Origin of the sequence: Flavobacterium sp. MFBS3-15, from assembly GCF_026107645.2 — a bacterium.
In the GTDB taxonomy this organism is placed as follows: domain Bacteria; phylum Bacteroidota; class Bacteroidia; order Flavobacteriales; family Flavobacteriaceae; genus Flavobacterium.
Window position 1 is genome coordinate 1 of sequence record NZ_JAPCHV010000012.1, and the last position, 57,671, is coordinate 57,671.

A 57,671-nucleotide genomic window follows, 5' to 3' on the forward strand; every position below is an offset into this window, starting at 1 on the left:
GACAACAGCTCGTTTAAAGGCTTCACTGTACCTAATACTCGGGGATAAACCTGTCCCCTTAGAATCCTGCTTTTTCATAATATTGACATTTATTAGTCAACTTTTTTCAGGACGAGACATGTAAATAAAAAAGCCCCTAATCCGGGGCTTTCATCATTGTGTATTGGGTTTAGAATTCCATCTGGCGCAAAGCCGCGATCTTGGCCGCCCTTTGCTTCCTGCGGAAATAGGTCATGTTCGGGTTGCCGAAGTATTTCGATATGGTAAGCCTCGCCATCAGGTAGCTTACGGTGCTTTCTGCCCCCTGGTTCAGGTTTACGTTCTGCTCCTCCATACCATCGAAACATCCTCCGGTACATGGGTTGTAAACTACCTGGTGCAGGCGGTTGTTGCCAAGGAACCAGTTGAATGCCATCTCCATCTTATTGAGGTAATCCTCATCCTTAAATATGTCGTGGAACTTACGCAAAGCCAGTATGGTATAAGCCACATCAATAGGCTGCTCGCCATAGTTGCCACGGCTTTTGCCCCTTACCAGCCAGCTCCTGTTGGATATTACCTGGATAGAGCTTTCATCGAATGTCTGCGACAGCAAAAAATCGAACGACTCCTTAGCTATCTCTTTATAGGTCTCGTTGCCGGTTATGGTATAACACAGCAATAAGGCCTCAGGCAACACGCTGTTGGCATAGGTAAGGTACCCCTCAAACCATTGCCAATCTTCATCAGACTCGTGGCGGTACATCTGTACCAGGCGGTCTGCAAACAGCTTGATGTATATCATCGTGTCGGCATCTATTACACCGCGGTTATAGTAATACAGCCCCTTTATGGTAAATGCCATTGCCCTTGTAGAATATACATTGCGGGTTAGCGGCAACGACCTTTGGAACATGGCCTCTGCCTTTTTGCCAAAACCTTCAGGCAGTATTTTACCCAACGATACCACATAGCCCAAAGCCCACATGGCACGTCCCGAACTGTCTTCAAGGTTTTCATTCTTGTTCTGGTCGGTAAAGTTCCTGTTATAGTCTACATAGTTAAGGAACCTGCCGTCGTTGCTTTGGCAGAAATCAATAAAATTAAGGTAAGTGCTGATGTAAGGCAGAACCGATTGGTCCCTGTACGATTTGTAGTGCTGGCACATGGCTATAAGCGCACGGGCATTGTCATCAATGGTGTATCCTGAATGGATGTCGGGCCTGTTGAGCCTGCTGAATTGCAGCATCCCGAAATCGGTTGTCATGTTCTTAATATGCTGCAGGTTGACATCAGGGTTCCTGTATTGCAGCCTGATGCTGCCGTTGGCTGTCTTTTCGAGCAATTTAGCATGCCCCACAGCAGAATTTTCCCAGGCGGTGTGGATAATTTTGTGCAGGCCGTTCAGCACCATTGTTGTCCTGCGCTCCACATCGAACAATAATGTATTGATTGCATCTGCCAGCTGTTCGGAGTTGCCAAAGTCGAATGTCATTCCGGTATCGCCGGCCAAAACTTCCTTAGCATGCGGAATTGGGGTCGAAATGATCGGGCAGCCGCAGCTAAGCGCATACGCAAAAGTGCCGCTTACTGCCTGGTTCGGGTCTTTGGACGAGAATACATAGATATCGGTCAGCTGGAGGTATTCCAGCAGTTCCTGTAGGTCTACATACTTGTTGATGAATTGCACATTATCCTGAATACCTAACTCGTTGATCTTCGCTATGAGCGACTCACGATAGGCCTCGCCTTCATTAAGGGCTACGGTAGGGTGTGTTTTGCCTATGATAAGGAAAAGCGTATCCGGTGTCTTATCTATCACTTTCGGAAGGGCGTCCAGCGTAGTTTCGATGCTCTTGCCGGAACTCAACAGGCCAAAAGTAGACAGCACGGTCCTGCCTTCAAAACCATACTTGCGCTTCAGCTCGTTTTTATCAGTGTGCGCAACAAGGTGGGTACCATGCGGGATCACCGCTATCTTATCACGGTCTATTATATAGTCGCGCACCAGTATATCGGCGGCGTTATTAGTCATTACTATAAGCGAATCAACCCTGTTCAGGATGTGCTGCACATTGGATTTAAACTCCTCATTCGGGTTAGGCAGCACGGTATGGAAAACCACGGTCAGCGGCTTCTCTACGGCATCAACAAAATTGTTGAAGTCCTTTACCGTTTCATGGAAAAGCCCGAATTCATGCTGGATGAGTACAACTTTAAGGTTCTCATCGGCATTGATAGATTTTGCCAAAGTCTCATATGATGAGGGCTCTGAAGTATTCAGCGTATATTTTACGCTTGGGTCGTCATACGAATGCTGTTCTTTATTGGTTTCTAGCGCGCATACCTTAATGGAAAACGAATCCACATAATGGTCATTCAGCGCCTTAATAAGGTCCTGCGAATAGGTTGCTATGCCGCATTGCCTTGGGGGGAAGGTAGTGAGTACCAAAATTTCCGGAAGGTTTTCCGGGTTTTGGCCCATAATATTATGGGCTGCAAGCTGCTCGATAAGGGTGTTATAGGGCTGGAATTTCTTTCCTGCTGATTTCCTGGTTTTCATAGCGCATTTATGTGGTATTGTTACTAGTAGTTTTTTTTGTTTTGTTGGCTTAATTTTAGAAAGCCGGCTATAAAGTGTGATCATAACCGGCTTATTGTATCCTTTCGGATATATATAAGAGTGGATTATATTAGGCGTGGGCTTTGTTTACCCATTCATTTGCCCTGTCTTTTGCAGAGTTCACGGCATCCTTAACATCCGATGCGGCATCCCTGTATTCTTTTTTTGCCTTGCGCTGTAGCTCATTCAGCTTTCCGCTGAAGTTTTCACGTGCCTCTTCTACCTGTGCGGCATATTTTCTCTGCGACCTCCTGCGGGCTATCAGCACCGCTGCTCCTGCGAGGACTGCTGCTCCTACAGCAATTCCTACTATCATTTTTTTGTTCCTCATTACTTATGGTTATTATATCGATTAATACTTCGACTAAATTATGACATCATCACCCAAAAGCCAATTTGCTTAGTAAATATTTAACTCAATTAACAATGGTTTGGGAATTTTTAATTTTTATTAACGATTGTAGGAAAATCTTTGAATATTTTGTAATTCAAATCGCTTTATTGCCACCGGCAATTAACTTTATTTAAAATTTCAGTAAAAACAGGGGTCGTTTTACGTATTTAATAAATAATCCCATTTTGACCCCTAAAAAAATAGGGGGTGTTTAAAATTGAAAACTATTTTTTGTACATTTGCGCAGGTTTTAGTCAAACATTAACATTAAAAATCACAGTTTCATGTCAACATTTCGTTCCAATGCGCTACTGCAGACCGCAAACAGGAAGCCGGTAAAAGTAGATGAACTCGACAGAAAGTCGGTTATTTTCGGAAGCAACGTCTTCAATGATAAGGCAATGCGCCAGTTTTTAACACCGGAAGCCTACAAAGCAGTCCGGAGCGCAGTGCAGCACGGAACCAAGATAGACCGTAAACTTGCCGATTATATCGCCATGGGAATGAAAGAATGGGCCCTTGGCAAAGGCGTTACCCATTATACCCACTGGTTCCAGCCCCTTACAGGCACGACTGCCGAAAAGCACGATGCCTTTTTTGAAACATCATACGACGGAAGCGACCCGGTAGAAAAATTCGGCGGAAGCCAACTGGTGCAGCAGGAGCCCGATGCATCGAGCTTCCCTAACGGTGGAATCAGGAATACATTCGAAGCAAGGGGCTATACCGCATGGGACCCTACTTCGCCTGCCTTCATTTACGGGACGACACTATGCATCCCAACGGTATTCGTATCGTATACCGGTGAGGCCCTTGACTACAAAGCCCCGCTTTTAAGGGCGCTTTCTGCGGTAGATGACGCTGCCACCGAGGTTTGCAAATACTTTGATAAGAACGTTAAGAAAGTTACCGCTACCCTTGGATGGGAGCAGGAATATTTCCTTGTAGATTCGGCACTGGCCGCATCAAGGCCGGACATCACCCTTACAGGTCGTACGCTTCTTGGGCACGCTTCTGCAAAAGGCCAGCAATTGGAAGACCATTATTTCGGGTCAATCCCAACACGTGTGCTCAACTATATGCGTGACCTTGAAAATGAGTGCATGCTGCTGGGCATACCGGTAAAAACACGCCACAACGAGGTTGCCCCTAACCAGTTTGAGCTTGCCCCAATATTCGAGGAAACCAACCTGGCTGTAGACCACAACTCTCTGCTGATGGATGTGATGTCCAAAGTTGCCGAACGCCACGACTTCAAGGTGCTTTTCCACGAGAAGCCATTCAAGGGCGTAAACGGTTCCGGTAAGCACAACAACTGGTCCATGGCTACAGATACGGGCGTGAACCTTCTTGGACCGGGCAAAACGCCAATGAGCAACCTGCAGTTCCTTACCTTCTTCATCAACACCATCAAAGCGGTGTATACTAACGAAGAGTTGATGAGGGCATCGATCGCGACAGCTACAAATGACCACAGGCTTGGTGCCAACGAAGCGCCGCCGGCCATCATATCGGTATTCATCGGCGACCAGCTTACCAAAGTGCTTGCCGAGCTTGAAGGCGTATCTTCAGGCAAGCTTTCGCCCGAAGAGAAAACCGACCTAAAACTGAACGTTGTAGGTAAGATACCTGATGTATTGCTGGACAATACCGACAGGAACAGGACATCGCCGTTTGCCTTTACAGGAAACAAATTTGAGTTCAGGGCGGTAGGCTCAAGCGCCAACTGTGCCAATGCCATGACCATTGTGAATACCATTGTTGCCAAGCAGCTGAAAGACTTCAAAAAAGAAGTTGACGCGCTTATTGACGGCAAAGGCATGAAGAAGGACGACGCGATCTTCAATGTGCTAAGGGAGTACATCAAGGAAACCAAAGCCATCCTTTTTGAAGGCGACGGATACAGCGAAGCATGGGAACAGGAAGCGGCAAAACGCGGCCTGAGCAACTTCAAGACTACACCGTCTGCACTTAAGGCTAAGGTATCTGAGCAGTCGCTTGCGCTGTTTGAGGAAATGGGCGTAATGAACCATGTAGAGGCCGAGGCACGCTACGAAATAGAACTTGAGGAGTACACCAAGAAAATACAGATCGAAGGCAGGGTACTGGGCGACATTGCACGCAACCACGTAATCCCTACTGCCATCCGCTACCAAAATGTGCTTATAGAGAATGTTAAAGGCCTTAAAGAGATCTTTGGCAAGGACTTCGAAAACATTGGCAAGGAGCAGATTGGGCTTATAAGGGAAATATCAGGCCACATTGCAGGCATCAACGCTAATGTTGAAGAAATGATTGAAGCCCGCAAAAAAGCAAACAACCTGGGCAGCGCAGAGGAAATGGCACATGCCTACTGCGACGAGGTGAAGCCGTACTTTGATGTGATCAGGGAGCACTGCGACAAGCTGGAGCTTCTTGTGGACGACGAGATATGGCCGCTTACAAAATACAGGGAACTACTTTTTACAAAGTAATATTCGATAATTTGAGTTTGAAGCCCCCGTTGGAAAACGGGGGCTTTTTTTTGTAATAAAAATCGCATCTGTTAAATTATACGTCTTAAAGAAAGAAATAAAAAAGTGGTAACTTCGTTTTTCATCATGAGTATACCCTTTTTTCATCTTGTGCATACCGTAAAATCACCTGCTGATGACCTTTTTATACCATAAAAATAGCCAAATAGACCGCTGTTTCATCCTGTTTTTCCTATTTATTTCTCTACACTCAAACGCCCAGGAAAGATTCACCGTCTATTTTGATTTCGATATCGATGAGGCCAATCCCGCATCGGAAACAAGCCTCGAAAAATGGATAGCCACCCACAAAGATGCCGAGGTGCTGAAAATATACGGGTATGCTGACAGTACCGGGAATGCCCTGTATAACCAGGACCTTTCGGAGCGCAGGGCAATGTATGTATACGAACAGTTAAAGGAAGCTGACATAGCGCTCGACAGCGTTGACGAGAGGGGCTTTGGCGAAACAGAAGCCTTTTCGCCTGACAGGGCCAAAGACAGGAAGGCAGTGCTTTATTTCAGGACAAAACCCAAACCAAAGCCCAAGCCGGTGGTAAGCGAATTCGTAAGAAAAGTAGGTGAGGCGAAAAAAGGCGACAGGATTAAGGTGCCCAACCTGCACTTCCTGAACAATTCCGGGCAGGTATTACCGGAATCAAAACCCGCTCTATATGAATTACTTAGCGTGATGCGAGACAACCCCAGGCTGAAGATCGATATCCAAGGCCACATCTGCTGCATCGAGAAAGAACAGAACGAGATATCAAAAAAGAGGGCCATTACCGTATACACTTTCCTGATCAGGAACGGCATAGACCAGTCACGGTTAACCTATCAAAGCTTCGGAAGCAGCCGCCCAATTTATCCCTTACCTGAAAAAAGTGAGGGGGAAAGAGCGGCGAACAGGCGTGTTGAAATAGAGATTATTGAGAATTGAAATTCTACAAAGGCTCCTGCTGGCTGAGGCAATGGAAGCTGCCCAGGCCCCAGATAAGATCGGTAGAGTCAATGCCGATTACCTCCCTGTCGGGGAAGCATTTCCTTAGTATATCAAGCGCTTTTGCATCGTTTACCTCATCGTTAAAGATGGGAACGATGACGCTTTTATTGGCAATGTAAAAGTTAGCATAGGATGCCGGAAGCCTTTGGTCTTCGTAGATAACTGCCTTTGGCATCGGTAATTCCACGATATTAAGCGGGCTACCGTCCTGTAATTTCATGGTTTTAAGCAGCTCCAGATTCTCCTGCAGCAGGTGATAGTTCTCGTCATTCTCATCTTCTTCAATAACAGTTACTACGGTATCCTCATTTACAAAACGGGTTATATCATCGATGTGCCCATCGGTATCATCGCCCACGATGCCGTCCCCCAGCCATAGTATATGCTCTACACCATAGTATTCCTTCAGGTATTCCTCAATCTCTTCCTGGCTAAGGTGCGGATTGCGGTTTTCGTTCAGCAGGCAGGCTGTTGTAGTAAGCAGCGTCCCTTTTCCATTGAATTCCACGCTGCCACCTTCCATCACTATGCCCGGATGGAAAACTTTATGGCCAAGCGCTTCCCCTATTTTCGTAGGGATAACGTCGTCCAGGTCGTACGGAGGATATTTGTCGCCCCAGGCGTTGTAACCCCAGTCGACAATAGCCTTTTCACCAGTCTCTTTATTAACCACGAATGCAGGGCCATGGTCGCGGCACCACGCATCGTTGGTAGGGTGGAAGTAAAAACTTACCTCACCCAGGCGCCCTTCGGGTACAAGTGGCAGGAAACTCTCCAGCTGTGACTGGGCAAAGCGCTGCATCTCCTCATCAGCCACGTTGATGCATACCGGCTGGTGGCGCGAAACCAGCAATATGAATTCGCAGTATGGCTTGTATATTGTATGTAATTTCCCCGGCCACGAAGCCTCTTTATGCGGCCACGAAAGCCACATGGCGCGTTGTTCTGAAAATTCTGCCGGAAATGAAAATCCTAACTTTTTAGGCGTATTATCTGAATGAAAACTCATTATTTTAATTTTATTAAGCCTGAGTGGCAACCCTGAACTCTAAACCCGAAACCCTGAACAGTACTAATCGCCGTCGAGATAACGTTTCGTGATTGGTTGGTAGCTGTCAATCCTCCTGTCACGAAGGAACGGCCAGTGCGTACGGTAATGGTCACTGGTTTGGGTATCTATCTCCACTACGGTGGTTTCTTCCTGGTCATGTGTGGCAAGATACATTAGCTTTCCGTGCGGATTGGCAACAAAGCTGCCCCCCCAAAATTTCATGGCACCATCCTGCTCATAACCAACGCGGTTCACGCTTACTACGTGTACGCCATTGGCCACAGCATGCGAACGCTGGATGGTTTGCCATGCATCATACTGCTCTTTGTTGGTTTCCTCGTCCTGTGAAGTTGCCCACCCAATGGCTGTAGGATAGAACATGATCTCGGCACCCATAAGCGCGGTAATGCGGCTAGCCTCAGGATACCACTGGTCCCAGCAGATGAGCACGCCTATTTTGGCAAATTTCGTCTGGAATACCTTGTATCCCAGGTCGCCCGGGGTAAAATAGAATTTTTCGTAATAAGCAGGGTCGTCCGGAATGTGCATTTTGCGGTACTTACCCAGGTATTCGCCATCAGCATCTATAACCGCGGTGGTATTGTGGTAAAGGCCCTCTGCACGCTTTTCAAACAGGGAGGCAATGATCACTACGTTAAGCTCCTTTGCCACCTCGCTAAGTGCTTCGGTCGATGGACCGGGAATGGACTCCGCGAGCTTGAAGTTCTCATAATCCTCCACATCGCAAAAATACAGCGAGGTGAACAGTTCCTGAAGGCATACAATCTGCGCGCCTTTTGCAGCGGCATTGCGCACTTCCCTAATAGCTTTTTCGAGGTTGGGCTGCTTTTCGGCCACGCAGCTCATCTGTACTAATCCTACTTTTACTTTTGTCATTTCTATTGCATAAAATTGAAGTGCAAATTTACGCAAAAAGTTTGGGATTTTAGGGGTGAGAGGTTGTTAGGGTTTGGTTAAAAGGGAAACGGGAAGCTTAAAACTTCCCGTTTTTTGTAAATTCTATTTCTATCAATTTATTTTTATATAGAAATAAACTGCGATGTTGCGGGGACGGGTTTCATCTCCCCCTTCCTCTTCAATTATTTTTCCGGATGAAGGAGGCGTCCTGTCACCGATATTTCCTCCTCCCACAGCTACATTATATCCCCAGTCATTTACGGTTCCCGATCCATTCCATGGGTGGCTATGGGCACCGCCTTTATGATCATGTTTTTTAAAAGAATCACTTTGTGGGCTCATGACTACCCTGTTATCTTCCGGGTCTCCATCCGTATCAGAAAAGAAAGGAAGCGGTTCGCCTACACTATACATTGTATTTAATCCGCGCAAAAATTTACCGCGGAGATCCGGACTGGTCCTTATTGCTCCTTTAGTTGACTTATTTAAGCCTGAACCGATAATTGAACGACCGTCGCATGGTGCATAACTTGACCGTTGAGGATTTACCGATTGGTCTTCATTGAGTTGGGCGCAAAGCTGATCGTAGGTTAAAACTGACGAAATAACAGTTCCTAAAATAACATTATTCATAATTTTATAGTTTAAATTTCGCCTACTCTGTACCCTTTTCGGCTTCCGGGATATAATTACTGCGTGCGGGTATTTCGGCATTTATTTTTGCTGTTTGTTTTGGCGCATCGGCTCCCGTCGCATTCATGTTCTTGTCGGATGGAGTGGTTGACGTCATTTTTTTGAAATAGGTATTAAACAAACCTTCAATGAAATCGGCACCTGCGTATCCCGAAGCTATAAGTGCCATTATCAATTCGGTAGTATATCCCTTGTCGGCTGGTGGTTTTACCAATGCTGCCAATGTTCCTGCCACGAATCCGAAAAAGATGCTGATAAGCAGCCTGTTTGATGTGAAAACTTCCTTAACTACTGTACCATTTGCGTCTGCCTGTGCCTGCGACCTGCTTTCGTCAAGTTTCTTCAGCCCAATAATGATCCGGATGCCTTGCCCAATAATCCCTAAAGTACCTCCAATTAGCAGGGCATTTATCAATTGAGCTGATGTAAATGTTGTTTCCATAATGTGAATAATTAAGATTGTAAACCAAAATTATTTCAATGAAGACATCTTATTTATAGGTGATTGAATAAATATAAAAAGTATTTACCAGAATTAATACGAGTGAAAACACCTGTTAAAATTTATTAAAAAATAGGGTTTTACCTATATAGGAGTATAATTAATTTTGTGAATTTAGCTACAACCAATTATTAACCAAAAACATTTATTATGAAGAGAAAAAATAAAATTTTACTGGGTGGGGGATTTATCATATTTATAATCGCAATCATTACTTTGTTCTTTTTTCCGAGAGATTGTAATGACTTATGTAATAATACAATAGTAATCATTGATAGCGAAGTTGATGTTGATTGGGAACATGAAAACTCAGCATTTATCTGTAATAAAGCTAATGCAAATATCTTTGTAAATTTATCGTGTGTTGGAGACGTCGATAGTCAGGCAATATTTCTTAAGGATCATAAGAAGGTTATAAACTACAGCGAAAGTCGAAAACATATTGAAGCTGATCACAGAATTTCTTTTGGAGTTGGTAACCCTATAAAAGGAGACGATCAAATTTCTCTGGATAACCTTAAGGCTGAAATTAAAAAAAAGCATGGAAATTGGGATACTGACAAATATGATCATTATTTGTACTTTGATATTGACAGTTCAGGAAAGTTGGTTATCGATGTACTCGAAGATTACAATCAAGATAAATACTGCTATTCGATTCAGCTTTTTAAAGCAGTAACAGAAAAAAGAGCTACAATAGATTCAAATCCAAATCCAATATTTCAGTTTAAGAAGATGAATATCTTACATAAAGATGTAATAGTGTTTTGGATAACCGGTTCGCAAAATCTATATTATGATTTCTCTGATAATCCAAAATTAACTTTGTCGGAAAAACTATTTAATACTGGTGAAAATATTGTTAAGTCGCCAAAGTAACTTAAAATGTATGAGATAATATTAACTTATTTTAAAAATCCTGTAAAGGTTGTTGTACTTTGTACTTTAATTTATAGCATTCTTTCTCTCAAAAAGATAGGAAGGATGCATAAATATCTATTGACTGTATTGATAGTTTGCTTTATAATCGAACTTTTAAATACAACGCTAAAAGTGTGTGGCATTTCTACGGTTATTAGTACAACATTCGGAACAATCATACATCATGGAATTTGGCTTTTGATTTTGGGAAATTTTGTTCATTTCAGATTCCCCTATAAAGTATTATTATATTCATTTCTCTTTATCTCTTTTGTCAATCTTTTTTTTATTGAGGGAGCGATAACCTTTAACTACTCTACATTCATTACTGGAGCTTTTATATACATTTTTATATTTACCTATGAATGTTTTCAAAAATTGAAATCTGAGAATCTGCTTTTTTTTTCCAGCAACAATTTTGTTTTAATAAGTGCACCAATAATTTTATTTTTTGGGTATAGCTTTTATTTTTCGTTTAAAGATTATTGGTTAGGGGAAATAAAGATATATGGAGTCAAGTTTTATGATATTTTAAGTCTCTTTGTAAATGTTATTTATTATACTTTTTTAAATCTGTACATTTATCGCCAAGTGAAATCAGATTATGCAGGAAAAAGACAAGATTAACATAGCGTTCGGGATCATCATAAGCCTGCTTTTTATCAGCCTGGTTATCTTATTCTGCGCGCTTCTCATCAAACTCTACATCCGCAAAATAAAAAACTATACCCGCGTCATTTACCAAAAAGACCTGGAGTTTCAGAAAACAATCACTACAACCGTACTAGAAACACAAGAGCAGGTTCTCAACAACATCTCGGAGGACCTGCACGACGATGCCGGACAGCAGCTTACCTATATTAACTTCATGATTGAGAACCTCAAGCTCGATAAGCCGGAATTGACAGAAGACCTTGAACCATTGGGAAATTCGGTGCGTGTACTATCCAACTCCATACGTCGTATAAGCCACTCTCTTAACAGCCAAATGCTCATACAGCAAAACCTGCTTAAGGCCATTGAGGCCGAGGCCGACAGGCTAAGTCAGGTAAGCAGTCTCAGTATTACGTACCGTGCTGAAGGTGAGCTTACAAATAATTTTACTCCAAGTCAACAAATTGTAATTTTTCGTATATTTCAGGAGATTATCAACAATGCGCTGAAGCATTCCCGTGCTTCGGAAATTATGATTGATATTACTGCAAATCCTGCATTTATGCTAAAGGTTTCCGATAATGGGAAAGGATTCAATTATGAAGATGTGAAAGGAAATCCGGCAGGATTAGGGCTGCTGAACCTGGTAAACCGGGCCGAAATAATCGGGCTTGGCCTTACCATTGATTCAGCCCCGGGTACTGGTACGATTATCACCTTACACGAAAAATAAAACTCATGCAAAAAATTACCATTGGCCTTGTTGACGACCATAAGATCGTACGGCAAGGGCTTAAGGAACTTGTTGAAAAGCTGGGGAACTACAAAGTCATTGCAGAGTATGACAGCGCAGGTGCCTTTCTCCAGAAATGTGACTCGGATGAAACCCCATCGGTGCTTATTGTGGATTATTCCATGCCGGGAATGAATGGTGTAGATCTCATTCGCGAAATTGAGAAACTCGAAAGCGAATACCGGACACTCCTACTTACCCAACATTTTGACGACCAGATAATTGATGCCGCATACCATTACGGTGCGCGTGGGTTCCTCCATAAAAACTGCAGCGCCGCCGACCTTAAGTTTGCTATCGATAGCATTGCCAATACCGGTTATACCAATGTGGTAGAAATTCTCAACAGGGTACGCAAATTCGATATTGCATCGCTTGAAGGGAAGAAAAAGCATGGCATAGAGCTTACATCACGTGAATATGAGTTTTTAAAGCTTGTGTGCGACCAGCGCGAGCTGACCTATGAGCAAATAGCCGATATCATGAACGTTTCGGTTAAATCCATAGAAGCCTACCGAACCGCACTTTTTGATAAGCATGATATCAAATCCAAAGTCGGCCTCGTACTCTTTTCTTATAAGTACAAGCTAACAGAGCCTTTTTTATAATTTAATCTAAATATGTAGGATAATACGGGCGGGTTGATTAAATTTAATGCTTCAACCAATACATATCTCATGGAAGCATCCAACTCGCGTTTTGAAAACATATTTACAGAAGAAAGCCAAATACCCCAGGAATTTCAAATACCCGAACTCCACCAGCGCGAGTACCTGCTTAACGGCGAAATGGTACAATGGGACGGCCCGGTAACCGAAGTATGGTCACCCGTATGCATCCCCGGACCGGAAGGGCTAACCAGAAAATTGGTAGGGAGCTATCCTGATACCTCAGCCAAAGAAGCCATGGCAGCTCTTAATGCCGCACTTGTTGCTTATGATAACGGGATGGGAGAATGGCCTTCGATGGGGATAGAAAAGCGCATTGCCTGCATGCAGAATTTCGTTTACCTGATGCTGAAAAAGCGTGATCTGGTCATTAAGCTGCTCATGTGGGAAATAGGAAAATCACTTGCTGACTCTACCAAAGAATTTGACCGTACGGTAGATTACATCAACGCCACCATCGACGCACTCAAGGATCTGGACCGCGAGTCGTCACGATTCCAGGAGGCCGAAGGTACCATAGCGCAAACGCGCCGCCTGCCACTGGGCGTAGTGCTAAGTATGGGACCTTTCAACTATCCGCTCAACGAGATATTCACCACACTGATACCGGCCCTTATCATGGGTAATACGATATTATTCAAATTACCCAAGCACGGCATACTTGCCCACTACCCTTTGCTTGAGGCCTTTAAGGAAGCCTTTCCGAAAGGAACCGTGAACACACTATATGGCAAGGGGGCAGAAATCATCCCGCCACTCATGGAAAGCGGAAAAATCAATGTACTGGCCTTCATTGGGTCGAGCAAAGTAGCCAATGGTCTCAAAAAACAGCACCCTAAAGTGAACCGCCTGCGCGCCATATTGAGCCTCGATGCTAAGAATGCCGCGATAGTAACCGATAATGCCGACCTTGATGTGGCTGTAGCCGAATGCATTGCGGGGGCATTGTCTTTCAACGGGCAACGCTGCACAGCATTGAAGCTGCTGTTTGTACAGGATGGCGTGGCTGATGAATTTGTTCGCAAGTTAAGCGAAAAAGTATCAGCTCTTAAGCCCGGCCTGCCTTGGGACAAAGATGTAAAAATAACCCCATTACCAGAAGCCGATAAACCGGTTTATCTAAGAGAGTGCATAGATGATGCCGTTGCTAAAGGTGCTAAGGTGATGAACGATGGCGGTGGCTACAATGAGGCTTCTTTTTTCTTCCCGGCTGTAGTATATCCGGTAAACGACTCGATGAAACTGTACCATGAAGAACAGTTTGGCCCTGTTGTACCGGTAGTCCGTTTCAGTTCAATCGATGAACCGATAGATTACCAGGTCAACGCCTCACACGGCATGCAGGTGAGCATTTTCAGTAACGATGCCGCAGAAGTGGCAAGCCTGATAGACCCTTTTGTCGGCCTTGTGAGCCGTGTGAATATCAACTGCCAGGCACAGCGCGGGCCCGATGTTTTTCCTTTTACAGGGCGTAAAGACAGTGCTGAAGGCACACTCTCTGTATTCGATGCCCTACGGTCTTTCTCTATCCGGTCGCTTGTGGCGGCAAAAGTTACCGATGCCAATAAAGAACTGCTTAATAAGATCGTACGTGACCATAAGTCGGGATTCCTGAGCACAGATTATATTTTTTAAGGATATATGCCAAATTATACTCGGCCATCCTTTTGCGATCATCCGAAAATTACCTTGAGTTTTATAAAATATTTAGGAAGAAAATCGTTAAATAGCTATAACTTGCAGGGTGCAATTTACGAACGAAAATTCCTCATATAATGAATGAGATAAAGATACTTTGGGTGGATGACGAGATCGACATGCTGAAGCCCCACATACTTTTCCTGGAAAAGAAAAACTACAAGGTAACCACCGCCAATAATGGCCAGGACGCACTGGACCTGTTTGATGAAGAGAACTTCGACATTGTATTCCTCGATGAGAACATGCCCGGCCTTAGCGGGCTGGAAGTGCTCGGAATGATGAAGGAGCGTAAATCATCCGTTCCGGTGATCATGATAACCAAGAGCGAAGAGGAATACATTATGGAAGATGCCATCGGCTCCAAAATAGCCGATTACCTCATCAAACCGGTAAACCCGAACCAGATTCTGCTTTCGCTAAAAAAGAACCTCGACCATTCACGCCTTGTTTCCTCTAAAACCACACTGGATTACCAAAAGGAATTCCGTAAAATATCCATGGACATGGGTATGGTCAATTCCTGGGAAGACTGGATCGATATGTACAAGCGACTCATCTACTGGGAGCTGGAACTTGAAACTATCGAAGACCAGGCAATGGTGGAAATACTCGAATCGCAGAAGCTTGAGGCCAACTCTCAGTTTGGCAAATTCATTGAGAAAAATTACGAAGACTGGTTTGACCCAAAAGCAGACAAGCCGGTGCTTTCGCATAACCTCTTCCGTGAACTTGTTGTCCCTGAGATACAAAAGAAGCAGCCAATACTTTTTGTAGTGATCGATAACCTCCGCTACGACCAGTGGAAAGCTTTTGAAAGTGTTGTAGCTAACCACTACAAACTGGAAAAGGAAACTGCATTCTACTCTATACTGCCTACTGCCACCCAATATGCACGAAACGCCATATTCTCGGGCCTTACGCCGTTGGAAATGGAAAAGAAATTCCCGCAATACTGGAAGAATGACGTGGACGAAGGCGGAAAGAATCTGTATGAAGGTGAGTTCCTTACCGAGCAGCTGAAACGCCTCGGCCTTCAAAACCTGAAACAGGAATACTACAAGATAACCAACTTCCGTGACGGCCAAAAGCTCGTGGATAACTTTAAGGGACTGAAAGGCAACGACCTGACAACAATTGTATACAACTTTGTAGACATGCTTTCGCACGCCAAGACCGAAATGGATGTGGTAAAAGAGCTCGCAAGCAACGACAAAGCTTACCGCTCGCTAACGCTGAGCTGGTTCCGCAACTCGCCGCTGCTCGAAATGATACAGCAGGCCCAGCAAATGGGCTTCAGGTTGATACTGACCACGGACCATGGCACGATAAACGTAAAGAACCCAAGCAAGGTTATCGGTGACAAAAATACCAGCCTCAATCTGCGCTACAAAACAGGCCGCAGCCTTACCTATGAAGATCGGGATGTATATGCTGTAAAAGACCCGAAACGCATACAGCTACCGGCCATCAACATGAGCAGCTCGTACATATTTGCCAAAAATGACCTTTTCCTGGCTTATGTAAACAATTACAACCACTATGTGAGCTATTACCGAAATACCTACCAGCATGGTGGCATTTCGCTCGAGGAGATGGTCATCCCTTTCCTTGTGTTCAACCCTAAATAAGCGCTTTAAGATATATGGAGATCACATTTTCTCTCGAGGAAATAGACAGCACGGCAAAGCAGGTACTGGCACAGAATATCAAGAACATCATCACTTTCCATGCTGCGATGGGTGTTGGCAAAACCACTTTCATTAAGGCACTGGCAAAGCAGTTGGGCGTGAGGGACATGACCTCCAGCCCTACTTTTTCACTGGTCAATGAGTACGAAACGGAAGACGGCAGGACCCTGTACCACTTCGACCTGTACCGGCTTAACAGTGAGACTGAGGCATACGACATGGGAATCGACGAATACTTTTATTCGGGCAACCTGTGCCTTATCGAATGGCCGGAAAAAACGCCCAACCTCATACCACTGGACCACACCGCCATTACCATGAAAATGCTGCCCGATGGCAGGAGGCACATCATTGTAAAATAGTTGCCGCTGTTCCATTTCTTTTTGTAAATTAGAGCCAAATATCCAAGCCAAAACCATGTCCTTAACACCTTTTACAAAGCAACAGCTGCTGCCGCAGGAAGAGAAACTTGAAGTAGCCCGGGAGAGGAGCGAACTCTTCATTGGTATGCCTAAAGAAACCTCCTACCAGGAGCGAAGGATATGCCTGACGCCGGATGCGGTTAACTCTCTCACGGCACACGGACACCGTGTGATGATTGAGGCCGGCGCGGGATTAAGCTCCAGCTTCAGCGACAGGGATTACAGCAATGCCGGCGCGGAAATTACGCAGGACCCGAAGAAAGTATTCGGGTGCCCGGTGATATTGAAGGTGGAACCGCCTTCTGTTGCCGAAATCGAAATGATGAACCCCGAAACGCTTATCATTTCGGCCATACAGCTAAAGACACAGCGCAAGGAATACTTTGAAGCCCTTGCATCAAAGAAGATAACAGCACTTGCCTTTGAATTTATAAAAGATGAGGACGGCTCCTACCCTGCCGTAAAATCGCTCAGCGAAATTGCAGGTACAGCATCGGTACTGATCGCCGCGGAACTGATGATCAACCAAAAGATAGGCAAAGGGCTTTTATTAGGAAATATAACCGGCGTACCGCCTACGGAAATCGTTATCATTGGCGCTGGGACAGTGGCAGAATTTGCCGCACGTACCGCCCTCGGCCTTGGTGCCAGCGTAAAGGTATTCGATAATTCCATCACCAAGCTCCGCCGGCTGCAAAACACACTGAATCACCGTATATTCACATCGACCATACAGGAAAAATCATTGCTCAAAGCGCTGATGCGCTGCGATGTGGCCATTGGGGCCATGCGCGGCAAGAACCGCACACCTATCATTGTTTCAGAAACCATGGTGGAACACATGAAAAAAGGCGCTGTGATCATCGACGTGTGCATTGATACCGGCGGGTGTTTTGAGACTTCGGAAGTGACAACACACGAAAAACCTACATTCGTAAAAAATAATGTGATCCACTATTGCGTGCCGAATATTCCGTCGCGCTATTCAAAAACGGCATCGATGTCCATTAGTAATATCATCAGTCCGTTTTTATTGCAAATGGCGGATGATGGCGGCATTGAGAGTGCTATACGCTGCAATGCGGGATTAAAGAACGGTATCTACTTCTACCACGGATTATTGACTAACCGCTCCATTGCGGATTGGTTTTCGCTTTCTTACAGGGATATCAATTTGATTGTGTTTTAGTTCTACCGAAATTAATTCCTAATTCCCTAACGGGAAATTGTATGTATCATTTCAATTCCACCGAAATCGGTTCATTAATTGGAAATATTGCGGCACAACTATCCCGTAGGGATTAAATTTCGGTAGAAATTTCAATTTGGGACGTTCGATTTTCCCGTAGGGAATTAATTTCGGTTGCTATATTTATTATGTTTGTCAAAACACCAATAAATGCCAAACACCTATACCCAAATACATATTCAATTTGTCTTTGCTGTAAAATACAGACACGGAATTATTGCACCACAAGGGAAACAGGAATTGTATTCTTACATTTCGGGAATAATAGAAAAACAAGGGCATAAATTGTTGGCAATAAATGTAATGCCCGACCATATCCATATTTTCATTGGCATGCGACCAAATCAATCGGTTTCAGACCTATTACAGGACATAAAGCGAAATTCTTCTTTATGGATCAATCAAAAAGGAGTTGTCAGCGATAAGTTCGAATGGCAGGAAGGGTACGGAGCATTCTCATACAGCAAATCGCACACCAAAGCTGTAATTGAGTATATTGAAAACCAGGAAATACATCTTAGAAGAAGTACTTTTAAAGATGAGTATTTAGACTTCCTCAGGAAATTTGAAATAGACTATGATGAGCGATACATTTTCGATGACCTGATTGATTAATAATAATCATCACACCATCTCCCCCACCTTCCCCGCATCAATATCCCCATGCGAGGCATGATAAACCACAACGCCATCTTTAATAATTAGGATCTGAGGTGATTGGTGCTGCACATGGAATATTGTTGCTATCTCGTTCGAAATGTCGCGGTGCTGCAAAAGATCGAGGAAATACGGCTTAGCGCTTTCAGTATCTATAGCATACTCCTTTTCAAATCCGCTCAACGCCATTCGGCTGATACCGCAGCGTGTACTGTGCTTGAAAATGATGACCGGCATTTCTGCTGATTCCTGTATGATATCATCCAGTTGTTGAAGGGATGTTAAAGCGTTCCAATTGATTCGGGAAGATGATGTATCTTTATTATCAGATTCGCCAAATAGTTTATTAAAAAGGCCCATAATGTCATTTATTAAGACATTTTGTCTGAAATAATGAAATACCTATACGATATTCAGGACAATTTGTCGGTTTTTTCTTTACGGAATATAATTTGAAGGTTATTTATCGAAATCAAAAATAAAGAATTTAGACTATGAACTTTGCCAATTTTACTATAAAATCACAGGAAGCGATACAAAGGGCGCAGCAAATCGCTCAAAGCTTCGGCCACCAGCAGATAGAGAACGAACACATCGTGAAGGCTATACTGGAAGTGGACGAGAATGTAACGCCTTTCCTACTTAAAAAACTGAATGTAAACCTGCCCATTTTCCAACAGGTACTGGACAGGGTGATCGAAGGCTTCCCGAAAGTTTCGGGTGGCGACATGGGACTTTCCCGCGAAGCGGGCACTGCGCTAAATGAGGCCTCCAACATTGCCCGCAAGATGAACGATGAGTTTGTTTCCATCGAACATTTGCTGCTGGCCATCTTCGCCTCAAAAAGCAAGGTTGCCCAAATACTGAAAGACCAGGGTGTAACCGAGAAAGCCTTTAAATCGGCCATCGATGAGCTCCGCAAGGGCGAGCGTGTAACCTCGGCCAGTGCCGAGGAAACGTATAACTCCCTGAACAAATATGCCAAAAACCTCAACCAACTGGCCAACGATGGCAAACTGGACCCGGTAATTGGCCGTGATGAGGAGATACGCCGCGTGCTGCAAATATTGTCAAGACGTACCAAGAACAACCCAATGCTGGTGGGCGAACCCGGTGTGGGTAAAACCGCCATTGCCGAGGGCCTTGCACACCGGATCATCCAGGGCGATGTACCTGAGAACCTGAAGAACAAGATCGTGTACTCCCTCGACATGGGCGCACTGATCGCCGGTGCAAAGTACAAAGGGGAATTTGAAGAAAGGCTTAAGTCGGTGGTGAAGGAAGTGACTTCTGCCGATGGTGACATCGTGTTGTTCATCGACGAGATCCATACCCTTGTGGGGGCAGGCGGCGGCGAGGGTGCCATGGATGCCGCTAACATCCTGAAACCCGCACTGGCCCGTGGCGAACTGCGCGCGATAGGCGCTACCACTCTCGACGAATACCAGAAATATTTTGAGAAGGACAAAGCCCTCGAGCGCCGTTTCCAGAAGGTAATGGTAGATGAGCCGGATACCGAAAGTGCCATCTCCATACTTCGTGGTATCAAGGAAAAATACGAGACCCACCACCAGGTGCGCATCAAAGACGATGCCATCATAGCGGCAGTAGAGCTTTCACAGCGCTACATTACCAACCGTTTCCTTCCGGATAAGGCGATCGACCTGATGGATGAGGCGGCATCAAAACTCCGTATGGAGATCAATTCCAAGCCGGAGGAGCTGGACGTGCTGGACCGCAAAATCATGCAGCTCGAGATCGAGATTGAAGCTATCAAGCGTGAGAACGATGAACCGAAATTAAAGTCTCTCGGCATGGAGCTTGCCAACATGAAGGAGGAACGCAACGAAATCTATGCCCGTTGGAAGAGCGAAAAGGATGTTGTAGACAATATACAGGCCGCCAAAACGGAGATTGAGAACTTTAAGGCCGAAGCCGAAAAAGCGGAACGCGAAGGCAACTACGGAAAAGTAGCCGAACTTCGTTATGGCAAAATTAAAGAGGCACACGACAAGCTGGACACTTTGGAGAAACAATTGGCCGAAAGCCACAAAGGCCAGAGCCTGATCAAAGAGGAAGTGACCCATGAAGACATTGCCGAAGTAGTAGCGAAATGGACCGGCATACCGGTTACCAAAATGCTGCAAAGCGACCGGGAAAAACTGCTGAACCTTGAAGCAGAACTGCACAAGCGCGTGGTAGGCCAGGAAGAAGCTATTGAAGCGGTGAGCGATGCCGTGCGACGCAGCCGTGCCGGATTGCAGGACCAGAAGAAACCGATAGGGTCGTTCCTCTTCCTGGGTACTACAGGTGTGGGTAAGACCGAGTTGGCGAAAGCCCTTGCCTCCTATCTGTTTGACGACGAGAACGCCATGACCCGCATCGATATGAGCGAATACCAGGAGCGGCACAGCGTGAGCCGATTGGTGGGTGCGCCTCCGGGATATGTGGGCTATGATGAAGGTGGACAGCTAACCGAAGCCGTACGCCGCAAGCCCTACTCGGTAGTGCTTTTGGACGAAATTGAAAAGGCACATCCGGACACTTTCAACATATTGCTGCAGGTGCTTGACGAAGGCAGGCTGACCGACAATAAAGGCCGTGTAGCCGATTTTAAAAATTCCATCATTATCATGACTTCCAACATGGGAAGCAGCATCATACAGGAAAAATTTGAAAACCTCAAAGGGAATACAGAAGCTGCCATTGAAGCCGCTAAGGTTGAAGTGCTTGGTTTACTAAAGCAAACGGTTCGCCCGGAGTTCATCAACAGGATAGACGACATCGTAATGTTTACCCCACTGAGCAGCGACAACATCAGGGAGATCGTTGGCCTGCAGGTGAAGTCGGTTACCAAACTGCTGGCGAGGCAAAACATTACGCTGGATGCCACGCCCGAAGCCATCGACTACCTTGCACAAAAAGGCTACGACCCCGACTTTGGCGCAAGGCCAGTAAAAAGGGTTATCCAGAAAGAAGTAATGAATGAGCTTTCGAAACAGATACTTTCCGGCAAGGTAGCCACCGACAGCATTATACTGCTCGATAGCTTTGACGGCCATCTGGTATTCAGGAACCAGGGGGATTTAGTCAAGAATTAAGGAAATAGGTATAAATAAAAACGGATGGCTTAAACCATCCGTTTTTATTTATACCTATTTAAGTTATAGCATAAAGTTGATACCAACGTTTATAGCATCCCTGGAGATGAACACATTATCATCATAATTGTCTTTGAAGATATCACTAAAGCCTGCCTGCACATCGTATTCAAAGAATATTTTTATGTAATTCGAAACCGGAATTTTAACCCCGAGTCCTAAGGCAAGGCCGGCATCGGTAGTATTGAAATCATCTTTAAGGTCGGTATCAAACCTTGTTTCTTTAGCGCTCATCAGGAAACCCACATATGGGCCGAAATTAAGATACCAGTTCTTTTTACGCCCGAAATGCCAATCTGCCATTACAGGTACCGTGAGATAGTCGATGTTAAAATCGGTTCTGAATTCATCGCCGGTATTTATATCATAGATATAGCCGTTGTCCCAGCCTTTCCTGTCATAAATCACTTTAGCCTTGATACCCCAACTTTCAGAAAAATAGTATTCCGCAGAGCCGCCTACGTTAAAGCTGATATTATTATCGGGATTACCATAATAATCGGTTGACGTAATTGTAGAAAAGCTAACACCTGTATTGAGCCCGAATTCTACATTTCCTTTTGATTGCGCATTTGCCACAGCGATTCCCGCCATAGCAAGCAGTGTAAAGATAATTTTTTTCATGTGTCTGTTTTTTTGGCAAACGTAACAAAATTTATGCCATCAAAACACCAACAGGAGAAATATAATCTAAGGTTTAAACAGCCTTCAAAGCATCGATAAGCAAATCTATATCTTCTTTAGTATTGAAATGGCTTAGCGAGATACGTAGGGAGGGTTTCCCAATTTCATCTTCCGGTAAAATTTCCCTGAGTACATGCGAAGGCCTGATGCTCCCTGACTGGCATGCACTTCCTCTTGACACAGCAACTCCCTTCATGTCGAGATGAAACAGTATCATAGCAGTTTTCTCTTCGCCCAGTGGTAGCAATATGTTGGTAATATTATAGAACAACTCCGTATTTCCTGATTTTCCGTTTACTTTATATCCGGGGAAATTTATTTCAAGCTGGCCTAAAAGATAGTTTTTCAGTGAAGTAATATGCTCCCTGTCTGCTTCAAGCGTTTCATACGATAACTGAAGCGCCCTGGCCATTCCGGCAACCTGGTGTACCGCCTCGGTACCGGCACGGAAGCCCTTTTCCTGCTCACCGCCAAAGATCATCGGCTGCAAAGGCGTGTTTTTCCTGACAAAGGCAAAACCCACACCTTTTGGTCCGTGGAACTTGTGTGCGCTTGCCGTAAGGAAATCAACATTGCTATTTTGAAGGTCGAATTTTACCTTACCAACCGACTGCACCGCATCGGTATGGAAGAGTGCCCCGGCCTGCTTGCAGATGCGTCCTGCCCTTTCAATATCCAGCACCCCTCCGGTTTCATTATTCACATGCATGAGGCTAACGAGCGTTGGTACATTTTCCGACAGCAGCTTTACCAAATGGGTAAGATCGGCACTGCCATCCGGCAAAAGGTTTACGTACTGCACTTCTATGCCATACTCGGCCTTCATCATTATTACCGTGTTAAGAACCGAATGGTGCTCGGCCCTGCTGCTGATGATGCGCTGCACCTTGAGGTCCTTTACCGCACTGCGTATGATCCAGTTATTCGCCTCAGTACCGCATGATGTGAAAATAATTTCGCGTGCTTCGGCGTTAATAAGGGATGCGATGGTTTTGCGTGCGGTTTCCAGCACCACTTTGGCATTCCGGCCTGTGGCGTGGGTGGATGAGGGATTGCCATAATTATCGGACATCACACGCACCATTTCGGCGATCACTTCGGGGTGGATGGCTGTTGTGGAGGCGTTGTCAAGGTAAGCTTTGTTCATGGTGCAAAATTACTTAAAAATGCTTTGCAATCATATTTTGCAAAACCTTTCGCTAACCCGCTAAAAACATTATTTTTGTTGAAAATTACTTTGTATGAAAAAGATATTCGGCCTTATTGCCGCTTTAATATTGGTGATGGGATGTGATGACGGTGAAATGAGCTTCAATACGTTCAATTTTTCCAATGGTAACCCGGCGAGTTGCGGCAACAGCAACCTGTATTATAAAATAAACGGCAGCGAGGTGCTCATCATCGACCTTTCCGGCAGTCCGCTTATCAATGTTCCTACCGAAGATGGGCTGCCAAGACTGGTAACCATTGGGGCTACAAATACCATTACGTACAGAAATTATGACGGCACACCCACATCGGCATCCATTTGCAATTTCCCGGCCCCGGCATCTCCGGGTGTTATTGAAGAGTGGAGCGGTGAAGGTACCCTATCGATTGAAACAGACATCGTGGAAAATTCCAACGGCATAATAACCGGCTACAGCCACAAAATAACGCTTTTAGACATTTCATTTAGCAGGGATGGCGAAACTACCCGCATTGTTGACAACGAATTCGGATCTGTTGTCGTGCCAATAAGCTTTACCTTTAATTTTGGCGTTGAGGAAGCTGACCTGCAATTGAAAACATGCACTGAAAACGACCTTATATTCAAAAGAAAAGCAAGGGAAGCGCTAATCCTGAATATTGATCCTGATGTTTTTTCTGATAATGTTGCCGGCTCAACTGATACTATTAACATAACCGACCTTGAAGATGAAGGGGTCATATTCCTTGTTTATGACGGTTCTATTACCGATACCCACATTTGCAGTGTAATAGCCCCAATTACTCCCAACATTACAGAGCGCTGGGAAGCTACTGCAGGTACCATTACCATAAACACGGTAGCGGCAAGTGGTGGTACAGGCGTGAACCATGAAATAACTTTTACCAACATGGTATTTACCAAGGTATCCGATACCAGCGGCCAAACCTTTGCCATATCCGACCTTATAGTACCTGAACCGGGTGAAACCGGATATTACTTCGGACTCTATGTCCCTTAAAATACGATACTAACCCAGACTGTAGGCAACAGGCCTTAGATTGAAGACTATCGATTTTCGCCTACCTGTCAGGGTTCTGCTTGATGTACACTTCAGTGGCACCAAGGCCGTATTTTTGGTAATCGGCATCCTGGAAAGTGATTCCGTCATAACGCCCTAAAAGGAAATCAAGCTCTGCTTTGAGTATGCCCTCGCCCACACCGTGGATGAGAACCACGCGTTGCATCCTGTTGCGCATGGCAAACTCAATCTGCCGTTTGGCGGTTTCGGTTTGGAGGGTAAGGATGTCATAGTTGGACATGCCTTTTTTATTGGGCACCAGCTTTTCAATATGAAGGTCAACCTCAAGCACAAAGCCATCCTTTTTCGATTTCTTTTCTTTCACAAAGCTCCTCTTTTTGGGTTCCTCCTTTTCTTTAAGGATGCGCCCCATCGATTGTGAGGAAACAAATGATTTGATGTCGGTGGCATTGTGGAGCTTTACCAACTCATTCTCGGCAAACTCCAGTTCAAAGCCTTCGGTGGTTTCTATGACTACCCTACTGCCCATATAGCTTTTTACCCTGCCGGAAAAAGAATCATCCAGCACCGCAACCTCATCGCCCTGCTTAAATATTTTCGCTGCCATTTTCGTCGTCATTATTACGCTCTCCTTTACTTGGTACTTTAGCCATCAAACGGCTAAGCCCATATACAAAAGCCACCATGGCGGCTATCATAATAAATTTATTGGGCTCGGCTTTCGACTGTTCGAACAACGCTACGAAAGCAAGTGCGAATATCAATAGGATATAGATAGTTTTCATTGTTCCAAAAGTAGTAAAATATAAAATAAATAAGGCCCCGGATTAACCGGAGCCCTGTAAAGTTACGTTTTATTAAAAATTAAAACTGCGAAGCTGCAGAGGCAACAATTATGACACCGAACACGATTGATGAAATAATGATAACGATGACCGATATTACCGCCATCATGAAATGGTTCTTCAAATTTTTAAAAGTAGCTATCAATTGCTGCGTATTATTTTCGTCCAATGCACGTTTTGAAGCTGTTGAGAACTTCAGCAGGAACAGCATCGGCAGGAAATACATTACCGTCATAACCAGATAAAGCAACGCAATTGCGCCCGTAGGCATTCCGTTTTGCTCACCGCCTGCGGCAAACAGTGCCAGCGTTGCAAGCAGCAGGAAACCGCAGCCAATAAATCCAATGATGGCAAAGGCCATGGCCCAGCCGGCAGCGCTTCTAAGGAAATCCTTAGCGTCATTGGTTAACTGCATTTCAAAAGAGTCAAATGATGATGTTTGTTCAGAAAAGGGTGATTTGTAATCCTCCATAGATGTTTTTGGTTTTAATAGGTGTTATTGCATTTTACTTCTCAAAAGCCTTAAGTGTTTTTGTAATAATGCCTATGCAATCCATCAGCTGCTCCACGTTCATTACCAATGGCGGCGCAAACCGGATGATGTTGCCGTGTGTGGGCTTGGCCAACAAGCCATTATCCCTCATGGCCATGCAGATGTCCCATGCGGTAGAGCTATCCTCAGTGTCATTGATTACAATGGCATTCAGCAACCCTTTACCCCTCACGAGCGTTGCAATATTACTTGTTGCAATATACTCATTCATTTTTTCACGGAAAAGCTTTCCGAGTTTTTCTGCATTCTCTGCCAGTTTTTCGTCCTGGACTACCTCAAGTGCTGCAATGGCTACCGCCGCAGCAACAGGGTTTCCGCCAAACGTAGACCCATGCTGGCCGGGTTTTATCACATTCATGATGCTGTCATTAGCCAACACCGCAGATACCGGGTAAGCCCCGCCTGACAATGCCTTGCCCAGGATGAGGATATCCGGCTGAACATTTTCATGATGTACCGCAAGCAATTTGCCGGTACGGGCAATGCCTGTCTGCACCTCATCGGCTATGAAGAGTACGTTATGGCTTTCGCAAAGTTCTTTCGCTTTGGCAAGGTAACCTTCTGCAGGAACATATACTCCTGCCTCGCCCTGTATAGGCTCTGCCAGGAAGCCTGCTATATTCTTTTCAGTTTTTAAAACATTCTCAAGCGCATCGATGTCATCATACGCTATCTTGATGAAACCTGCAGTATAAGGGCCGAAGTTCTTGCGGGCATTCTCATCATTAGAAAAAGAAATGATGGTGGTTGTCCTGCCGTGGAAGTTATTTTCGCACACGATTATCTTTGCCTCATGCTCTGCAATGCCTTTACGTTCGTAAGCCCACTTGCGGCACAACTTGATTGCTGTTTCCACAGCCTCGGCACCGGTGTTCATCGGAAGCACCTTATCGAACCCGAAATAATTGGTCACAAATTCCTCGTACCTGCCCAACTGGTCGTTGTAAAATGCCCTTGACGTAAGCGTGAGCGTTTCCGCCTGCCCCATCATGGCCCCGATGATCTTCGGGTGGCAGTGTCCCTGGTTTACAGCCGAATAAGCTGAAAGGAAATCGTAATACCTTTTGCCTTCCACATCCCATACATGTACACCTTCTCCACGGCTTAGCACCACAGGCAGCGGGTGGTAGTTGTGGGCTCCATACTTGTCTTCAAGCATTATGGCATCTGCCGAGGTAATTTTTTCTAAAACTGACATTCTAATCTTTTTTTTATTTTTTAATCAGCCATTCCTGCTTTCGGAGAGAAATCACCCGTTTTGGCTTGCAAATTACTAAAAATAAAATTATCCCCTTTAAAAATGATAATTTGCTAAAAATTCCAGTTGCAAATCCTAAATTACAAACCTCCTGAAGATGCGATTTCATTTTGTAAGGGATGCCTTTGTACGATTTTTTCCAGCAGCTGTGCAATGGCATCTTTGAGTTCCTGTGGTTCAACTACTTCGCATTTATCCGCAAACATCAGGAACCACCGCGCCAACCCCTCCTCCATTGACATTGAGAGGAATGTCATTTCTACATAATCGCCGTCAACCCTCTCCGACACAAACCCGAAGTAGTGCTTTTGCTCCTGCATGTATTTTGTAGCTTCCCTGTGTACGCGTATCACTGCCTTTTGTAACGGGAAGGCCGCCCTTGCTTCCTTATCCTGTTTATAATATTCCTTCAGCGAGGTACGCTCCTGCTGCGATATGCCGGTCAGTTGGGCGCTTATCATCCTGTCGGCACGAAACTGCCTGTACGATTCCCTCAGGTGGCACCATGCAATGGTATACCAGTTATTATGCTCATGAAAAATGCCTATGGGTTCTACCAGACGTTCGCTGTTTTCTTCATTGCCAAAGGCCCGGTACACCAGCTTTATGGCTTTTTTGTCGGCAATTGCTTTAAGCAGCACATCGAGGATGTTGCCAGGCGGCAGGACATCACCTTTTCTTTCCATAACAATGATATTGTCCTCCAGCGTTTCTACCATGTCCTTTTCGGTTCCACGCAAAACGGCCCTTACTTTAAACATGGCCGAACTGAAATGCTCTGTGAGGTTATTATCGGTAAATTTTGCCATAAGCTTTTCGGCCGTGAGGAATGCCATGGCCTCCTCGCGGGTAAACATGACCGGTGGCAGCCTGTAACCCTCCACCAGGGAGTAGCCAATGCCCGCCTCACCGTACACCGGTACACCGGCCTCCTCTATAGACCTTATGTCGCGGTACACCGTACGCAGGCTGATACCGAACCTGTCGGCAAGGTCTTGCGCTTTTACCACCCTTTTGGACTGGAGCTGTATGAGGATTGCTGTAATGCGGTCGAAACGGTTCATAAATGAAATGTATACCCAAATATAAAATAAAAAGCCCTGCAAAACAGGGCTTCTTAACTTAATATGAAATCTAAATTTAACTTAACTCCGTACTAATGTCGCGCTCGATGTAATTGCTGTATTTAGCAGCCTTGAAATAGGGCAATTGGTTTCTGCTTTGGTAACCAGTTGCTGGAATTCATCGGTTTCAATGTCATCAATCCTTGCCACAACCGACAAATGGGATCCTACTACACTGCCGTCCTGAAAATCGATATCGCACTTTGTTTCTATGGATGCAACACTATAGCCAGCCTCATTGATGTAGGCGGTCAGCTGCATCGTAAAGCAGCCTGCGTGAGCCGCGGCTATCAGTTCTTCCGGATTGGTGCCGTTGCCCTGCTCAAAACGTGTCCTGAATGAATATTGTGTATTGCTTAATACGTTACTTTGAGTGGTAATTTTACCTTCTCCTTCTTTTAGTGAACCTGCCCAAACGGCAGTGGCATTTCTTTTCATTGATTTTTGTTTGTTGTTCCATAAAATTAACTAATTGGAAATGAACACCGAAACAATACCATCATTTTAACAAAAAATTAAAATAACATTAGAATTTACGAACTCAATTCTAATAGTTTGAGTGTAGTATTCCAGTTTCGGGTAGTTGCCTTAACTTTGAGCTTGCTTTCAATAAGATTATTGGACAGCTTCGAATCAGCCGCACCCATCGCAAGCTTAAAATACATTATATCTTCATGCAGCGCTATAAGGTCGTCCCCTATCGGCGCCTGCCTGAGCTTTTCCATTGCTTCACTGGAGGGAGCCTCGCTCAGGAAAGTAACGTATATTTTTTTGGTGCCGGCATCCTCGGGCGCTTTGCCTTCGGCGTAGGGATTGTTTTCAATGGCCTTTTCCAGATGCTGTTTGTCGATGACAAATACGGTGACCTCAAAACCATATTGCCGTTCAATCAGCTTTTCAATAGCTGTGGCTATTTTTTCCTTTGATCTTTCCGATGCTTCAAAAACAACATTGCCGCTTTGGATATACGTCTTTACTCCGCCATATCCGGCATCCTCCATCAGCTTGCGGAGGTCTTCCATTTTAATGATTTTTTTTTCCGCTCACGTTTATGCCACGAAAAAGTGCGAGATAGGTAGGCATGGTTATTTAAATAAAGTATAAAGCAAATTTATCCAATTTCACGATAATAACATTATTTTTGCCGAATGGGAAAAAGGAAAAATACCGACAAGATAGTATTTGACAATATAGAAGTGCTGGATGCCGGCGCCAAAGGCGTATCGGTAGCCAAAGCGCCCGACGGCAAGGTGATATTCATACCCAATGTTGTGCCGGGCGATGTAGTTGACGTGCAAACGTTCAAAAAGCGCAAGGCCTATTATGAAGGCAAAGCAGTGCATTTCCATGAATATTCTGCCGACAGGGTGATACCGCCCTGCCAGCATTTTGGTGCGTGCGGCGGCTGCAAGTGGCAGAACATGAACTATGAAAAGCAGCTGTTCTACAAGAACCGTGAGGTGTACAACCACCTGAAGCGCATAGGCAAAGTAGAGCTGCCGGAGTTCGAGCCGATAAAGGGCAGCGAAAAGCAGTTCTTTTACCGCAACAAAATGGAATTCTCCTTCTCGAATGCCCGCTGGGTAACTGAGGAAGAAGCGCGCAGCGGTGAGGAGATCGACAACCGCAATGCACTGGGCTTCCACATACCACGCATGTGGGACAAGATACTGGATATTACTAAATGCCACCTGCAGGAAGACCCCAGCAATGCTATTCGCAATGCCGTAAGGGATTTTGCCAATGAGCACGGCCTGGAGTTCTTTAACCCCCGCGAACATTCAGGATTGCTGCGCACGCTGATGCTTCGTACCGCATCAACCGGCGAGATCATGGTGCTCATACAGTTTTTTGACGATAATAAGGAACAAAGGGAAATGCTGCTGGATTTCCTTGCCGAAAGCTTCCCCGGCATTACCTCGCTGCAATATGTGGTGAACCAAAAGGCAAACGACACGCTGTATGACCAGGACATCATATTGTACAAAGGACGTGATTATATATTAGAGTCGATGGAAGGGTTGAGCTTTAGCATCAATGCAAAGTCGTTCTACCAGACGAACTCTGACCAGGCGTATGAACTGTACAGCATTACCCGCGACTTTGCAGGGCTTACAGGCAATGAACTCGTGTATGACCTTTATACCGGTACGGGCACGATAGCGCAGTTTGTATCGCGAAAAGCGAAAAAGGTTATTGGCGTAGAAGCCGTTCCCGAAGCCATTGCTGATGCCAAAGAGAACGCAAAACGCAATAATATCACCAATTGCGAGTTTTTTGTTGGTGACATGAAAGTGGTGTTCAATGAAGAGTTCATCGCTACGCACGGCAGGCCGGATGTCATCATTACCGATCCCCCGCGCGACGGCATGCATAAAGATGTTATTGACCAGATACTGCAGATAGCCCCGCAAAAAGTGGTGTACGTTAGCTGCAACTCGGCCACCCAGGCCCGCGACCTTGCCCTGATGGATGAAGTGTACAAGGTGGCGCGCGTGCGCCCGGTCGATATGTTCCCGCAAACACACCATGTGGAAAATGTTGTACTTTTGGAAAAAAGATAATTAAAAGGCATTGCCTCTATGAAAAGATTAATCTGTTCTGTAACTGTGCTGTTGGTACTCACCTATTTCGCCGTTAGCTGCGAGAAGGACGACATTTGTGCCGAAGGCTCGCCAACCACGCCAAGCCTCATTGTTGAGTTTTATAACAAGGATAATGGGGAGGAATTGGTAAACCTCATCAATTTCAAATACTATGCAGTAGGCGAAACCGATACCCTGCCTGATGTAGAGGAAGGCACCACCACTTCGTTCAGTAAAATCGAGCTGCCATTGCGCACCGATGCGACCACCACCAAGTGGGGCCTCATATTTACACGCAGGCTTTCCAACGGACAGTTTACCGAACCTAATACCGATTTCCTCGAATTCAATTATGAGACCAATACCGCTTATGTTTCCCGTGCCTGCGGATTCGCCACTACGTTTATGCTTTCCCCTAATTTGAACGGAGCCCCTAATCCGTTACATACGGACAGTGAAGACGCAGATGGTCTCTGGATAGATGATGTTGAAGTAATTACCACCAATATAGAAGACGAAAGTGAAACACATATCAAGATATATTTATAGCGTCCTGCTGCTGTGCTCATTTTCATCTTTTGCACAGGAACAGCCAGCCACCGATACGATTGCCCCACCTGTAAAATCCGACCGCTACGGCATCCGTGTGGGTGTCGACCTGCACAGGCTGTCGCGCTCATTCTATGAGGATGACTTCAGGGGGATTGAACTGGTGGCCGATTACAGGCTCACCAAAAAATGGTATGCCGCCGCCGAAATAGGTAATGTCGACTATACCGTAAACGACTCGCAGCTGAGCTTTACCACCAAAGGCAATTACCTTAAAGTCGGTTTCGACTTTAATGCCTACGAGAACTGGCTCGACATGGAAAACATGATCTACGCCGGCGTGCGTTACGGCTTTGCCGGTTTTAACCAAAACCTCAATTCATATAAAATATACGACAGTTCCGGTTACTTTGATGAAGTGACCATTTACCCTGATACCAAATACAGCGGCCTTACCTCACAATGGATCGAAGTCCTGGGCGGCGTAAAGGCCGAACTGTTTGATAATATATTCCTTGGGTTTTCCGTGAGGCTCAACTACCTGGTCTCAGATAAGAATCCTGATGGCTTCGAAAACCTTTATCTGCCGGGGTTCAACCGTACTTACGGATCAAAATTCGGCGCAGGATTCAACTATACGCTGTCCTATTTCATACCGCTTTATAAAAAGCAGGGCGCACCGAATGAAGCTAAAAAATAAATTTTAGCTACAAATAGCACAAATTTCACCAATTTCGAATTAGTGAAATTGGTGTAATTCGCAGGTAAAAAATTATGCCCTAACAGGATTTTAATCACCTGTAATCTTCCTCGGGAAAAACGAATTTACTTTCTTTCGATGCACTGATACGATAAATACCGGCATTTATTCATTGCTTAAAAATTTTCAAATTGTTCCAGCTATTTTAGCCCTGCCCAACAGTCCACCCATAGGATTAATTTTATATGTTTGGAAATGATTTAAAAACTGCCCTGTTGTACGGGGGCATATTCTGAAGAAAACCGCATTCAACCTGATAACGAAATAACGCAATTACAATAATGGAAAAAATGGCTCCTGAAAAAGCGCTGTCCATACTCAAAGAACATAAACTCGAAGCCGATGCAAAGCATCTTGCCGATGCTTTTGACAATATTGAATTATTCGAAGCACTACTGGCGGCAGGTGCAGACCCTAATTATCTTGTTGACGGATCGAAACCCCTGTTTATGGAAGCTTACGGCCGCAGTAAATACTTTCCCTTCAAACTATTGATGGAATATGGTGCCGATCCCAATAAGCCTTATAAAAACGATCCGGGCAGCCCTAATGTTATTTTCGACATGACATCAACCTCGGGCCCCGGTATGTATTTCTGGCCCATGCTTGAAGCTGGGCTTGACCTGAATGGATTTCATCCCGTAACCGGAGAAAACCTGGTGACCTATATGGTACGCCAGCCTTATTCTTCGGTCGATGTATTGAAGAACCTGCTCGAAAACGGCGCAGACCCGAACCTGCCAAACAAAAATGGCATGACGATCTATGAGCTACTGGAAAAGAACAGGATCAGGACCCGGAAGCCGGAATTTTTCCTCCTAAAGGAATATGAAAAAGGAGGCCGGAAACTGCCGCCTATGCCGGAAGGGATCATTCCACCTGCACAAAAGCCCATTCTAAAGATCAGCTACGGAGACGCTGTCAGTTCCTGGAGGGCTCTTGAAGTGCTCAGTAAAGATGCGGACAGCCTGACCGTAAAAATGTACAACCTGTATATGTATGATACGGAATTCCCACGTTCGCACACAGCAGCGCTCAATATCGTATTCTCGCTTTTAGAAAGGGCCGAAACACCATCCGTGTGGCAGGATATAGCCACTGTTTTTGACTATGAAAAATACCATATTGAGGTTGCGCGCAAATATATAAAGTCGTTTGAGGTTTACGATTTCAATGCGATTCACAGCAATGAACTATGGAAAGATACACAGCTTTATAAGTTCGATGACATTAAAGACAGTATGCGTGAAAAGCTAATGCACGCAACGATGACTATCCGGGTAAGCGAACCCGCAATGCTCGAAACCATTGAGGCCGGCACGTGGATGAACATCCCCTACCGTTCCGCAAGCCCATTTTGGTATATGGAAAATAAAGCAGCGGGAACATTTTTTGTAATGTTCCTGAGCGAAGGCGGAAGATGGATGTCACGCGAAGGAGAAATAGGAACCGATGGCAAGCTGAAACCTGTTGCCGGCATCAGCAAAGGCTATTACAAAGAAGAGAACAACCGTGCAGAGGCTTTTGCATTTGCAAAAAAGGAAGAAGGCTATGAGCTTGTTTATAAAAATTACGATACGGCATACAATATTGAAGAAGATATCCGGAATGCCAAGGCAGAAGAGAAGATTAACGAGAATAAGGCCGATCATAGCGAAGCTGCACTAGAAGCGATACAAAACGAAGATGTTGCAAAACTGAAGTCGATATTAGCAACAGGCGTTCATCCCGATACGCTCAAGACTTCCTATGGCACACTTGCTCTCGAATATGTTGCCGATAAATACAGGCCCAAACCTGCGCACCTGGAAATGCTTAAGCTCCTGCTTGAGAATGGCGCCGACCCACAGCATAAGGAATACGACCATCCGCTGCTTCAGCAGGTGTGTGGCGGGCATGCCAAAAATGAGGTTAGCGACGAAATGGTACGTTGCCTGATGGATGCCGGAGCCAATATATTTGCCAATTCACAGTCGGAAAGCTATCATAAAAGCTCTTTATTGCAATCGGCGTGCTATGGCGGCATGCTGTGGTTTGTAGAATACCTACTCGGGAAAGGCGTACCTGTCGACTATCAGGATACCGAAGGCATGACCGCTTTAAATTATGCAGTGAGGTCAGACCGCAACAGTGCTGCCATTATAGATGTGCTGCTAAAGAACGGCGCCGATAAGAACGATTTACTTAAGCTTAGCTCCCATGGTGCAACCTGCCTTGAAAATGCAGAGATCCCGGAAACCATCGAAAAAATCGTTTCGTTGGGATTCGACATTGATATGAAAAACCGCCACGGGTATACCGGAATCCTGCATGCTGCTGAATATGGCCCTGCCGAAATTTTTGAAACATACCTGAAGCTCGGTGCAGAGGTTTACCTGCCTAACGTCCTTCACCGTATCGTTACCCGTCTGGGCTACAAAGATAACAACCAGCAAAAAGTTGAGGCACCCATGAAGAAGTTAAAGATGCTGTATGAGCGGGGGTATGATATTACCGGCGGCACCGACACTTTTACAAGTATATACCGTAGCTATGAAGGCCGCAAAAAAATTGCAAAGTTCGAAGAGCAAATACTTCTAGACCTATGGGAAATGGGATGCAGGCCATCGTGGAAGAAACCATTCCTTGAATATGTTACAAGGGTCAACAGTGCGAAATTGATAGCTTTGGCAGAAACACTACCCGAGAACAGGATAAAATCGTAAAATAACGTGATTTCGATACAACCAAGACTCTTAACCCGGAAAAATTTCTTTGTTTTGAGCGTAGAGGCGTTGCAATGCAACGTCTCTACAACTACGCATAAGTTTAATTTGGATATATAGAATAGGGCTTTGTGATCAATTTTATATCGAACTCACATTAAATAAAAAATGCCGCAGATTATCGAACTGCGGCATTTTCGTTTTGGTAATATGATTTTTCTATTTCACTACGAGTTTTTGGGTTGCCGTTTTGCCATCGGCATTCAGCGTTACAAAGTACACACCACTTTTGAGTGAGGACACATCGAGGTCGGATTGTGTGCCTTGTAATTTGGCGTTGGCAACGGTTTTGCCTAGTACATCGGTTACAGTTACCGTGGCGCCATTGACTTCAGCAATCATTTGCAGGGTGATTTTGGCTGATGCAGGGTTAGGATACATTACGAAACCATTGGCCGTATTTTCATTGATGCCTGCGGCAGACATTACGGTTGTAGTAATCGTATTGGTCTCTATTACAGGGTTAAAATCGAAGTAAATACCCGCCTGGCCCGACATAGAGTCGCCCGCCACAACCGAAGTTTTCGGTTTTATCCTGTACATCACATAGCCATGGCTGTCGGGTTCGTTCACCATTGCACCGGGAAGCTGAATGTCATTGAAACGGAATGTTACTTCATTTCCGTTGCCGCTGCGCTCAGCCTGGAACGTGTGGCTGCCGATCATTGGCTCAAAGGTGTTCCAGTCAAGATTGCCGTCAAGCATCGTTTCAATCCTCACATTGTGGGCATTGGCATTGCCTTCGTTCTGGAAACGTATGGTGTAATGCAGGTAGCCGTCGGCCTGGGCTTCTGTAATCTCTTCGCCTTCACGAACGTTGATGTCGTTAGGGTCCCAGGAATTTACCGAAACCTGGTCCAATATGTCGGTGTTATTGGATGGGAATGCATCGGCAGCTCCGTTGATTGAAATGGTTGAAGTAAATGTAATGATGTCGCCAAGGTTTACTATTCCTGGCATGGCTACCTGGAAGTCTATGTAGATGATTTGGTAGCCGTAAGGCTGCATGTTGGTATACTCAAAGGCCAGCATTCCCGGTAGTGCCGTCATGGAAGGCCAGGATTGCAGGTAGTCGAGCTGCGTATCGTTGTATTGCAGTGCCACAGTACCGCTTGCGGTTGTGTTACCGAAGTTTTGTATCACAAGCGCATAGGCCGCTGTAAAGCCCGGCTGGGCACCGTTTAGCGGGGCAAGGTATACAGCAACATCATTAATTGGGGCAGGAGGCGTTAAGCAGAAGTTGATGTTTTCAACATTTACATCAGATACTGAAACAGTGTGGGCAGTGGGGGTCGATACCATATTATAAGGATAGTATGGGCTTGCCTGAACACTTATTGTACCTGTAGGTACATTATAAAAAGTATAATTGCCATCCGCATCCGTGTACGCGTAATCAATCTGGTTGTTAAGTGTGTAATATACCGCTATCCCTGAAGCAGGAGGGTCATTCTCAGTACACCCATTCCCGTCAGCGTCAAAGGATATATGGCCGGACACCGTAATATTGCTACATTCTATAGCTATTAGCGGCAGTTGTACTATCCAAATACAGTTACCGGTATCTACCCTGATATATAGCACCTGTACCTGCCCGGATATAACGGGCTGGGTAATTGTATAATTATTGATGTTTTGGATTGCGTTTTGGGTAGCATTCGTTTCGGCATCTTCATATGTTTCAAAAATTTGGACATTTAATGCGTCCGGATACATCAGCCACACATTCGCGATCCATGGCTCCAGATTGTAGGTAACCATGTCGTTTATAATACATTCAGCAACCGAGTCTAATGTTATTTGTGCGGAAGTGTTGCCAATGGTAACCATGAACATGGTTTGGTCACTGCAGCCATTCTGTTCGGCATATATGTAAAGAGCCATTGAAGTAGTTATTGCGGTACCAGCCGGTAACAACGTACCGCTACCGTTTGGCCCCGTATAGTAATTGCCACTGCTCAACGCGGGGAGTATAAAGCTACCGCATGCGGTCACATCGTTCAGTTCGGGTACAATCGCACCGTTCCACATGCTTATGACAAAGCTGGTAGTGTCAAACTCACCTGTTGCAATATTGGTTACCCTGATATACAACGCCTGCTCGATATTGCCGGTAGTGATCATGAAGGCCTGCGGATTGGCAATGGGGTTTACATTGTTATCAGCGTCCTCCCACGAAAGGTGGTAGGTTACTATGTATTCGGCAGGCGACTGGTTGGCAAGCGTTACCGGGGTTTGCACTGTAAGGTCAAAAACCTCATAGTTGCACTGGTTAATATCCGGCACGGGATAAGCTTCGGCCTGGGCCATGCCTTTAAGGCAAAGAAGCATGAGCAACCCAAGGAAAAGTAATTTCTTTTTCATAGTAAGAGATTGTTTGGTTATGTATTTTAAACAGCATAACTCTTAAATCCCCTACCTTATACCCCAAAAATACCCTAAAAATTCCTCAAAAGTCCCATGATATCTGTCATAAAATCATCATATTAATATGATTTTATGGCTATTTATTCCTCTCCCGCCAATTTTCGGTGATGGCATCGTAGTCGATCGTAAATGCAGGTTCCTGCCGGACAAGCCTCTTTTCGTCGAAAGCCTTCAGGAGATAGCCTTCAATGGCATAATCCTCGGTCACATTTGCCGGATTATACTTCATTTTGAGGTTAATATCGAACAGGCGCGCCATCCTGTTGGACCAAAAAGCCTTCCAACCGCTTTTATGTTCCTTTATAAGATCGAACGTGGTATGCCCGGTCTGCCTGTAAATGAGCTTTACTAGTATCTGCCCTTCTTTTCGTGTGAGCTTTTTCAACTGGCCTTCAAACTCGTCTTCGAGGTATTTCTCTACAATTTTAGCATATTTTTTCTTCTCGCGGTCGGTCTTCAGCCTGTCCATGTTATTGGCCATCATAGTCAGCTTTTCGGCAGCAAGCTTTGCGTACGGATATACCTTTAGTACACGGCGCCTTAGCAGCAGCAATTGCTTCTTTTCCTCAACGCTGAGCCCATCCCCAATCACCAGTTCCTCCAACTCGGTACTGAAAACGATTGAATCGTTATCAATACTGTCATTTTCAACCACCTGGGCACTGGCACCCATGCTCATAAATAATAGGATTATGAAGAATATCCTTGCTTTCATCGTTAAGAAATTTATCCCAAAATTATGCATAATTATATAACTCTGTAATGTAATTTATATTTTAGCCAAAAATTAAATTTATGTCAGCAAATTCTATACTTACCGATGCCTCAATGGCGTTCCTGGAGCAATACCTCAATAACCCCTCGCCTACCGGATATGAAGCCGGTGGCCAAAAGATATGGATGGATTACCTCCAGCCTTATGTAGACACTTTCATTACCGATACTTACGGCACAGCTGTGGGTGTCATCAACCCCGATGCGCCCTACAAAGTGGTTATTGAAGGCCACAGCGACGAGATTTCCTGGTATGTAAACTACATTACCGACAATGGACTCATTTACGTTATCCGTAACGGGGGGTCAGACCATATGATCGCCCCATCCAAACGTGTCAATATCCATACCAAAAATGGTATTGTTAAAGGCGTGTTCGGATGGCCGGCCATACATACCCGCAACCGAGGCAAAGAAGAACCGGCCAAGATTGAGACCATATTCATCGACTGCGGATGCTCTACAAAGGAAGAGGTTGAAAAACTGGGCATACATGTAGGTTGTGTAATTACTTATCCTGACGATTTCATGGTACTTAACGAAAATAAATTCGTATGCCGGGCCATCGACAACCGTATCGGCGGTTTCATGATTGCCGAGGTAGCGCGCCTGTTGCATGAGAACAAAAAGAAACTGCCTTTCGGCCTGTACATTACCAATTCTGTTCAGGAAGAAGTAGGCCTTCGCGGTGCCGAGATGATCACTAAGACCATCAGGCCGAATGTTGCTATTGTAACCGATGTATGCCACGATAGCACCACACCGATGATAGATAAACGCATTGAGGGTGAAACCCAGATAGGCAAAGGCCCTGTAATTACCTATGCCCCTGCAGTTCAGAACAATCTCCGCGAACTTATCATTGATACAGCAAATAAGAAAGAAATACCATTCCAAAGACTGGCATCTTCACGTGTTACCGGTACCGATACTGATGCGTTTGCGTATAGCAACGGCGGTGTGGCTTCGGCACTTATTTCACTGCCGCTACGCTACATGCACACAACAGTGGAAATGGTGCAACGCGAAGATGTAGAGAACGTTATAAAGCTGATTTATGAAACACTCCTTACTATCGAAAACGAAGATACTTTCTCATATTTCAGTTAATTCTTTACCCTATGAAAACAAAAAAAGCATCTGCGGCCTGCGGATGCTTTTCTTTTTCTAAGTGATGAGCGGATGCTTAGGCGTTTTTGGCTGCTTTAAGCAGTTCGATTGCCTGTGTAGCATTAGAAAGCTCAGCATACTTAAGGGCTGTAAAGCCTTTTTCATCCTTAGCCTTCAGGTCGGCACCTTTTTCCAGGAGCAATTTAATAATTTCCACGTTGTTGTAGCGTGCCGCGATCATCAGCGGTGTCATACCGTTGCATTTCTCGTCGATTGATACGCCATACTCAAGGAATTTTTTCACAGCTTCAACATCCCCTTTAGAGATTGCAATCCCCAGTGGTGTAGGTTCTTTGTACGTCCTCACTAACTCAAATCCGTGAGACGTACTTTCCACAGTTGAAGCTACTGCTACATTACTAAATGCTACAAGAGCCAGTCCGAAATAAATGATCGCTTTTTTCATGATGATTGAAATTTTAATTGATGATTGTTTTTATTTTATTGTTATTGGGTGATTAGCCCCTACGGTTGATTAGGCCGTTTGAAGTAATAGACGTATATAACCATACAATCGTTACTGAGAAAACACTATTTAACAAATATTTAACAGATTTATCTTACTATGCACGCCTAATAAAACAAAAAACCACCTGCGTTTACAGGTGGTTTAAAAAGAATTAGTTTTGTAATCATTTTTTCAGGTAAGCCTCAACATTTTTTTGGATACGGTCATGGATCTTGCTGATATCGGCCTTCGCAAATTTCTCGCCTATGATGTTTTCGTACAATTCTATGTACCTTTCCGATACACTCACTACGTACTCTTCTGTCATTTCAGGTACCTGCTGCCCTTCTTTGCCCTGAAAGCCATTAGCTATAAGCCATTGGCGTACAAACTCCTTCGAAAGCTGCTTCTGCTCCTCTCCTTTGTTTTGGCGCTCACCATAACCGTCGGCATAAAAATAACGTGATGAATCCGGGGTATGTATCTCATCGATGAGCACAATTTTGCCTTCTTTCGTTTTCCCGAATTCATACTTGGTATCTACCAGTATCAGCCCGCGCGATGCAGCAATTTCAGTACCTTTCTCAAACAGTGCACGGGTATATTTCTCAAGCTGCGTATAATCTTCCTCCGAGACAATCCCTTTGGTAATCACTTCTTCACGCGAAATGTCGGCATCATGCTCACCGTTGTCGGCTTTGGTTGTCGGGGTGATTATCGGGGCCGGGAACTTGTCGTTCTCCTTCATGCCTTCCGGCAGCTCCACACCGCACAGCGCCCGTCGGCCTGCCTTATATTCGCGGGCCGCATGGCCTGACAGATAACCGCGAATCACCATCTCCACCTTGAAAGGCTCGCACAAATGGCCTACCGCAACGTTAGGGTCGGGTGTGTCGATGAGCCAGTTGGGTACGATGTCCTGGGTAAGGCGCATGAACTTTGTCGCTATTTGATTGAGTATCTGACCCTTGTACGGTATACCCTCCGGCAGCACCACATCGAAAGCCGAAAGCCTGTCGGTGGCTACCATTACCAGCAGTTCGTCGTTGATGTTGTACACGTCGCGCACCTTGCCGCGATATACCGACTTTTGCCCCGGGAAATTGAAATCTGTTGTGGTTATGGTCTTTTGTGCCATGTGTCGTTGTTGTTTTGTTGTAGTTGAGGTGCAAAAATAAGAAAGTTATGGGCAGATTTTTTGATTGGGGGCCAAATTTCATATCCGTTTTTTGCGAAAGGTAAAAATAGGGGAAATAATGGGGTATTTTTAGTCCACGTTGGGAGAGTTTATGGTACCACCAGGGGGATATTTGAGACCGAAAAATATGATTTTAGGGTATGGGCATGATGAATTTAGGGTATCGCTTTTTACAACCGGAAATCCGGGACCGGAAAATTACTTTTTTTACACTCCAAAAAATGGATGGCATACTTAAAAAACAATTTTGAAACAAAAAGCAACCGCAAGCATTACTATACAAGGCGGCCATAGCAGGGTACGGAAGCCAGGGAGCGTAACTCACTTGCCGGCAGTAGTGGGGCGGTTTTTACAGCACGGCCAATAAAAGAATAATGGCAATCTTGAATTGTGCCGTCTTAAATAACTTCATTATCGAGCCAGTAGAAAAGGGTGATAAGTGCGGTATCATCAATATCATACATGGTTTGCAATGAGAGTTTTCCTTTGGTAAGATAATGGTTGAGCCCTTCGGCAAGGGAAAGTGTAATGTTCGGGTTTACAAATCCCTGCAATAGTTTTGTCTCGGCAACCGGGTCTACAAAGGTATCATCCGATCCTACTATATATAATACAGGTATCCCGATGGTGCGATAAGCCTCCTCAAAATCCTTCCGCACAATGTCCTTTTCAGAGGCCAGCGTGAGGTACGGAAAACGCCCGTAATGCTCTTTGCCATACCCTATCTTTTTGGCTGCCTTGTCCAGCTTTTTTGATAGCGGCCAGCTGTCCAGCTCTTTGTTTTCGGCTACTATTTGATGCATATAGGCCATAGTCTCCAGCTTCTCTTCCCTGGTGGGGTAGTTCAGCACTTCGTTAAAAGCATTCTGCCCGTTCATCAGCTGGTATTCCAGGAATTTGCCATGCTTTTGCACCGGTGTGGCCCATTGTATGAGGAAATCTACAGGCGCCTTGTTTGTGTACGCCTCCATTGTGACCATGCCTCCCTGGCTGTGGCCCAACAGCCCCAGCTTCTTGCCGTCCAGCACAGCGGCCTTTCGCAGTTTTGCAATGCAGGAAGCCAGTTCTTCGCCCATTGTAGTGATGGTGTAGTTGGCCGTATTGAATTTACCTCCTGATTTGCCAAGGCCGCGCTCGTCATAACGGTACACCGCTATGTTGTGCTCCAGCAGCTTTTGGGTCAGCAGGTAATGGCTATGGCGGGTATCGGCCCCCGATCCGGGTACGATGACGATCACTTTATCAAACGGGGTTTTGGGGTACAGGAGCGTTCCCGACAGCGTGATGCTGTCCTTCTTCTCCTTGACCCTGAACGTTATTTCCTCAGCATGATAATTTTCCCTGTTGCTTATGTCTCTCTCATAGTCAAAAATTTCCTGGGCGGTGGCAGCATTGAACAGTAAGAACAGTAACAGGGAGAATGATCGTTGTAGGTTTATCATGATGGCAATTGGGTTTGTTTGTTACCTGATAACTATAAAACAACGGAAAAATTGCAGGAAAATATTGGATTGTGATATTCATATGCCGCTCCTCCGGAGCTCAACAACATTTTGTTACTATTCTTGCTATAAATATGCCGTCCCTCTAGGACTCATCTGTGGCAGCCCCGGCGGGGCGATATGTTTATAGAAATATCAAATATGAGTGGCTTAGAGCTCCGGAGGAGCGGAATGTAAATTATTCAAAGCACTTCCTGACACTTGTGTTTTCCAATTATCAGGTGTAATTTATATTGAATGCAATGAAACTTAGGCCTATCGGCTACTTAATACCTCAGTAATGGTTCTCAATCATAAATGATTTTCTTTACGTTAGTAAGCATCAAGTTCTTGGATATAGTAATTAAATCTTTAATGGCACGATCAAGATGCTCGCTTTAGCTGGCGTTGTGATAATATCCAATAGTTCGGTTTCTAAGAAACATGCAAGATGACCACCACAGTCAGGCTTTTATTATAGCCTCTTCGATCATGAAATCCGGCACCCAAAAACCACTTTTTTTTAGACTCTAAAATTGGATGTTTGTATAAAAACAATTTTGAAACAAAAAGTAATATGAATCATTATAATAAAGATTGCAATATACCTCAAGTGTACTCATGAACTGGCAATGATATATCACAAAGAGGAATTTTATGAGAATGATTATCTAGAAACATATATTAAAATGTTAAAAATATTATGGAAATGTTAATAAAATATTCTTTAAAAATCGTGAAAAAATTGCAATTTGCATGGTTTAAAAGCTTTTTTATGTCAAAATACAAAATCAAGAAAAACCAGCTAATTGGGTCTCCTGACGCAGAAACAGATGATTTATTACTCGCTGCCTTCATTTCAATTGACAACCTCCAAGAAATTCTTGATACTAAAAATCAGAAGTCTATATTATTAGGTCGTACTGGAAGTGGTAAAAGTGCAATTCTCAAGTATCTTGCTGAAAACTGTGACAATGTTAAAAGTATTGATCCAGAATCTATGTCTTTGCGATTCTTAAGCAATTCAACTATACTTCGATATTTTGATTCAATTGGTGTAAATCTAAATCTATTTTATAAAGTCTTATGGAAGCATGTATTTATAGTTGAGTTACTTAAAATGTATTTTGATGAAAATTCTACTTTTAAAAAGCATAATTTTTTTGATAGGCTAAAGGCTTCCATAGGGCACGGTAAAAAAACAAATGCTAGAAAAGATAAGGCTATAAAATATATGGAAACATGGTCTAATGACTTTTGGCAACAAACTGAAATCCTTATAAAAACTTTTGAAAAAAATATCCAAGAGAAATTTATTGCCTCACTAAATATTGATGCAGAAGCAATAAAATTTGGCTTTGCAGACGAAAAATTTCGAAATGAAAATTTTGTTTATGAAGCAAAACAAAAAGCTGAATCAATTATTTCAAATTCTCAAGTATTAGAATTATTGGATATTGTGGAAATTATGAAAGATGATTTATTTTTAGATCATCAAAGAAAATACTATATCCTGATTGATGATCTTGATACAGAATGGATTGAAGATTCTTTAAGGTTAGAACTTATTGGTGCCATGGTAGATGTAATAAAGGAATTTAGACAATTACCAGGAATAAAAATAGTAATATCTCTTCGAGAAAACTTAAACGAAATTGTATTTTCAAAACATCAGCATAAGGGTAGCCAAAGAGAAAAGTTAAAGCCACTATATTCTTCTCTAGAATGGACTTCGATAGAACTTAAAGAGTTGGTAGATAAGCGTCTATTATTATTATCAGAAAACGAGTTTAATATTAATGTTGCATTCAATCAAATTAGAAGAGGGAATAAAAAAGGACTAGACTATGTGTTAGAAAGAACCTTCTACAGGCCAAGAGATATTATTTCGTTTATGAATCACATGATTGAAAATGCTAATGATAAAACTTCGTTTTCAAGTGACATTATGTCTAAAGCAGAACCTTCATACTCTATCGAGCGATTTCAAGCATTAGAAGATGAATGGTTTGAAAATTACGGTAAAATTTCTGAGGTTTGCGGTTTTTTACGTGGTATAAATAATGGATTTAAGTTAAAAACTATTTCTGAAAATAAATTTGCAGAATTATATGTTGAGGATATTGACACTAATTTGTTTAAAGGTGAATTACTAAATGCAATTCAAGATTGGAAAAAGAACACCATAAATTTTATTAGTTTCCAAAAAAAATTAATGTATATTCTATACAGAATTGGCATTTTAGGTGTAAAAAAAGGACCAGATTTCCCAACAGCATTTTACTTCACAAAAGAAGTCATTATAGAAAAATCAGACATTTCTAACAGTTGTAGATTCTACGTTCACCCCGCATTGTATTCTATATTCAAGATAAATGTAATTGATCAACTGCCTGAAGATAATTAATAAAAGCTAATATTTAGAAATAATCAATAAATATTAGCTTTTAAATATTTTAGTGTCTACTTATAAAATTCCCCTAAGTCCATCACCTTTAATCATGATTCTCAATGCTCTTATACGCATCGATGATCTTCTTAACGAGCCTGTGGCGCACGATGTCCTTATCATCAAGGTAAATGATGCCCACGCCCTCCACATCCTTCAATATAAGTATCGCTTCCTTAAGCCCTGATATGGTGCGGCGCGGCAGGTCCACCTGCCCCGGGTCGCCCGTAATCATGAACTTCGCATTCTTGCCCATACGCGTCAGGAACATCTTCATCTGCGAGTGCGTGGTGTTCTGCGCCTCATCGAGGATTACGAACGCATTGTCCAGCGTGCGCCCCCTCATGAAGGCCAGCGGCGCTATCTGTATGATGCCTTTCAGCAGGTAGTCTTCCAGCGTTTGCGGCGGAATCATGTCGCGCAGCGCGTCGTATAGCGGCTGCATGTACGGGTCCAGCTTCTCCTTCATGTCGCCCGGAAGGAAGCCGAGGTTCTCCCCCGCCTCCACAGCGGGACGCGTCAGGATGATGCGCTTTACCTGCTTTTCCTTTAATGCCTTTACGGCAAGGGCTACGCCTGTGTAGGTCTTACCGGTACCGGCAGGGCCAATGGCAAAAACCATGTCGTTTTTGTTCATGTAGTCAACCAGTTTTTGCTGGTTGGGCGTCATGGCTTTTATCAGCTTGCCGCCAAGGCCGTGCACGAGTATCTTGTCGCTCGGGTCCATGTGCTCCTCCCGGGAGTCGCTCTGGATCACGCGCTCGATCACGTTGTCGTCAATGTTGTTGTATCGTGTAAAGTGGAGCATAAGCCGCTTGAAACGGGTCTCGAACTCGTCGAGCATTTCCTTTTCGCCGAAAACCTTCAGGGTGGTGTCGCGTGCCACGATCTTCAGCTTGGGGTAATATTTTTTGATGGTTTCAAGATGGGAGTCCTGTGCGCCCCAAAAATCTTTCGGGGCAATGTCGTGGAGTTCGATTATTCTTTCGTTCAAAAGCAGTTTATTTTAGTTAGTGGAATGCGCTATTTATTGTTAGCTTTGCATTCAAATTTAGTGATTTTAAGCACGACTTTATTTAAAGTTTTAAACAATTTTATGTCAATAATTACCCTGACTACCGACTTTGGCCTGAAGGACCATTTTGTAGGCGCGCTGAAAGGAAAGATACTTTCGGAGTACAGGGAGGCGGCCATTGTTGACATTTCGCACCACGTAGACCTCTTTAACGTATCGGAAGCCAGCTATATAGTGGGCGCTGCCTACAGCAGCTTTCCGCAGGGTACGGTGCACCTGGTGGGCGTGGATGCCGAGCTGACCAGGGAAAGCCGCCACATCGCCATGCTGTGGAACGGTCATTACTTCATCTGCGCCGACAACGGCATCCTGAGCATGCTTACCCAAAAAATAGTCCCCGAGAAGATCGTGGAGATCAACATCCACGACCGCCTGCCCGAGGGCGCTACCGAAATGGACGTGTTCGTAACAGTCGCCTGCCATCTGGCGAAGGGGGGCCTGCTGAACGTGATAGGCCGGGAAATAAAGGAGATAAAGGAAATGCACGATGTGCAGGTAAGCGTTGCCGCCGATAATACATCCATAAAAGGAAATGTGGTATACATTGACCATTTTGGCAACTGCGTGACCAACATCTCTAAAAAGCTGGTGAAGGAAGTTGCCAAAGGGCGCGATTTCGATGTGACATTCAGCATCAAGAGCATACGGTCCGTAAAGAAGGGCTACTCCGATTTTACGGTAAACGACCGCTTTTCATTAAAAGATTATGAGGGCGAAAAGCTGGCACTATTCAACGAAGCCGGGTTTCTGGAAATAGCCATCTACCGCAGCAACCCGCTGACCGTTGGCACCGCAAAAACACTGCTGGGGCTCAAGTTCAGGGATGTGGTGAATGTGGTATTCAGATAGTTTTCAGTCGCAGTCACAGTAAATAGTAAAATAAAAAAACAGTATGTTTGTACGCATTGTAAAGATGGGCTTTCAGGAAGATCAGATCGAAGCCTTTCTTGATAATTTTGAGCAGGTTAAGCAGGATATACGAAATTTCCCAGGCAACCGTTTTTTAGAACTGTACAGAGACAGGAACGACCCGGCGGTATTTTTTACCTACAGTTACTGGGAAACCGAGGCCGACCTGGAGACGTACCGCAAGTCGGACCTGTTCTGCGAAACGTGGGCCGTCACCAAGCCGATGTTCCGCCAAAAGGCCGAGGCATGGAGCGTGGATAAACTGGTTTCGCTGCCGTAACTTTGAACTTTAAACGTTTAAACTTTAAACTGATTAATGAAAGCACTATTAATGCGTGAGATAAAATCCTTTTTCGGTTCGCCGATAGGGTATCTCGTAATCGCTATTTTCCTCCTGCTCAACGGGCTGTTCCTTTGGGTGTTCGAAGGGGATTTCAACATACTCAACAGCGGCTTTGCCGACATGGCGCCGTTTTTCACGCTGGCACCGTGGATACTCATATTCCTGATCCCGGCCGTGACCATGCGCAGCTTTTCCGACGAGAAAAAGCAGGGCACGATAGAACTATTATTCACCAAGCCGCTTACCGTGTGGGAAATCGTGAACGGCAAGTTCTTCGGGGCGCTGGCACTCATTGTAATGGCCATCATCCCTACAATAATCTATGTTTTCGTGCTGTCGTCTTACGGCAGCCCGCAGGGCAATATCGACATGGGCAGCACGCTCGGGTCGTACTTCGGACTGCTGTTCCTCATTGCGGGCTACACCTCGATAGGCATCTTTACCTCGACGTTTTCGGACAACCAGATCGTGGCGTTCATCGTATCGGTATTCCTGTGCTTCTTCATTTACTTCGGGTTCGAAGGCATTGCCGGGTTTGGAGGCAGCTTTAGCGGCTTCATTGGCTGGCTGGGCATGGACCGCCACTTCAAGAGCATGGGGCGCGGGGTACTGGACACGCGCGACATCCTGTATTTTGTGAGCGTTACGGTACTGTTCCTGTCGCTGACGGTTTACAAACTTAAATCGATGAAAGGGTAATGGAAGCAGCAGAAACAAAAACTCCGGAAACAACGCCGCAAAACCCTAAAGGCAACAAAAACCTGAAAGGGCTGGCCATTACCATCGTTGCGCTTGTTGCGTTAAACTTTGCAGGCAATTATTTTTTCAAGCGTTTTGACCTTACGCACGATAAGCGCTATACGCTTTCGGAAGCTGCCCACAATATCATTGACGAAGCAGTAGAGCCGGTATATGTAGAGGTGTTCCTGGCCGGTGATGTGACCGACAACTACAAGCGCCTGCAGGACGAAACATACCAGATACTGGAAGAGTTCAGGGCGTACAGCCCGAACATCAGGTTCAGCTTCTTCAACCCCATAGGCGAAAACGAAAGCGAAGCCGCCAAACGCGACCTGATATACAACATCTATATCATGGACAACCCGCAGTTTGCCGTGAAAGAAAAAGAGATCAAACAGAGCATTTCGCAGATAACCAATATTGACGAAGCGGTAATGGAAGGCTTTGTACGCGCCAACATGCAGCCCGCCAGTGTGTCGGTGATCGATAAGGGCAAGCAGTCGGAAACCGTGATCTTCCCGTGGGCCATCGTGACCAGCAATGGCAGGACCGTAAAAATACCTTTGCTGAAAAACCAACGCGGTGCATCGGCGCAGGAAAACATCGAGACCTCGGTACAAAATCTTGAATATGCTTTTGCAGATGGCTTTAAGAAGGTCATCCGTGAAAAAGAAAAGAAGATCGTGGTGCTTCGCGGCAATGGCGAAATGCAGGACAGGAACCTGAGCAGCTTTTTGAGGCAATTGGGCAGCAGCTACCTGATGGCGCCTTTCACGCTGGATTCGGTTTCCAAAAATCCGCAGAATACCCTGAAACTGCTAAAGGAATACGACCTCGCCATCATTGCCAAGCCGCGTGACAAGTTTAGCGAAGAAGAAAAGCTTGTTTTGGATCAATACATCGTAAACGGGGGCAAAACCCTGTGGATGATCGACCCTGTAGAGGCCGAAATGGACAGCCTCACCGAAACCGGCACAGCCCCTGCGGTAGCGCGCGACCTCAACCTGAACGACATGCTCTTCAAGTACGGTGTGCGTATCCCGCCTGTACTGGTTAAGGACGAAATGGCGACGCCTATAAAGCTGGCTACCGGCGACGAAGGCAGCGGCACGCAGTACAACCAGTACCTGTGGAAGTTCGCACCGTTCATCTACCCCGACTCTGTAAATACCAACCCCATCGTGAAGAACCTGGGCGGCATAAAGCTGGATTTTGCAGGGGGCATCGATACGCTGAAGAACGGTATCAAAAAGAACATACTGCTGTCAACTTCGCGCTACTCGACTACAGTGGGTACGCCAACACTGATAACACTGGATGCGGTAAATGAGGAATTCGACCCCAAGCAATATGGCAAACCGGGCTTTATTCCTGTAGCGGTGCTATTAGAGGGCAACTTCCGCTCGATGTACGAGAACCGTGTGCTGCCTTTTAAGGATCCGTCGTATAAAGTAACCGGGAAACCGGGCAAGATGATCGTCATCTCTGATGGCGACATCGCGAAGAACCAGTTTGACAGCAAGGGCAACCCGCTGGAGCTGGGCTTTGACAAATGGACGGGCGAAATGTACGACAACCGCGACTTCATGATGAATTGCGTGAATTACCTGCTGGATGACACCGGACTTATCAACATACGCAGTAAGAGCGTAAGCCTGCCGATGCTGAACATGCAAAAAGTACACGATGAATATACTGCCGCACAGCTGATAACGGTAGGCATACCATTGGCATTGCTGCTGGTTTTCGCGGTGCTGTTCACGTGGCTCAGGAAAAGGAAATATGCAAAATAGTGTTGATAATTTTTTTTCCCAATTCCATTTGATTACGATATATTTGTGCAACCAATGCCCCGGTGGCGTTTGAAAAAAACTAAACGAAACACATGAAATTTATAGTATCCAGCTCGTATTTGCTGAAGCAGCTCCAGGTATTGGGCAGCGTTATCAACAGCAGCAACACCCTGCCTATCCTTGATAACTTCCTGTTTGAACTGAACGGTACCGAACTTAAGGTTTCGGCATCCGACCTTGAGACGACCATGTCGGCCACGCTGGAGATCGATTCTGACAGCCAGGGAAGTGTTGCAGTACCTGCAAAACTGTTGCTGGAAACCCTTAAAACGTTTCCTGAACAGCCGCTTACCTTTACCGTTGAAGACAACAATACTATCGAAATAAGCTCGAACTCGGGTAAATATGCACTGGCATACGCATCGGGTGACGAATTCCCAAAGGCGGTAACGCTTGAAGACCCTTCAGTAACCGTTGTGCCTGCCGAAGTTTTGGCGACTGCCGTGAGCAAGACCATTTTTGCCGCCGGTAACGACGACCTCCGCCCGGTAATGTCGGGTGTATTCTTCCAGTTTTCACCGCAGGGGCTTACCTTTGTAGCTACCGACGCGCACAAACTGGTAAAATATGCACGCACGGATGTGACCGCCTCGCAGGTAGCCGACTTCATCATGCCTAAAAAACCGCTTACCATCCTGAAAGGGATATTAGCCACTTCGGATGCGGAAGTGAAGATCGAATACAATGATTCGAATGCCACCTTCTCCTTTGACAACTACGTGCTCACCTGCCGCCTTATCGACGGTAAGTACCCGAACTATGAGGCTGTAATACCGAAAGAGAACCCCAACAAGCTGCTGATCAGCAGGACGCAGTTCCAGAGCTCAGTGCGCCGTGTGGCCATCTTCTCGAACAAGACTACCCACCAGATACGCCTGAAGATTGCCGGTACCGAGCTGAACATCTCTGCCGAGGATATCGACTATTCGAACAAAGCCGAGGAACGCCTGACGTGTGACTACCAAGGCGACGACATGCAGATAGGCTTCAACTCAAGGTTCCTGACCGAGATGCTGACCAACCTGCAAAGCGACGAGATCATGCTCGAAATGTCGCTGCCTAATCGCGCCGGCATCCTTACCCCTGTTGACGGCCTCGATGAGGGCGAAACAGTGACCATGCTGGTAATGCCGGTGATGTTGAATAATTAAAATTCCAAGCTCCAAATCCCAAATCCCAAACCTTTGGAATTTGTTATTTGCTATTTGGAATTTCAGAAAATCGCTATTTAATCAACCCTTCATAAGGAAACCCGTAATGTTATGCATTGCGGGTTTTGATTTTTATATTAGTTTATGATCCTGCAAGGTTTCCAAAACCTTGTAGGTTTAATTTCTCCATTACATGTTCAGACCCACAAGGTTTTGGAAACATAATTGTTTGAAAGACTTAGCTTAAAGATTTTACCACAAGGGACACAAGGTTTTATCACTAAGAACACAAAGCAGAAATGATAAAATCTTTACGCTGAAAGAACACAAAGCTTTGTGTCATCCCGCCTTTTGGCGGCATTCATTGTGCACCTTGTGTAAATCTTCGTGTCCTTTGTGGTAAAAATTGTATATATGTTTTTATAGTAATGTAGCATTTTTCGTCTTCCGAACACCTGTGTTTTGGAAACCTTACAGGTCAAAAAAAAAAACCGCAATGGCATGATGCACATTGCGGTTTTGCTCCCGATGTAAAATCCGTTACGAGTTGACAAAATTGATAATGTCCTCGTTGAATTTATTTTTGTGGGTATAATAGAGGCCGTGTGGCGCGTCGTCATAAACGATGTACTGTGCGTGCGGTACGATTTTCACGGTTTCTTCGGCAGATACTGCAATCGGCACTGTTTCATCGGCTTTGCCGTGCAGCACCAGTAACGGGATGCGGATGTTTCGCAGGTCATCCCTGAAATCCGTGGCAGACCATGCCTGCATCGACTTGATGGTTGCATATCCTGAGCCCTGCATGGCGAGGTTAATGTCATGCTTCAATATCTCATCGCTAACCGGCTGGCTGAACACCCCCACCCCATAGAATGCCTTGCTGAACGATGCCAGGAATTTGGGCCTGTCGTCCTCCAGTTGTTCCCTCATGCCGTCAAATTGTTCCTGAGGCACGCCATTAGGGTTATTTTCTGTCTTTAGCAGGAACGGTGTTACCGACGATATGAGCGCGGCTTTAGTTACCCTGCCATCAGTGTTGTATTTGGCAAGGTACCGGGCTACTTCTCCCCCACCCATCGAAAAGCCTACGAGTGTAACATCGGTCAGGTCGAGTTCCTGCAAAAGCGTTTGGAGGTCCTGCGCAAAGGTATCGTAGTCATAGCCCTCCCATGGTCGCGATGACAGGCCAAAGCCACGGCGGTCGTAGGCAATGACGCGTATGTTGTTTTTCGGGAGCTCATTGAGCTGGTATTCCCACATTTGGTAATTGAGCGGCCACCCGTGGATGAGCACCACCGGCTTGCCGCGGCCTATGTCCTGGTAAAAGATATTGACTTCCTCAGATCTTCCCGAAAGGCTGACAGAATTGGTTGTAATAAAAGGCATAACAGATTGCATTTAAATTTATAACATAAAATTACTAAGTGTATAAAAATGCCGCTACCGTATTAAGAAACCATTGGCTGTTAATCAAAATACAATTTAGAATTGTTTTGGAAGTTTTGCCTTTCAACGGTTGATTACTCCCATCTTTTCCATGAGGAAGGTTGCGCTTTTATTTCGGCAAATGCCTTCGCGCAGGCGGTAATCGAAATACAGCTCGTTGTCTGCAATCTGCGATTCAAAACAATGGTTGGAAAGCTTGCCGGGATATTGGCCGGCAATGTTGCAGACTTCAATGTCATGCGTGGCAATGGCACCCACAGCTTTCAGGGCTACCATTTTCTCTATTACCTTAATGCTTCCTGTGCGCTTGTCTTCGGAATTGGTGCCGCGCAGTATTTCGTCAAGCAGGACAAAACCCGGACCATCCGCAAGCCTTTCCATAATGAACCGGAGCCTCTTGACTTCGGCAAAAAAATAGGATTCGTTATCCGACAGGGAATCGGAAAGCCGCATGGACACCAGCACCTGCATGGGATGGATGTTGGCCGACGACGCGCAAACCGGTGCGCCCGCGCCCCCCAACACCATGTTAATGCCCAGGCTGCGCAGGAAAGTGCTTTTGCCCGACATATTAGAGCCTGTAAGTATCATGAAGCTTTGCGCCAGTGCTACGTTGTTGCTAACCCGCCCCTCCCCTTTCATGAGCGGGTGGGCCAAATTGTCAAACCGGATTATGCGTTCATCATTAAGCTCGGGAAAAACATAGCCGGGATTGTTGTATGAAAAATTTGCCAGGCTGGACAGGGCTTCAAATTCCGCTATCGCATCGAGCCAGCGCACAATGTCCTGCGCGTGGCGTTTTTTCCATTCCAAAAGCGCATACAGCACATGAAAGTGGAACAGGAACAACCCGTTGAATACAATGGCTCCAAAGGCATTGAAAATACTGTCGAGCCTCGCGAAGAGCACAGACAGCTTTAAAAAAGCGCTACTTGCCCTGTTGTCTCCGTCAACTAATATGCGCTGTAGGGTTTTCAGCTTTTGCGACGTAAACTCTGTATTTTCCAGCTCCCTTATCGATTGCCCGTAGCCCTGTATGATGGAATGGATATCGAAAGTATCGGCAGTTTCCCTTTTAACAGGCTTTAAAAAGCCCAGCAGGAAAACAAGGTTGGCGCCAAAAATGCATTCGGCGATATTTGTATACAGGCCATTACCGGTAAGAAGGCGTAAAGCCACAAATAGGAAAAGCAATACCGGCAATGCTATGGCAATGATCCTTTGCGCTGCATTAAATGTTACCTCCTGCCTCCGTGACCAGTTAATAAGACGGTCATAGTTGGCCTTACTGTCTTTGTTCATTTTGCCTATGGCCATGATCTCCTGGCGCAATCCGTTCATTGCTGCCAGCTCCTTTACCGCTTCCCTTCGGAAGATAACCTCTTCGGGAGAGGCATTTCCGGAAAGATACTCTGCCAGTTTTCCTTTGCCTTTGAATGACTGTGTACGATTGAGGCTATGGTATAGCGAGCGGCTGCCGAAGATATCCAGGTCGTGTGAGTAAGGGTGCGTTATATCCCGGAATTCGGCACCATCCTCAAAAGGGGTTTGCCGCCCCGAAAGGAAAGCGAGCTCATCGAGGTTTATATCCAGGATGGTCCGGGCCCGTTTTTTGCCCTGTACCACTTTGCCGTGGTAATGCATCAGGACGAAAAACACAAGGGCGCAGGCTGCCATTCCCAACACAAGGCTTGTTATTTCAGCCGATTGAAAGCAATAGTAGCCTAACGCCATGAAAACCAGAGCAACGGCAAAACGTGCGGTGCTGATGGCGTTGTACCGGCGGGTCAGTACAGCGAGCTCTTCCTGAAAAGCCGCCTGCCTCTTCCTGTAAAATAAAAGATGTTCCATGCGTGGCGAATATACGTATAAAAAATCCCGATGGCATCGGGACTATGATTAATCTTCGTGGTATACAAGCAGCGGCACCCTGGTGTGATAGGCCATTTTTTTCGTCAGGCTGCGGTGAAACAGGCTTTCAAAAAAACCGCGCTTATGCGCCCGCATTACGAGCAATCCTATGTTTTGGCTCTCTATAAAATCGAGAAGTGTCTGCTCTATGTGATTGCCCGCAATATTGAAAAAGTCGATGTTACGCCCACGGTAGTACGCTTTCCATTCGTTGATCTTTTCTTCAAGGTCGCTCGGGTCATCGGGATTTTTAATATAAATGCACTGCAAACGGGCGCCGAATTTATCTGCAATTTCAAGGGCCCTTTTCAGTGAATCGTTGTCTTTATCCTTGTACTGGGTAGTAAACGCCATGCTTTTTATGGGATGGTAATCGGCTTCAACGGGAATGCCCAAAACGGGTACTTTGGCATTGGCAATTACCGATGCTGTGACAGAGCCTATAAATGTCTCCCGTAAACCGCTGGCACCACTTGTGCCCATCACAACCATATCAATATTCTCTTCCTTACAGACTTTATTGATATTGTACACCACATCACCATACAGCAAAATATTTCGCATACGTACATGGCTAAGCTTGCGGGTCTCTGCCAGCTTGTGCATTTTAGGCAATTCGTCCCTGAAGCTTTCAAACTGGTTCATCTCTACAATGTCAAATATCTCCGTGGCAGTTTCGGGCATCATCGTCGTTTCTACGATGGGAAGGTCGTAAACGTGAAGTATAACCAACTCCGCATTGAATGAATCGGCAAACCGCAAAGCATAAATAAAGGCCGTGTTGGCAGCTTCGGAAAAATCAGTTGGAAAAAGGATCTGTTTCATGGCTGTGTTTTTTGTGGTCAGGCTAAAGATAGGAAAAAGGATGGAGTTTTCCTACTTATTATGCCAGTCTTAACAGAAGGGTAAAGAAGCTTCTGAGGGATTTAGGTTCTTAGTCCCTAGCAACTCAGTACCTAAGTCCCTCAGCCCCTCAAAAAAAGCTATCTTTGCAAAAAAATAAGCATGATATCACAGGATACTATCGTAGCGCTTGCAACACCTTCGGGAGCGGGAGCCATTGCCGTAATACGCATTTCCGGCAAAGATGCCATATCCATAGCTTCGCAAGTGTTTGCCTCGGTTTCGGGCAAGGACATTACAAAGCAAAAATCACACACGCTGCACCTTGGCCACATTGTTGACGGCGAAAAAATATACGACCAGGTATTGCTGTCCCTTTTTAAAGGTACCAACTCCTATACCGGCGAAAACACAGTGGAGGTATCGTGCCACGGATCAGTTTACATACAGCAGCAAATCATACAGCTTTTGCTGCGTAAAGGCTGCCGCATGGCCAATGCCGGGGAGTTTACCCTGCGTGCTTTCCTCAATGGCAAGCTCGACCTGAGCCAGGCTGAAGCAGTGGCGGACCTGATAGCATCGGACAATGAAGCGTCGCACCAGATTGCCATGCAGCAGATGCGGGGTGGCTTTAGCAACGAAATAGCCAAGCTGCGTGAAGAGCTGCTCAATTTTGCATCGCTGATAGAATTGGAACTCGACTTCTCTGAAGAAGATGTGGAATTTGCAGACCGGACACAGTTTCACGAACTGCTGAACCGCATCGAGTTTGTACTCAAAAGGCTTATCGACTCTTTTGCTGTCGGCAATGTCATTAAAAATGGTATTCCCGTTGCCATTGTAGGCGAACCGAACGTAGGCAAAAGTACACTGCTGAATGCCCTGCTAAATGAGGAACGCGCCATTGTGAGCGCCATTGCAGGCACCACCCGTGATACCATTGAGGACGAGCTGGTAATAAATGGCATCGGCTTCAGGTTCATCGATACGGCAGGCATACGCGATACACAGGATGTGGTGGAGAGCATCGGGATCAAAAAGACTTTTGAGAAGATGGAACAGGCGCAGGTGGTGGTTTACATCAGCCCCCTAACCCCCAAAGGGGGAATTGAGGAAGTGAAAATTGAAATACAAAAAATAAAAAACCAATATCCCCAAAAAGCGCTGCTGGTTATCGCGAATAAAAAAGACCTGTATACTGAGGAGCAAATTGATACCATCCTGGCTGAACTACCGGAACTGATGTTCATTTCGGCAAAAAACAATGAGGGTGTAGATGAGCTTAAAGAAAAACTGCTATCCTTTGTAAATACCGGGGCGCTGCGCAACAACGAAACCATAGTTACCAACACACGCCACTACGACTCCCTAATCAAAGCCCTCGAAGAAATCCAGAAAGTGCAATGGGGCCTTCGCTCGGGCCTTTCCGCCGACCTGATGGCCATCGACATCCGGCAGGCACTATATTTCTTTGGGGAGATCACGGGGCAGGTAAGCAACGATGAGCTGCTCGGGAATATTTTTGCTAATTTTTGTATTGGGAAGTGATGCATCAAAGTGTAATAAATTAAATCAAATAAACGCTCTTAATCAACAACATACAGTATTTTATCGATAAATTATTATTACGCAATTATTCAATAATTTACAGAGTTCAATTCGATTTGTCCCTGCATCGTCCCTCATTAATTTCAAAGGGACTAAAGGGACTAAAGGGACTTTTATGAATATATCATTAGAGTTACTTGGTCTTTCGCAAGAAATGCAGTTTTAAATTGCTCATTAAATTGAGAGAGAAGTTCTATATTAATGGAAAAAGTTTAAAGACTACCATTGATAATTGCGAACCGTTATTCGATATCTAACTTCACGACGGTGGATGAAAATTCTAAAAATACTATGAACGACAGTCGAAAGTTTAGCTGGACTTGTAGAAAAGTACAGACTAGATTATTTTGTACATGGTGAGAAGAGCTACGACTATCATAAAACCCATGTTATTCACTCTGACAATTATAATTTTTCATATTCAAAGCTGCCGACAGAAAAATCTTATTGCGTTTTTGTAGTTTTAAAGCTGCCACTGGATTTGCCGTGTTTTCGCACGAATTTGTTCAAACTCAAATTTTATCCGCTGATGGATAAGCTCCCTTTCATCATTAATATTAAAAGTGGAATCGCTGTACTTTTTATAGGCAACCTGTTAAATGAACTGTCAGCTATAAATATATAAGGGTGTACGGCTTCCCGAACACCCTTACAACTAACCAACCTAACCAATTTATTTACATCTGTGGCAGCAATACTTTGTTGATGGCGTGGATCACGCCGTTCGATGCCTGCACGTCAGTCGCTGTTATGGTCGATACGCGGCCATTGGCATCGGTGATGGATGCGCCGCCTTCCAGGTTGACAGTAAAAGAACCGCCCTGGAATGTGATAACGCTCATATTGTCGGTAAGCGATGCGGCAAGCACATTCTGGCCGGCAACTACGTGGTACTTC

Annotated in this window: 50 protein-coding genes (1 of these 50 running past the window's edge); 24 read left to right on the plus strand and 26 right to left on the minus strand. The window is 45.0% G+C overall.

Features of this window, described 5'->3' with window-relative positions; genetic code table 11:
- Nucleotides 1-169: 169 nt before the first annotated feature.
- Both OGH69_RS11515 and OGH69_RS11520 read right to left on the minus strand, forming a co-directional pair.
- Nucleotides 170-2,542, minus strand: a complete 2,373-nt coding sequence (locus OGH69_RS11515; RefSeq protein ID WP_265174624.1) for a glycosyltransferase — start codon at nt 2,540-2,542, stop codon at nt 170-172.
- 130 nt (nt 2,543-2,672) lie between these two features.
- Entirely contained in the window at nt 2,673-2,933 is a 261-nt protein-coding gene (locus OGH69_RS11520) for a hypothetical protein (protein ID WP_265174625.1), read from the minus strand.
- A 347-nt stretch (nt 2,934-3,280) separates the two neighbouring features.
- Between OGH69_RS11520 and OGH69_RS11525 the strand changes: the two genes are divergently transcribed.
- Both OGH69_RS11525 and OGH69_RS11530 read left to right on the plus strand, forming a co-directional pair.
- Nucleotides 3,281-5,470: a glutamine synthetase III family protein gene (locus OGH69_RS11525; RefSeq protein WP_265174626.1), complete on the plus strand. Its 2,190-nt coding sequence runs from the start codon at nt 3,281-3,283 to the stop codon at nt 5,468-5,470.
- 175 nt (nt 5,471-5,645) lie between these two features.
- Nucleotides 5,646-6,449, plus strand: coding sequence for an OmpA family protein (locus OGH69_RS11530; RefSeq protein WP_265174627.1), 804 nt, complete (start codon nt 5,646-5,648; stop codon nt 6,447-6,449).
- A 4-nt stretch (nt 6,450-6,453) separates the two neighbouring features.
- On the opposite strand, the gene OGH69_RS11535 is transcribed toward OGH69_RS11530, so the two are convergent.
- The 4 genes from OGH69_RS11535 to OGH69_RS11550 all read right to left on the minus strand — a co-directional run bounded on the left by OGH69_RS11535 (nt 6,454) and on the right by OGH69_RS11550 (nt 9,616).
- Nucleotides 6,454-7,521 (minus strand): agmatine deiminase family protein, encoded by a 1,068-nt coding sequence (locus OGH69_RS11535; protein WP_265174628.1) that lies wholly within the window; start codon nt 7,519-7,521, stop codon nt 6,454-6,456.
- A gap of 63 nt (nt 7,522-7,584) precedes the next feature.
- Entirely contained in the window at nt 7,585-8,460 is an 876-nt protein-coding gene (locus OGH69_RS11540) for a carbon-nitrogen hydrolase (protein WP_265174629.1), read from the minus strand.
- Nucleotides 8,461-8,592: 132 nt separating this feature from the next.
- Nucleotides 8,593-9,114 (minus strand): hypothetical protein, encoded by a 522-nt coding sequence (locus tag OGH69_RS11545; protein WP_265174630.1) that lies wholly within the window; start codon nt 9,112-9,114, stop codon nt 8,593-8,595.
- Between the two features lie 22 nt (nt 9,115-9,136).
- A complete protein-coding gene (locus tag OGH69_RS11550; protein WP_265174631.1) occupies nt 9,137-9,616 on the minus strand; it encodes a hypothetical protein in 480 nt (159 codons plus the stop codon).
- Nucleotides 9,617-9,826: 210 nt separating this feature from the next.
- On the opposite strand from OGH69_RS11550, the gene OGH69_RS11555 reads away from it, so the two are divergent.
- The 8 genes from OGH69_RS11555 to tnpA all read left to right on the plus strand — a co-directional run bounded on the left by OGH69_RS11555 (nt 9,827) and on the right by tnpA (nt 18,387).
- Complete coding sequence (locus tag OGH69_RS11555; RefSeq protein WP_265174632.1) at nt 9,827-10,555, plus strand: hypothetical protein; 729 nt, start codon at nt 9,827-9,829, stop codon at nt 10,553-10,555.
- Between the two features lie 646 nt (nt 10,556-11,201).
- On the plus strand, nt 11,202-11,984 hold the full coding sequence (locus OGH69_RS11560; RefSeq protein WP_265174633.1) for a sensor histidine kinase: 783 nt from the start codon (nt 11,202-11,204) through the stop codon (nt 11,982-11,984).
- A gap of 5 nt (nt 11,985-11,989) precedes the next feature.
- The gene (locus OGH69_RS11565) at nt 11,990-12,652 is read left to right on the plus strand and encodes a response regulator transcription factor (protein ID WP_265174634.1); all 663 of its coding nucleotides are present in this window, start codon (nt 11,990-11,992) and stop codon (nt 12,650-12,652) included.
- Nucleotides 12,653-12,721: 69 nt separating this feature from the next.
- Nucleotides 12,722-14,347: an NADP-dependent glyceraldehyde-3-phosphate dehydrogenase gene (locus OGH69_RS11570; RefSeq protein WP_265174635.1), complete on the plus strand. Its 1,626-nt coding sequence runs from the start codon at nt 12,722-12,724 to the stop codon at nt 14,345-14,347.
- Nucleotides 14,348-14,487: 140 nt separating this feature from the next.
- Nucleotides 14,488-16,041 (plus strand): T9SS response regulator signal transducer PorX, encoded by a 1,554-nt coding sequence (locus OGH69_RS11575; RefSeq protein ID WP_265174636.1) that lies wholly within the window; start codon nt 14,488-14,490, stop codon nt 16,039-16,041.
- Nucleotides 16,042-16,055: 14 nt separating this feature from the next.
- Nucleotides 16,056-16,463: a tRNA (adenosine(37)-N6)-threonylcarbamoyltransferase complex ATPase subunit type 1 TsaE gene (tsaE, locus tag OGH69_RS11580; RefSeq protein WP_265174637.1), complete on the plus strand. Its 408-nt coding sequence runs from the start codon at nt 16,056-16,058 to the stop codon at nt 16,461-16,463.
- Between the two features lie 55 nt (nt 16,464-16,518).
- Complete coding sequence (locus OGH69_RS11585; protein ID WP_265174638.1) at nt 16,519-17,712, plus strand: alanine dehydrogenase; 1,194 nt, start codon at nt 16,519-16,521, stop codon at nt 17,710-17,712.
- A gap of 210 nt (nt 17,713-17,922) precedes the next feature.
- Nucleotides 17,923-18,387 (plus strand): IS200/IS605 family transposase, encoded by a 465-nt coding sequence (gene tnpA / locus OGH69_RS11590; protein ID WP_265174639.1) that lies wholly within the window; start codon nt 17,923-17,925, stop codon nt 18,385-18,387.
- A gap of 9 nt (nt 18,388-18,396) precedes the next feature.
- On the opposite strand, the gene ytxJ is transcribed toward tnpA, so the two are convergent.
- Nucleotides 18,397-18,789, minus strand: a complete 393-nt coding sequence (ytxJ, locus tag OGH69_RS11595; protein ID WP_265174640.1) for a bacillithiol system redox-active protein YtxJ — start codon at nt 18,787-18,789, stop codon at nt 18,397-18,399.
- Between the two features lie 134 nt (nt 18,790-18,923).
- Here ytxJ and clpB point away from each other — a divergent pair, with 134 nt between their 5' ends.
- Complete coding sequence (clpB, locus tag OGH69_RS11600) at nt 18,924-21,530, plus strand: ATP-dependent chaperone ClpB (RefSeq protein WP_265174641.1); 2,607 nt, start codon at nt 18,924-18,926, stop codon at nt 21,528-21,530.
- A 63-nt stretch (nt 21,531-21,593) separates the two neighbouring features.
- Here clpB and OGH69_RS11605 read toward each other — a convergent pair whose 3' ends face one another.
- Together OGH69_RS11605 and OGH69_RS11610 are read right to left on the minus strand one after the other, a co-directional pair.
- The gene (locus OGH69_RS11605; protein ID WP_265174642.1) at nt 21,594-22,214 is read right to left on the minus strand and encodes a porin family protein; all 621 of its coding nucleotides are present in this window, start codon (nt 22,212-22,214) and stop codon (nt 21,594-21,596) included.
- 73 nt (nt 22,215-22,287) lie between these two features.
- The gene (locus tag OGH69_RS11610; protein WP_265174643.1) at nt 22,288-23,421 is read right to left on the minus strand and encodes a cysteine desulfurase family protein; all 1,134 of its coding nucleotides are present in this window, start codon (nt 23,419-23,421) and stop codon (nt 22,288-22,290) included.
- 94 nt (nt 23,422-23,515) lie between these two features.
- Here OGH69_RS11610 and OGH69_RS11615 point away from each other — a divergent pair, with 94 nt between their 5' ends.
- Entirely contained in the window at nt 23,516-24,484 is a 969-nt protein-coding gene (locus OGH69_RS11615) for a hypothetical protein (RefSeq protein ID WP_265174644.1), read from the plus strand.
- A 61-nt stretch (nt 24,485-24,545) separates the two neighbouring features.
- Here the strand turns inward: OGH69_RS11615 and OGH69_RS11620 are convergent, their stop codons facing one another.
- The 7 genes from OGH69_RS11620 to OGH69_RS11650 form a co-directional block, all read right to left on the minus strand.
- The gene (locus tag OGH69_RS11620; protein ID WP_265174645.1) at nt 24,546-25,112 is read right to left on the minus strand and encodes a Smr/MutS family protein; all 567 of its coding nucleotides are present in this window, start codon (nt 25,110-25,112) and stop codon (nt 24,546-24,548) included.
- Entirely contained in the window at nt 25,093-25,290 is a 198-nt protein-coding gene (locus OGH69_RS11625) for a hypothetical protein (protein WP_265174646.1), read from the minus strand. The genes OGH69_RS11620 and OGH69_RS11625 overlap by 20 nt, the downstream gene beginning before the upstream one ends.
- A 79-nt stretch (nt 25,291-25,369) precedes the next feature.
- Nucleotides 25,370-25,822 (minus strand): hypothetical protein, encoded by a 453-nt coding sequence (locus OGH69_RS11630; protein ID WP_265174647.1) that lies wholly within the window; start codon nt 25,820-25,822, stop codon nt 25,370-25,372.
- A 34-nt stretch (nt 25,823-25,856) separates the two neighbouring features.
- A complete protein-coding gene (rocD, locus tag OGH69_RS11635; RefSeq protein WP_265174648.1) occupies nt 25,857-27,101 on the minus strand; it encodes an ornithine--oxo-acid transaminase in 1,245 nt (414 codons plus the stop codon).
- A gap of 140 nt (nt 27,102-27,241) precedes the next feature.
- The gene (locus OGH69_RS11640) at nt 27,242-28,225 is read right to left on the minus strand and encodes a helix-turn-helix transcriptional regulator (protein WP_265174649.1); all 984 of its coding nucleotides are present in this window, start codon (nt 28,223-28,225) and stop codon (nt 27,242-27,244) included.
- An 81-nt stretch (nt 28,226-28,306) separates the two neighbouring features.
- Nucleotides 28,307-28,723, minus strand: a complete 417-nt coding sequence (locus OGH69_RS11645; RefSeq protein ID WP_265174650.1) for an OsmC family peroxiredoxin — start codon at nt 28,721-28,723, stop codon at nt 28,307-28,309.
- A 95-nt stretch (nt 28,724-28,818) separates the two neighbouring features.
- A complete protein-coding gene (locus OGH69_RS11650) occupies nt 28,819-29,316 on the minus strand; it encodes a DUF1697 domain-containing protein (protein WP_306354384.1) in 498 nt (165 codons plus the stop codon).
- A 117-nt stretch (nt 29,317-29,433) separates the two neighbouring features.
- Between OGH69_RS11650 and rlmD the strand changes: the two genes are divergently transcribed.
- The 4 genes from rlmD (at nt 29,434) to OGH69_RS11670 (ending at nt 34,884) form a co-directional block, all read left to right on the plus strand.
- Nucleotides 29,434-30,849 (plus strand): 23S rRNA (uracil(1939)-C(5))-methyltransferase RlmD, encoded by a 1,416-nt coding sequence (rlmD, locus tag OGH69_RS11655; protein ID WP_265174651.1) that lies wholly within the window; start codon nt 29,434-29,436, stop codon nt 30,847-30,849.
- Between the two features lie 18 nt (nt 30,850-30,867).
- Nucleotides 30,868-31,419 (plus strand): DUF6452 family protein, encoded by a 552-nt coding sequence (locus tag OGH69_RS11660; protein ID WP_265174652.1) that lies wholly within the window; start codon nt 30,868-30,870, stop codon nt 31,417-31,419.
- The gene (locus OGH69_RS11665) at nt 31,391-32,119 is read left to right on the plus strand and encodes a DUF6048 family protein (protein WP_265174653.1); all 729 of its coding nucleotides are present in this window, start codon (nt 31,391-31,393) and stop codon (nt 32,117-32,119) included. Before OGH69_RS11660 ends, OGH69_RS11665 begins: the two co-directional genes overlap by 29 nt.
- 341 nt (nt 32,120-32,460) lie before the next feature.
- Complete coding sequence (locus OGH69_RS11670) at nt 32,461-34,884, plus strand: ankyrin repeat domain-containing protein (protein WP_265174654.1); 2,424 nt, start codon at nt 32,461-32,463, stop codon at nt 34,882-34,884.
- A gap of 219 nt (nt 34,885-35,103) precedes the next feature.
- Here OGH69_RS11670 and OGH69_RS11675 read toward each other — a convergent pair whose 3' ends face one another.
- Complete coding sequence (locus OGH69_RS11675; RefSeq protein ID WP_265174655.1) at nt 35,104-37,308, minus strand: DUF7619 domain-containing protein; 2,205 nt, start codon at nt 37,306-37,308, stop codon at nt 35,104-35,106.
- A gap of 139 nt (nt 37,309-37,447) precedes the next feature.
- Nucleotides 37,448-38,086: a DUF4294 domain-containing protein gene (locus OGH69_RS11680; RefSeq protein WP_265174656.1), complete on the minus strand. Its 639-nt coding sequence runs from the start codon at nt 38,084-38,086 to the stop codon at nt 37,448-37,450.
- A gap of 80 nt (nt 38,087-38,166) precedes the next feature.
- Here OGH69_RS11680 and OGH69_RS11685 point away from each other — a divergent pair, with 80 nt between their 5' ends.
- A complete protein-coding gene (locus OGH69_RS11685; RefSeq protein WP_265174657.1) occupies nt 38,167-39,255 on the plus strand; it encodes a M42 family metallopeptidase in 1,089 nt (362 codons plus the stop codon).
- A 76-nt stretch (nt 39,256-39,331) separates the two neighbouring features.
- On the opposite strand, the gene OGH69_RS11690 is transcribed toward OGH69_RS11685, so the two are convergent.
- The 3 genes from OGH69_RS11690 to OGH69_RS11700 all read right to left on the minus strand — a co-directional run bounded on the left by OGH69_RS11690 (nt 39,332) and on the right by OGH69_RS11700 (nt 42,403).
- On the minus strand, nt 39,332-39,721 hold the full coding sequence (locus OGH69_RS11690) for an ankyrin repeat domain-containing protein (protein ID WP_265174658.1): 390 nt from the start codon (nt 39,719-39,721) through the stop codon (nt 39,332-39,334).
- Between the two features lie 226 nt (nt 39,722-39,947).
- Complete coding sequence (locus OGH69_RS11695) at nt 39,948-40,901, minus strand: phosphoribosylaminoimidazolesuccinocarboxamide synthase (protein WP_265174659.1); 954 nt, start codon at nt 40,899-40,901, stop codon at nt 39,948-39,950.
- A 458-nt stretch (nt 40,902-41,359) separates the two neighbouring features.
- Nucleotides 41,360-42,403 carry an alpha/beta hydrolase gene (locus OGH69_RS11700; RefSeq protein ID WP_265174660.1) on the minus strand — a complete coding sequence of 348 codons (1,044 nt, stop codon included), beginning with the start codon at nt 42,401-42,403 and terminating at the stop codon, nt 41,360-41,362.
- 742 nt (nt 42,404-43,145) lie between these two features.
- Between OGH69_RS11700 and OGH69_RS11705 the strand changes: the two genes are divergently transcribed.
- Nucleotides 43,146-44,849: a P-loop ATPase, Sll1717 family gene (locus OGH69_RS11705; RefSeq protein WP_265174661.1), complete on the plus strand. Its 1,704-nt coding sequence runs from the start codon at nt 43,146-43,148 to the stop codon at nt 44,847-44,849.
- A gap of 88 nt (nt 44,850-44,937) precedes the next feature.
- On the opposite strand, the gene OGH69_RS11710 is transcribed toward OGH69_RS11705, so the two are convergent.
- A complete protein-coding gene (locus tag OGH69_RS11710; protein ID WP_265174662.1) occupies nt 44,938-45,885 on the minus strand; it encodes a PhoH family protein in 948 nt (315 codons plus the stop codon).
- 102 nt (nt 45,886-45,987) lie between these two features.
- Here OGH69_RS11710 and OGH69_RS11715 point away from each other — a divergent pair, with 102 nt between their 5' ends.
- The 5 genes from OGH69_RS11715 to dnaN all read left to right on the plus strand — a co-directional run bounded on the left by OGH69_RS11715 (nt 45,988) and on the right by dnaN (nt 50,963).
- Nucleotides 45,988-46,815 carry an SAM hydrolase/SAM-dependent halogenase family protein gene (locus OGH69_RS11715; RefSeq protein WP_265174663.1) on the plus strand — a complete coding sequence of 276 codons (828 nt, stop codon included), beginning with the start codon at nt 45,988-45,990 and terminating at the stop codon, nt 46,813-46,815.
- A 43-nt stretch (nt 46,816-46,858) separates the two neighbouring features.
- A complete protein-coding gene (locus OGH69_RS11720; RefSeq protein WP_265174664.1) occupies nt 46,859-47,155 on the plus strand; it encodes a putative quinol monooxygenase in 297 nt (98 codons plus the stop codon).
- 36 nt (nt 47,156-47,191) lie between these two features.
- Entirely contained in the window at nt 47,192-47,917 is a 726-nt protein-coding gene (gene gldF, locus OGH69_RS11725; RefSeq protein ID WP_265174665.1) for a gliding motility-associated ABC transporter permease subunit GldF, read from the plus strand.
- On the plus strand, nt 47,917-49,752 hold the full coding sequence (gene gldG / locus OGH69_RS11730; RefSeq protein ID WP_265174666.1) for a gliding motility-associated ABC transporter substrate-binding protein GldG: 1,836 nt from the start codon (nt 47,917-47,919) through the stop codon (nt 49,750-49,752). The genes gldF and gldG overlap by 1 nt, the downstream gene beginning before the upstream one ends.
- 92 nt (nt 49,753-49,844) lie before the next feature.
- Nucleotides 49,845-50,963, plus strand: coding sequence for a DNA polymerase III subunit beta (gene dnaN / locus OGH69_RS11735; RefSeq protein ID WP_265174667.1), 1,119 nt, complete (start codon nt 49,845-49,847; stop codon nt 50,961-50,963).
- A 540-nt stretch (nt 50,964-51,503) separates the two neighbouring features.
- On the opposite strand, the gene OGH69_RS11740 is transcribed toward dnaN, so the two are convergent.
- The 3 genes from OGH69_RS11740 to OGH69_RS11750 all read right to left on the minus strand — a co-directional run bounded on the left by OGH69_RS11740 (nt 51,504) and on the right by OGH69_RS11750 (nt 55,148).
- Nucleotides 51,504-52,352: an alpha/beta fold hydrolase gene (locus OGH69_RS11740; protein ID WP_265174668.1), complete on the minus strand. Its 849-nt coding sequence runs from the start codon at nt 52,350-52,352 to the stop codon at nt 51,504-51,506.
- A gap of 123 nt (nt 52,353-52,475) precedes the next feature.
- Nucleotides 52,476-54,263 carry a MutS-related protein gene (locus OGH69_RS11745; RefSeq protein ID WP_265174669.1) on the minus strand — a complete coding sequence of 596 codons (1,788 nt, stop codon included), beginning with the start codon at nt 54,261-54,263 and terminating at the stop codon, nt 52,476-52,478.
- A gap of 48 nt (nt 54,264-54,311) precedes the next feature.
- Nucleotides 54,312-55,148 carry a universal stress protein gene (locus tag OGH69_RS11750; protein ID WP_265174670.1) on the minus strand — a complete coding sequence of 279 codons (837 nt, stop codon included), beginning with the start codon at nt 55,146-55,148 and terminating at the stop codon, nt 54,312-54,314.
- Between the two features lie 180 nt (nt 55,149-55,328).
- On the opposite strand from OGH69_RS11750, the gene mnmE reads away from it, so the two are divergent.
- Nucleotides 55,329-56,714 (plus strand): tRNA uridine-5-carboxymethylaminomethyl(34) synthesis GTPase MnmE, encoded by a 1,386-nt coding sequence (gene mnmE / locus OGH69_RS11755; protein ID WP_265174671.1) that lies wholly within the window; start codon nt 55,329-55,331, stop codon nt 56,712-56,714.
- 737 nt (nt 56,715-57,451) lie between these two features.
- On the opposite strand, the gene OGH69_RS11760 is transcribed toward mnmE, so the two are convergent.
- Nucleotides 57,452-57,671: the final stretch of a fasciclin domain-containing protein gene (locus OGH69_RS11760; RefSeq protein WP_265174672.1), read on the minus strand. It continues 761 nt past the right edge of the window; 220 of the gene's 981 nt are visible here — the last part of the coding sequence; the start codon falls outside the window, past its right edge; the stop codon is at nt 57,452-57,454.

Coding starts and splice junctions, on each gene's coding strand:
- OGH69_RS11515 (WP_265174624.1), bottom strand. CDS start 2,542: ATGAAAACCAGGAAATCAGCAGGAAAGAAATTCCAGCCCTATAACACC.
- OGH69_RS11520 (WP_265174625.1), bottom strand. CDS start 2,933: ATGAGGAACAAAAAAATGATAGTAGGAATTGCTGTAGGAGCAGCAGTC.
- OGH69_RS11525 (WP_265174626.1), top strand. CDS start 3,281: ATGTCAACATTTCGTTCCAATGCGCTACTGCAGACCGCAAACAGGAAG.
- OGH69_RS11530 (WP_265174627.1), top strand. CDS start 5,646: ATGACCTTTTTATACCATAAAAATAGCCAAATAGACCGCTGTTTCATC.
- OGH69_RS11535 (WP_265174628.1), bottom strand. CDS start 7,521: ATGAGTTTTCATTCAGATAATACGCCTAAAAAGTTAGGATTTTCATTT.
- OGH69_RS11540 (WP_265174629.1), bottom strand. CDS start 8,460: ATGACAAAAGTAAAAGTAGGATTAGTACAGATGAGCTGCGTGGCCGAA.
- OGH69_RS11545 (WP_265174630.1), bottom strand. CDS start 9,114: ATGAATAATGTTATTTTAGGAACTGTTATTTCGTCAGTTTTAACCTAC.
- OGH69_RS11550 (WP_265174631.1), bottom strand. CDS start 9,616: ATGGAAACAACATTTACATCAGCTCAATTGATAAATGCCCTGCTAATT.
- OGH69_RS11555 (WP_265174632.1), top strand. CDS start 9,827: ATGAAGAGAAAAAATAAAATTTTACTGGGTGGGGGATTTATCATATTT.
- OGH69_RS11560 (WP_265174633.1), top strand. CDS start 11,202: ATGCAGGAAAAAGACAAGATTAACATAGCGTTCGGGATCATCATAAGC.
- OGH69_RS11565 (WP_265174634.1), top strand. CDS start 11,990: ATGCAAAAAATTACCATTGGCCTTGTTGACGACCATAAGATCGTACGG.
- OGH69_RS11570 (WP_265174635.1), top strand. CDS start 12,722: ATGGAAGCATCCAACTCGCGTTTTGAAAACATATTTACAGAAGAAAGC.
- OGH69_RS11575 (WP_265174636.1), top strand. CDS start 14,488: ATGAATGAGATAAAGATACTTTGGGTGGATGACGAGATCGACATGCTG.
- tsaE (WP_265174637.1), top strand. CDS start 16,056: ATGGAGATCACATTTTCTCTCGAGGAAATAGACAGCACGGCAAAGCAG.
- OGH69_RS11585 (WP_265174638.1), top strand. CDS start 16,519: ATGTCCTTAACACCTTTTACAAAGCAACAGCTGCTGCCGCAGGAAGAG.
- tnpA (WP_265174639.1), top strand. CDS start 17,923: ATGCCAAACACCTATACCCAAATACATATTCAATTTGTCTTTGCTGTA.
- ytxJ (WP_265174640.1), bottom strand. CDS start 18,789: ATGGGCCTTTTTAATAAACTATTTGGCGAATCTGATAATAAAGATACA.
- clpB (WP_265174641.1), top strand. CDS start 18,924: ATGAACTTTGCCAATTTTACTATAAAATCACAGGAAGCGATACAAAGG.
- OGH69_RS11605 (WP_265174642.1), bottom strand. CDS start 22,214: ATGAAAAAAATTATCTTTACACTGCTTGCTATGGCGGGAATCGCTGTG.
- OGH69_RS11610 (WP_265174643.1), bottom strand. CDS start 23,421: ATGAACAAAGCTTACCTTGACAACGCCTCCACAACAGCCATCCACCCC.
- OGH69_RS11615 (WP_265174644.1), top strand. CDS start 23,516: ATGAAAAAGATATTCGGCCTTATTGCCGCTTTAATATTGGTGATGGGA.
- OGH69_RS11620 (WP_265174645.1), bottom strand. CDS start 25,112: ATGGCAGCGAAAATATTTAAGCAGGGCGATGAGGTTGCGGTGCTGGAT.
- OGH69_RS11625 (WP_265174646.1), bottom strand. CDS start 25,290: ATGAAAACTATCTATATCCTATTGATATTCGCACTTGCTTTCGTAGCG.
- OGH69_RS11630 (WP_265174647.1), bottom strand. CDS start 25,822: ATGGAGGATTACAAATCACCCTTTTCTGAACAAACATCATCATTTGAC.
- rocD (WP_265174648.1), bottom strand. CDS start 27,101: ATGTCAGTTTTAGAAAAAATTACCTCGGCAGATGCCATAATGCTTGAA.
- OGH69_RS11640 (WP_265174649.1), bottom strand. CDS start 28,225: ATGAACCGTTTCGACCGCATTACAGCAATCCTCATACAGCTCCAGTCC.
- OGH69_RS11645 (WP_265174650.1), bottom strand. CDS start 28,723: ATGAAAAGAAATGCCACTGCCGTTTGGGCAGGTTCACTAAAAGAAGGA.
- rlmD (WP_265174651.1), top strand. CDS start 29,434: ATGGGAAAAAGGAAAAATACCGACAAGATAGTATTTGACAATATAGAA.
- OGH69_RS11660 (WP_265174652.1), top strand. CDS start 30,868: ATGAAAAGATTAATCTGTTCTGTAACTGTGCTGTTGGTACTCACCTAT.
- OGH69_RS11670 (WP_265174654.1), top strand. CDS start 32,461: ATGGAAAAAATGGCTCCTGAAAAAGCGCTGTCCATACTCAAAGAACAT.
- OGH69_RS11675 (WP_265174655.1), bottom strand. CDS start 37,308: ATGAAAAAGAAATTACTTTTCCTTGGGTTGCTCATGCTTCTTTGCCTT.
- OGH69_RS11680 (WP_265174656.1), bottom strand. CDS start 38,086: ATGAAAGCAAGGATATTCTTCATAATCCTATTATTTATGAGCATGGGT.
- OGH69_RS11685 (WP_265174657.1), top strand. CDS start 38,167: ATGTCAGCAAATTCTATACTTACCGATGCCTCAATGGCGTTCCTGGAG.
- OGH69_RS11690 (WP_265174658.1), bottom strand. CDS start 39,721: ATGAAAAAAGCGATCATTTATTTCGGACTGGCTCTTGTAGCATTTAGT.
- OGH69_RS11695 (WP_265174659.1), bottom strand. CDS start 40,901: ATGGCACAAAAGACCATAACCACAACAGATTTCAATTTCCCGGGGCAA.
- OGH69_RS11700 (WP_265174660.1), bottom strand. CDS start 42,403: ATGATAAACCTACAACGATCATTCTCCCTGTTACTGTTCTTACTGTTC.
- OGH69_RS11705 (WP_265174661.1), top strand. CDS start 43,146: ATGGAAATGTTAATAAAATATTCTTTAAAAATCGTGAAAAAATTGCAA.
- OGH69_RS11715 (WP_265174663.1), top strand. CDS start 45,988: ATGTCAATAATTACCCTGACTACCGACTTTGGCCTGAAGGACCATTTT.
- OGH69_RS11720 (WP_265174664.1), top strand. CDS start 46,859: ATGTTTGTACGCATTGTAAAGATGGGCTTTCAGGAAGATCAGATCGAA.
- gldF (WP_265174665.1), top strand. CDS start 47,192: ATGAAAGCACTATTAATGCGTGAGATAAAATCCTTTTTCGGTTCGCCG.
- gldG (WP_265174666.1), top strand. CDS start 47,917: ATGGAAGCAGCAGAAACAAAAACTCCGGAAACAACGCCGCAAAACCCT.
- dnaN (WP_265174667.1), top strand. CDS start 49,845: ATGAAATTTATAGTATCCAGCTCGTATTTGCTGAAGCAGCTCCAGGTA.
- OGH69_RS11740 (WP_265174668.1), bottom strand. CDS start 52,352: ATGCCTTTTATTACAACCAATTCTGTCAGCCTTTCGGGAAGATCTGAG.
- OGH69_RS11745 (WP_265174669.1), bottom strand. CDS start 54,263: ATGGAACATCTTTTATTTTACAGGAAGAGGCAGGCGGCTTTTCAGGAA.
- OGH69_RS11750 (WP_265174670.1), bottom strand. CDS start 55,148: ATGAAACAGATCCTTTTTCCAACTGATTTTTCCGAAGCTGCCAACACG.
- mnmE (WP_265174671.1), top strand. CDS start 55,329: ATGATATCACAGGATACTATCGTAGCGCTTGCAACACCTTCGGGAGCG.